54 protein-coding genes (1 of these 54 only partly in view) are annotated in these 57408 nt (G+C 72.4%); 38 read left to right on the forward strand and 16 right to left on the reverse strand.

What is annotated here, in order from left to right; genetic code table 11:
• Positions 1–81: 81 nt before the first annotated feature.
• The 6 genes from DEI92_RS06715 to DEI92_RS06740 are packed head-to-tail and all read left to right on the forward strand — an operon-like array spanning position 82 to position 6330.
• Positions 82–921, forward strand: coding sequence for a M55 family metallopeptidase (locus tag DEI92_RS06715; RefSeq protein WP_111012900.1), 840 nt, complete (start codon positions 82–84; stop codon positions 919–921).
• Complete coding sequence (locus DEI92_RS06720) at positions 918–1898, forward strand: isoaspartyl peptidase/L-asparaginase family protein (protein ID WP_111012901.1); 981 nt, start codon at positions 918–920, stop codon at positions 1896–1898. The genes DEI92_RS06715 and DEI92_RS06720 overlap by 4 nt, the downstream gene beginning before the upstream one ends.
• Positions 1899–1934: 36 nt before the next feature.
• Positions 1935–2852: a MurR/RpiR family transcriptional regulator gene (locus tag DEI92_RS06725; protein WP_111012902.1), complete on the forward strand. Its 918-nt coding sequence runs from the start codon at positions 1935–1937 to the stop codon at positions 2850–2852.
• Complete coding sequence (locus tag DEI92_RS06730) at positions 2849–3664, forward strand: SDR family NAD(P)-dependent oxidoreductase (protein WP_111012903.1); 816 nt, start codon at positions 2849–2851, stop codon at positions 3662–3664. The genes DEI92_RS06725 and DEI92_RS06730 overlap by 4 nt, the downstream gene beginning before the upstream one ends.
• A 24-nt stretch (positions 3665–3688) precedes the next feature.
• The gene (locus DEI92_RS06735; RefSeq protein WP_111012904.1) at positions 3689–5386 is read left to right on the forward strand and encodes a DUF885 family protein; all 1698 of its coding nucleotides are present in this window, start codon (positions 3689–3691) and stop codon (positions 5384–5386) included.
• The gene (locus tag DEI92_RS06740; protein ID WP_111012905.1) at positions 5383–6330 is read left to right on the forward strand and encodes a ketopantoate reductase family protein; all 948 of its coding nucleotides are present in this window, start codon (positions 5383–5385) and stop codon (positions 6328–6330) included. The genes DEI92_RS06735 and DEI92_RS06740 overlap by 4 nt, the downstream gene beginning before the upstream one ends.
• Before the next feature lie 148 nt (positions 6331–6478).
• Here the strand turns inward: DEI92_RS06740 and DEI92_RS06745 are convergent, their stop codons facing one another.
• Both DEI92_RS06745 and DEI92_RS06750 read right to left on the reverse strand, forming a co-directional pair.
• On the reverse strand, positions 6479–7378 hold the full coding sequence (locus DEI92_RS06745; protein ID WP_111012906.1) for an NAD(P)-dependent oxidoreductase: 900 nt from the start codon (positions 7376–7378) through the stop codon (positions 6479–6481).
• Between the two features lie 224 nt (positions 7379–7602).
• The gene (locus DEI92_RS06750) at positions 7603–8376 is read right to left on the reverse strand and encodes an SGNH/GDSL hydrolase family protein (RefSeq protein ID WP_258370108.1); all 774 of its coding nucleotides are present in this window, start codon (positions 8374–8376) and stop codon (positions 7603–7605) included.
• Positions 8377–8424: 48 nt separating this feature from the next.
• Here DEI92_RS06750 and DEI92_RS06755 point away from each other — a divergent pair, with 48 nt between their 5' ends.
• Positions 8425–8985 (forward strand): hypothetical protein, encoded by a 561-nt coding sequence (locus DEI92_RS06755; RefSeq protein ID WP_258370109.1) that lies wholly within the window; start codon positions 8425–8427, stop codon positions 8983–8985.
• Between the two features lie 232 nt (positions 8986–9217).
• Positions 9218–9907: a hypothetical protein gene (locus DEI92_RS06760; RefSeq protein WP_111012909.1), complete on the forward strand. Its 690-nt coding sequence runs from the start codon at positions 9218–9220 to the stop codon at positions 9905–9907.
• 49 nt (positions 9908–9956) lie between these two features.
• On the opposite strand, the gene DEI92_RS16515 is transcribed toward DEI92_RS06760, so the two are convergent.
• Entirely contained in the window at positions 9957–10124 is a 168-nt protein-coding gene (locus tag DEI92_RS16515; protein ID WP_181434721.1) for a hypothetical protein, read from the reverse strand.
• Between the two features lie 236 nt (positions 10125–10360).
• On the opposite strand from DEI92_RS16515, the gene DEI92_RS06765 reads away from it, so the two are divergent.
• Positions 10361–12253: a family 43 glycosylhydrolase gene (locus DEI92_RS06765; protein ID WP_111012910.1), complete on the forward strand. Its 1893-nt coding sequence runs from the start codon at positions 10361–10363 to the stop codon at positions 12251–12253.
• 157 nt (positions 12254–12410) lie between these two features.
• Positions 12411–13394, forward strand: a complete 984-nt coding sequence (locus DEI92_RS06770; protein WP_258370110.1) for an NADP-dependent oxidoreductase — start codon at positions 12411–12413, stop codon at positions 13392–13394.
• 30 nt (positions 13395–13424) lie between these two features.
• On the opposite strand, the gene DEI92_RS06775 is transcribed toward DEI92_RS06770, so the two are convergent.
• From DEI92_RS06775 to DEI92_RS06795, 5 genes are read right to left on the reverse strand one after another with little or no spacing between them, the layout of a single operon-like run.
• Entirely contained in the window at positions 13425–14501 is a 1077-nt protein-coding gene (locus DEI92_RS06775; protein WP_111012911.1) for an electron transfer flavoprotein subunit alpha/FixB family protein, read from the reverse strand.
• A complete protein-coding gene (locus DEI92_RS06780) occupies positions 14498–15256 on the reverse strand; it encodes a hypothetical protein (RefSeq protein ID WP_111012912.1) in 759 nt (252 codons plus the stop codon). The genes DEI92_RS06775 and DEI92_RS06780 overlap by 4 nt, the downstream gene beginning before the upstream one ends.
• Positions 15253–16062 carry an amino acid ABC transporter ATP-binding protein gene (locus DEI92_RS06785; RefSeq protein ID WP_309146655.1) on the reverse strand — a complete coding sequence of 270 codons (810 nt, stop codon included), beginning with the start codon at positions 16060–16062 and terminating at the stop codon, positions 15253–15255. The genes DEI92_RS06780 and DEI92_RS06785 overlap by 4 nt, the downstream gene beginning before the upstream one ends.
• Positions 16059–16964, reverse strand: coding sequence for an amino acid ABC transporter permease (locus tag DEI92_RS06790; protein ID WP_111012913.1), 906 nt, complete (start codon positions 16962–16964; stop codon positions 16059–16061). Before DEI92_RS06790 ends, DEI92_RS06785 begins: the two co-directional genes overlap by 4 nt.
• 22 nt (positions 16965–16986) lie before the next feature.
• The gene (locus DEI92_RS06795; RefSeq protein ID WP_111012914.1) at positions 16987–17895 is read right to left on the reverse strand and encodes an ABC transporter substrate-binding protein; all 909 of its coding nucleotides are present in this window, start codon (positions 17893–17895) and stop codon (positions 16987–16989) included.
• Positions 17896–18123: 228 nt separating this feature from the next.
• Between DEI92_RS06795 and DEI92_RS06800 the strand changes: the two genes are divergently transcribed.
• The 13 genes from DEI92_RS06800 (at position 18124) to DEI92_RS06860 (ending at position 31971) form a co-directional block, all read left to right on the forward strand.
• The gene (locus tag DEI92_RS06800) at positions 18124–19449 is read left to right on the forward strand and encodes an FAD-binding oxidoreductase (protein ID WP_111012915.1); all 1326 of its coding nucleotides are present in this window, start codon (positions 18124–18126) and stop codon (positions 19447–19449) included.
• Positions 19446–20969, forward strand: coding sequence for an aldehyde dehydrogenase family protein (locus DEI92_RS06805; RefSeq protein ID WP_111012916.1), 1524 nt, complete (start codon positions 19446–19448; stop codon positions 20967–20969). Before DEI92_RS06800 ends, DEI92_RS06805 begins: the two co-directional genes overlap by 4 nt.
• Entirely contained in the window at positions 20966–21556 is a 591-nt protein-coding gene (locus DEI92_RS06810) for a UbiX family flavin prenyltransferase (RefSeq protein WP_111012917.1), read from the forward strand. The genes DEI92_RS06805 and DEI92_RS06810 overlap by 4 nt, the downstream gene beginning before the upstream one ends.
• The gene (gene hutH, locus DEI92_RS06815; RefSeq protein WP_111012918.1) at positions 21553–23103 is read left to right on the forward strand and encodes a histidine ammonia-lyase; all 1551 of its coding nucleotides are present in this window, start codon (positions 21553–21555) and stop codon (positions 23101–23103) included. Before DEI92_RS06810 ends, hutH begins: the two co-directional genes overlap by 4 nt.
• A complete protein-coding gene (locus DEI92_RS06820; protein ID WP_111012919.1) occupies positions 23100–24527 on the forward strand; it encodes a UbiD family decarboxylase in 1428 nt (475 codons plus the stop codon). The genes hutH and DEI92_RS06820 overlap by 4 nt, the downstream gene beginning before the upstream one ends.
• A 30-nt stretch (positions 24528–24557) precedes the next feature.
• On the forward strand, positions 24558–25244 hold the full coding sequence (locus DEI92_RS06825) for an IclR family transcriptional regulator (RefSeq protein WP_111012920.1): 687 nt from the start codon (positions 24558–24560) through the stop codon (positions 25242–25244).
• A gap of 110 nt (positions 25245–25354) precedes the next feature.
• On the forward strand, positions 25355–26419 hold the full coding sequence (locus tag DEI92_RS06830) for a LacI family DNA-binding transcriptional regulator (protein WP_111013171.1): 1065 nt from the start codon (positions 25355–25357) through the stop codon (positions 26417–26419).
• 1 nt (position 26420) lies between these two features.
• Positions 26421–27923, forward strand: a complete 1503-nt coding sequence (locus tag DEI92_RS06835; protein WP_111012921.1) for a sugar ABC transporter ATP-binding protein — start codon at positions 26421–26423, stop codon at positions 27921–27923.
• Between the two features lie 105 nt (positions 27924–28028).
• Entirely contained in the window at positions 28029–29000 is a 972-nt protein-coding gene (locus tag DEI92_RS06840; protein WP_111011670.1) for an ABC transporter permease, read from the forward strand.
• 140 nt (positions 29001–29140) lie between these two features.
• Positions 29141–30082, forward strand: a complete 942-nt coding sequence (locus tag DEI92_RS06845; RefSeq protein WP_111011669.1) for a substrate-binding domain-containing protein — start codon at positions 29141–29143, stop codon at positions 30080–30082.
• Entirely contained in the window at positions 30079–31002 is a 924-nt protein-coding gene (locus DEI92_RS06850; protein WP_111012922.1) for a ribokinase, read from the forward strand. Before DEI92_RS06845 ends, DEI92_RS06850 begins: the two co-directional genes overlap by 4 nt.
• Positions 30999–31382, forward strand: a complete 384-nt coding sequence (gene rbsD, locus DEI92_RS06855) for a D-ribose pyranase (protein ID WP_111012923.1) — start codon at positions 30999–31001, stop codon at positions 31380–31382. The genes DEI92_RS06850 and rbsD overlap by 4 nt, the downstream gene beginning before the upstream one ends.
• Before the next feature lie 115 nt (positions 31383–31497).
• Positions 31498–31971, forward strand: a complete 474-nt coding sequence (locus tag DEI92_RS06860) for a GNAT family N-acetyltransferase (protein ID WP_181434723.1) — start codon at positions 31498–31500, stop codon at positions 31969–31971.
• A gap of 101 nt (positions 31972–32072) precedes the next feature.
• Here DEI92_RS06860 and DEI92_RS06865 read toward each other — a convergent pair whose 3' ends face one another.
• Positions 32073–32846 (reverse strand): IclR family transcriptional regulator, encoded by a 774-nt coding sequence (locus tag DEI92_RS06865; RefSeq protein ID WP_111012925.1) that lies wholly within the window; start codon positions 32844–32846, stop codon positions 32073–32075.
• 178 nt (positions 32847–33024) lie between these two features.
• On the opposite strand from DEI92_RS06865, the gene DEI92_RS06870 reads away from it, so the two are divergent.
• From DEI92_RS06870 to DEI92_RS06910, 10 genes are all read left to right on the forward strand, one after another.
• Positions 33025–34713 (forward strand): urocanate hydratase, encoded by a 1689-nt coding sequence (locus DEI92_RS06870; RefSeq protein WP_111012926.1) that lies wholly within the window; start codon positions 33025–33027, stop codon positions 34711–34713.
• Entirely contained in the window at positions 34710–35942 is a 1233-nt protein-coding gene (locus DEI92_RS06875; RefSeq protein WP_111012927.1) for an allantoate amidohydrolase, read from the forward strand. Before DEI92_RS06870 ends, DEI92_RS06875 begins: the two co-directional genes overlap by 4 nt.
• On the forward strand, positions 35939–37252 hold the full coding sequence (locus tag DEI92_RS06880; RefSeq protein WP_111012928.1) for a formimidoylglutamate deiminase: 1314 nt from the start codon (positions 35939–35941) through the stop codon (positions 37250–37252). The genes DEI92_RS06875 and DEI92_RS06880 overlap by 4 nt, the downstream gene beginning before the upstream one ends.
• Positions 37249–38445: an imidazolonepropionase gene (gene hutI / locus DEI92_RS06885; protein WP_111012929.1), complete on the forward strand. Its 1197-nt coding sequence runs from the start codon at positions 37249–37251 to the stop codon at positions 38443–38445. The genes DEI92_RS06880 and hutI overlap by 4 nt, the downstream gene beginning before the upstream one ends.
• A complete protein-coding gene (locus DEI92_RS06890; protein ID WP_181434725.1) occupies positions 38442–39032 on the forward strand; it encodes a HutD family protein in 591 nt (196 codons plus the stop codon). Before hutI ends, DEI92_RS06890 begins: the two co-directional genes overlap by 4 nt.
• Positions 39033–39109: 77 nt before the next feature.
• The gene (locus DEI92_RS16310; RefSeq protein WP_146249123.1) at positions 39110–39325 is read left to right on the forward strand and encodes a hypothetical protein; all 216 of its coding nucleotides are present in this window, start codon (positions 39110–39112) and stop codon (positions 39323–39325) included.
• On the forward strand, positions 39325–39525 hold the full coding sequence (locus DEI92_RS06895; RefSeq protein WP_111011666.1) for a hypothetical protein: 201 nt from the start codon (positions 39325–39327) through the stop codon (positions 39523–39525). Before DEI92_RS16310 ends, DEI92_RS06895 begins: the two co-directional genes overlap by 1 nt.
• 45 nt (positions 39526–39570) lie before the next feature.
• Positions 39571–40155, forward strand: coding sequence for a MarR family transcriptional regulator (locus DEI92_RS06900; protein WP_111012930.1), 585 nt, complete (start codon positions 39571–39573; stop codon positions 40153–40155).
• A 72-nt stretch (positions 40156–40227) separates the two neighbouring features.
• Positions 40228–41751 carry a sugar porter family MFS transporter gene (locus tag DEI92_RS06905; RefSeq protein ID WP_309147133.1) on the forward strand — a complete coding sequence of 508 codons (1524 nt, stop codon included), beginning with the start codon at positions 40228–40230 and terminating at the stop codon, positions 41749–41751.
• 192 nt (positions 41752–41943) lie between these two features.
• Positions 41944–44310, forward strand: a complete 2367-nt coding sequence (locus DEI92_RS06910; protein ID WP_111012932.1) for a protease pro-enzyme activation domain-containing protein — start codon at positions 41944–41946, stop codon at positions 44308–44310.
• Positions 44311–44328: 18 nt separating this feature from the next.
• On the opposite strand, the gene DEI92_RS06915 is transcribed toward DEI92_RS06910, so the two are convergent.
• Complete coding sequence (locus tag DEI92_RS06915) at positions 44329–45561, reverse strand: ATP-binding protein (RefSeq protein WP_111012933.1); 1233 nt, start codon at positions 45559–45561, stop codon at positions 44329–44331.
• Between the two features lie 252 nt (positions 45562–45813).
• Here DEI92_RS06915 and DEI92_RS06920 point away from each other — a divergent pair, with 252 nt between their 5' ends.
• Positions 45814–46029: a hypothetical protein gene (locus tag DEI92_RS06920; protein ID WP_111012934.1), complete on the forward strand. Its 216-nt coding sequence runs from the start codon at positions 45814–45816 to the stop codon at positions 46027–46029.
• Positions 46030–46092: 63 nt separating this feature from the next.
• Positions 46093–46476, forward strand: coding sequence for a hypothetical protein (locus DEI92_RS06925; RefSeq protein WP_111012935.1), 384 nt, complete (start codon positions 46093–46095; stop codon positions 46474–46476).
• A gap of 173 nt (positions 46477–46649) precedes the next feature.
• Here DEI92_RS06925 and DEI92_RS06930 read toward each other — a convergent pair whose 3' ends face one another.
• The 6 genes from DEI92_RS06930 to DEI92_RS06955 form a co-directional block, all read right to left on the reverse strand.
• Positions 46650–47648 carry an ABC transporter permease gene (locus tag DEI92_RS06930; RefSeq protein WP_111012936.1) on the reverse strand — a complete coding sequence of 333 codons (999 nt, stop codon included), beginning with the start codon at positions 47646–47648 and terminating at the stop codon, positions 46650–46652.
• On the reverse strand, positions 47645–48586 hold the full coding sequence (locus DEI92_RS06935) for an ABC transporter permease (protein ID WP_111012937.1): 942 nt from the start codon (positions 48584–48586) through the stop codon (positions 47645–47647). The genes DEI92_RS06930 and DEI92_RS06935 overlap by 4 nt, the downstream gene beginning before the upstream one ends.
• A complete protein-coding gene (locus DEI92_RS06940; protein ID WP_111012938.1) occupies positions 48583–50319 on the reverse strand; it encodes an ABC transporter ATP-binding protein in 1737 nt (578 codons plus the stop codon). The genes DEI92_RS06935 and DEI92_RS06940 overlap by 4 nt, the downstream gene beginning before the upstream one ends.
• Positions 50316–51980, reverse strand: a complete 1665-nt coding sequence (locus DEI92_RS06945; RefSeq protein ID WP_111012939.1) for an ABC transporter substrate-binding protein — start codon at positions 51978–51980, stop codon at positions 50316–50318. The genes DEI92_RS06940 and DEI92_RS06945 overlap by 4 nt, the downstream gene beginning before the upstream one ends.
• Before the next feature lie 97 nt (positions 51981–52077).
• Positions 52078–53106: a LacI family DNA-binding transcriptional regulator gene (locus DEI92_RS06950; protein ID WP_111012940.1), complete on the reverse strand. Its 1029-nt coding sequence runs from the start codon at positions 53104–53106 to the stop codon at positions 52078–52080.
• 22 nt (positions 53107–53128) lie between these two features.
• Positions 53129–54439, reverse strand: coding sequence for a Gfo/Idh/MocA family protein (locus tag DEI92_RS06955; protein ID WP_111012941.1), 1311 nt, complete (start codon positions 54437–54439; stop codon positions 53129–53131).
• 190 nt (positions 54440–54629) lie between these two features.
• On the opposite strand from DEI92_RS06955, the gene DEI92_RS06960 reads away from it, so the two are divergent.
• The 3 genes in view from DEI92_RS06960 to DEI92_RS06970 are tightly spaced (each overlapping or abutting the next) and all read left to right on the forward strand, a layout consistent with a single transcriptional unit that may run on beyond the window.
• Complete coding sequence (locus DEI92_RS06960) at positions 54630–55895, forward strand: ABC transporter substrate-binding protein (RefSeq protein WP_111012942.1); 1266 nt, start codon at positions 54630–54632, stop codon at positions 55893–55895.
• Positions 55892–56830, forward strand: coding sequence for a carbohydrate ABC transporter permease (locus DEI92_RS06965; protein WP_220037467.1), 939 nt, complete (start codon positions 55892–55894; stop codon positions 56828–56830). The genes DEI92_RS06960 and DEI92_RS06965 overlap by 4 nt, the downstream gene beginning before the upstream one ends.
• On the forward strand, positions 56827–57408 hold the 5' portion of the coding sequence (locus DEI92_RS06970; RefSeq protein ID WP_220037468.1) for a carbohydrate ABC transporter permease. 285 nt of this gene lie beyond the right edge of the window; only the first 582 of its 867 coding nucleotides appear in the window; its start codon is at positions 56827–56829; its stop codon lies beyond the right edge, outside the window. The genes DEI92_RS06965 and DEI92_RS06970 overlap by 4 nt, the downstream gene beginning before the upstream one ends.

Raw genomic sequence — 57408 nt, forward strand, 5'->3', positions numbered from 1 at the left:
CCACCCCGCCCAGCACCACACCGCACCGCACCACCCGGCCGAGCCCCACCAGCCGACCGCGCCCCACGAAGGAAGGCCCGCATGAAGATCTGGATCTCGTACGACATGGAGGGCGTCGCCGGCATCGTCGACTGGGACCAGTGCCGTCCCGGCGCGCCCGGGTACGCCCTGGGATGCGACCTGCTGCTGGCCGAGGTGAACGCCGCGATCGAGGGCGCGGTCGCCGGCGGCGCCACCGAGGTGCTCCTCAACGACTCGCACAGCCGCATGGCGAACCTCGACCCGCGGGCGATCGCGCAGCCCGAGGTGGTCCGGATGATCACGGGCCGCCACAAGCCGATGTACATGGTGCAGGGGCTCGATGCCTCGGTCGACGCGGCGTTCCTCGTCGGCTACCACGGCAGCATCTCCGGCGCGCCGTCCACGCTGTCCCACACGTACAACCCCGAGGTGTTCACCGGGGCCCGGGTGAACGGCGCCTGGGTCGGCGAGAGCGGCATCAACGCCCTCGTCGCGGCGCACCACGACGTCCCGATCGCGCTCGTCACCGGCGACGAGGTCACCTGGACCGAGACGGAGCCCTTCGCTCCCGATGCCGAGCACGTCGTCACGAAGACGTCGATCACCCGCGCGAGCGCCGACGCCCTGCACCCCGTCGTGTCGTGCGCACGGATCCGGGCTGCCGCGACCGCAGCCGTCGCGAAGGTGACCGCGGGCGGCATGCGCGCCCCGGACCTCCCGGCCGACACGACGCTGGAGCTCGACGTGCTGACGTCCGACATGGCCGACGTCGCCACCTGGGTCGGCGGCGTCGACCGGGTGTCCGAGCGCACCATCGCGATCAGTGGCGGCGACCTGCTGTCGGTGTTCACGCGCTTCGTCGCCGTCAACTACATCACCCGGCAGGCGGGCGGCCGATGACCGGGGCTGCGGCCGAGCAGGCGGGCCGTCGCGACGAGGAGGCCATCGCGCGCCCGCAGGGCACCCGGATCTGGGACATCGCGCCGACGCGCGGCTGGTCCCTCGCCCTGCACGGCGGCGCGGGCGGTCGGATCGCGGAACTCGCCGAGGAGGACCGGCAGCGGTTCGAGGCCGGGCTCGCGGCCGCGTACGCGGCCGGGTCGGCGGTCCTGGGCGCCGGTGGTCCCGCCCTCGACGCCGTGTGTGCGGCCGTCGAGCAGCTCGAGGACGATCCCCTGTTCAACGCCGGACGCGGTGCAGCGCTCACGGCCGAGGGCGAGGCACAGCTCGACGCGTCCGTCATGGACGGCGCGACCGGCCTGGCGGGCGCGATCGCGGCCTCCCGGCACGCACGCAACCCGGTGCTGCTGGCCCGCGCCGTCATGGAGCGGTCCGCGCACCTGTTCATCGTCGACCCCTCCGAGGACCTCGTCGCCGGCTGGGGGCTCGAGACGGCCGCGCAGGAGTACTTCATCACCGAGGCGCGCCAGCAGCAGCTCGCCCGGATCCTCGCCGACCGGCTCGTCGCACCGCGGCACGGCACGGTCGGTGCGGTCGCCCGGGACACCTCGGGCACGGTCGCCGCAGCGACCTCGACCGGGGGCATGTCGGCACAGGAGGACGGCCGCGTCGGCGACTCGCCCGTCATCGGCGCCGGCACCTACGCGCGGAACGGCCAGGCCGCGGTGTCCTGCACCGGCGAGGGTGAGGCGTTCATCCGCGGAGTCGTGTCCCACGACATCGTCGCCCGCATGCGGTACGGCGGGGCCAGCCTGCCCGACGCGGTCCGTGCCACGATCGACGAGGAACTCACCGCGCGCCACGCCAGCGGCGGCCTCGTGTCCGTCGACGCGGACGGCCGGGTCGTCGTGGCGCACAACTCGCCGACGATGTTCGCGGCGTTCCACGACGGCGATCGGCTCATGCTCCGCACCTGAGGCCGTCGGCCCGGGACCGGACACACCAGGAGGGACATGCCGATCAACGACGAGATCTTCGCCCGCATGGACGAACTCAGCCCCGCCGAGAAGAAGGTGGCGCGCACCCTGCTCGCCGCGTGGCCGAGTGCGGGACTCGACAGCGCGGCGAGCCTCGCGCGCTCCGCCGGCACGAGCACGCCGACGGTGCTCCGGCTCGTCGCGCGGCTCGGGTTCGGCACGTACCCCGCGTTCCAGGCGAAGCTCCGCGACGAGGTCGCCCACCACATGGGCAGCCCCGTCCAGCGCACGCAGGAGGGCATCGCCCACGACGGCGGCAGCGGGACCTTCGCCCGGGCCATCGCCGAGCGGGTCGGGCTCATCGAGGCGCTCCGGACGTGCGTGCCGCCGAGCGAGTTCGACCGCGCCGTCGCCGTGCTCGGGGAGCGGCCGAAGCACGTGGCCGTCATCGGGGGGTACTTCAGCCGCTACTTCGGCATGGTGTTCGCCGCGCAGCTCGACCAGATCCTGCCCGACGTCGCGTTCCTCGCCGAGCCGCTCGGGCACGATGTCGGGCGATTCCTGCGGCTGCGCCGGGGTGCGGTCGTCGTCGTCATCGACTTCCGGCGCCACGAACTCGCCGCGCAGGAGGCCGCCGCCGCCGCGAAGGAGCAGGGCGCCACGGTCGTCGTCATCACCGACACCACGCTGTCCCCGGCAGTCGAGAGCGCCGACGTCGTGCTGCCGGTCACGGTGGACGGGATCCCGTTCGACTCGATGGCACCGCTGCTCGTGCTCATCGAGGCGCTCGTCGAGGGCGTGCTCCGCGCGAGCGGTCGCCGCGGCCTCGCACGCATGAAGGAGTGGGAGGACTCGGTCCGGATCTCCCGCGCACACCGAGGGGAGCCGACGACCGGCCCCCGGGCCGTCGGCGCCGGCAACCTCGGCGCCATCGAACTCGAGGAGGAACGATGAGCGACGAGTTGCCCACCACGACCGGACAGTGGCCCCTGGCCGCCTCGGCGCGTACCGCCGCGCGGAGGCCGGACGGCACGCCCTCCCCGGCGCCGGAGCCCGTGCCGTCGGCCACGGGACCGCTCGCCGGCCAGGTGGCCGTGGTCACCGGGACCGCGCAGGGCATCGGACGGCGCACGGCTGACGACCTCGAGGCCGCCGGCGCCGTCGTCCACCGGCTCGACCGCGACGACCTCGACCTCGCCGACAGCGCCGCCGTGGACGCCTGGTTCGCCGCGCTCGGCCGCTGCGACGTGCTCGTCAACGTCGCGGGCGGCGTCGTGGGCCAGACCCACACACCCATCGAGGACCTCACCGACGCCGCCTGGGACGCCGTCTGGGCGGCGAACGTCCTGACCGCCAGGAACTGCACCCGCGCGGCCGCCCGCCTCATGAAGCCCGCCGGCTACGGGCGGATCGTCATCGTGTCGTCCGGTGCCGGTCGCAGCGTGAGCCTCACCGGCATCCAGGCGTACACGACGTCGAAGGCCGCGCAGATCGGGTTCACCCGGCAGATGGCGCACGAGCTCGGCCCGCACGGGATCACCGTCAACTGCATCGCGCCCGGGTTCGTCCTGTCGAACCCGACGACCCAGGCGCAGTGGGACTCCTACGGCCCCGACGGGCAGCGCGCCCTCGTCGAGCGGATCGCGGTCCGCCGCACCGGCACCCCCGAGGACATCGCCCGCGGGGTCGCGTTCTTCGTCGCACCCGACGCCGGATGGGTCAGCGGCCAGACGCTGTCCATCGACGGCGGACACCAGCTCTTCTGAGCCACCCGTTCCCGAGAGGACAGCATGACCACCACCCCACCGGACACCGACGTCCACGCGCAGCTCGCCGACCTCGGCGAACGGTACTTCGCCACCGAGCACACCTACGACCCGTACAACGCCACGCTCCTCGGCATCGCGGAGTTCGACCACCTGCCCGGCGACCCGAGCGAGGACGCGAGCGAGCGTGCCGCCGCGGACCTGGCGGCGATCGCGGAGGCCGCCGCGGGCCTCCCGGTCGACCGGCTCGACGACGCGGGCCGGGTCGACCACGGCGTGCTCACCGCACTCGTCCGTGGTGCGCAGCAGGACGCCGAGCACAGCCTGTGGGCGGCGAACGCGAGCGCCAAGGGGTACGTCAGCCGGCAGGGCCTCGTGTTCCAGGCCGTCCCCGCGATGACCGTCGCCGACCAGGCCGCTGCGGACCGGTACCTGGCCCGGATCGGCGGCCTCGGCGGGACCTTCGCCGCGCTCGCCGACCGGTACCTGCTCGAGGCGTCGCGCGGACGCGTGCCCACCGCCATGGGCGTGCGCCACTCGATCGAGCAGCTCGAGGGCTACCTCGCGCTCCCGCTCGACGACGACGCCCTGCTCACCGCCGTGCGCGGGACGCCGTGGTTCGACGCCGCCCGGGCACTCGTCGACGAGCGGGTGCGCCCCGCGATGTCGGCGCTCGCCGAACGGCTCCGGGTCGAGCTGCACCCGCTCGCGCGGCCGGACGACCGCGTCGGGATCTCGACGATCCCCGGCGGGGCCGAGGGCTACGCCGCCGCGGTCGCCCGGCACACGACGACCGCCCTGACGCCGGACGAGATCCACCGCATCGGCCTCGACGAACTCGAGCTGCTCCGGGAACAGTGGGCGACGATCGGACAGCGCGCGCTCGGGCTCACCGAGCCGGTCGAGATCGCCGCGCGACTGCGCACGGACCCGGCGCTGCGATTCCGGACCACGGACGAGATCATCGGGTACGCGCAGGCCGCGCTCGACCGGGCGGAGGCCGCGCGCCCCGCTGCCTTCCCCGCGTACGACATCACCGCGTGCACCCTCGAGCCGATCAACCCGATCGACGCGGGCAGCAGCGCCCTCGGCTACTACCGGCCCCCGGCGGTCGACGGCAGCCGCCCCGGCGCCTTCTGCCTGCTCGCCGACGAGCCCGAGCAGCGCTACCGGTACGAGTACGAGGCCCTGACGTTCCACGAGTCGGTGCCCGGCCATCACATGCAGCTCGCGATGGCGCAGCAGCTCGACGTGCCCCGCTACCGCCGGTACCTCGACGTCGAGGCGTGCAGCTTCAACGAGGGATGGGGCCTGTACTCCGAGGAGCTCGCCGACGAACTCGGGCTGTACTCGGACGACGTCGCCCGCCTCGGGATGCTCTCGATGCGCGCGCTCCGGGCCTGCCGACTCGTCGTCGACACGGGCATCCACCACCTCGGGTGGTCCCGGGAGCAGGCCGTGCAGTTCATGCTCGCGAACACCGCCGCCACCGAGGAGCACGTCCGCAGCGAGGTCGACCGCTACATCGCCTGGCCCGGGCAGGCCCTGGCCTACATGATCGGACGCCGCGAGATCCTCCGGCTCCGGGCGGCCGCGCAGGGTGCGCTCGGGGACCGGTTCGACCTGATCGGGTTCCACGACACGGTGCTCGGGAACGGCGCGGTGCCGCTCACCGTGCTCGGCGGAGTCGTCACGCAGTGGCAGGAGAGGACAGCAGCATGAAGGTCACCATCATCGGCGCCGGCGCGATCGGCGGCACCATCGGGGCTCGGATGCACCGCGCCGGACACGACGTCCTGCTCTGCGACGCGGATGCGGCACACGTCGCCGCGATCAACGACGACGGCCTGCACATCGAGGGGCCGGTCGAGGAGTTCACCGCGCACGTTCCGGCCGTCACGCCCGACGACCTGCCCGACACGATCGAGCACGCGATCGTCGCGGTGAAGAGCCTGCACACGGCGTCCGCCGCGGCGCTCCTGGAGGGACGGCTCGCCTCCGACGGGTTCGTCCTGACCGTGCAGAACGGCCTGACCGCCGACACCCTGCAGGCCGCCGTCGGCGCGGACCGGGTCGTGTCGAGCTTCGTCAACTTCGGTGCCGACTACCTCGGCCCGGGCCGCATCCTGCAGGGCAACGTCGCGACGTTCCGGATCGGCGAGATCGGCGGCGGACCGATCACGCCACGGGTCGGCCTGCTCGCGGACAGCCTGCCGTACGCACTGCCGACCGAGAACGTGCTCGGTTACCTGTGGGGCAAGGAGGCCTACGGCGCGATGCTCTGGGCCGGCGCGGTGTCCGACCTGACGATCGCGGACTCCCTGTCGCTGCCGCCGTACCGGGCGCTCATGACGGCCGTGGCGCAGGAGGCCATCGACCAGGCACCCGTCCCCGTCGAGTCGTTCGACGGCTTCGTGCCCGACGACCTCGACGGGTCGCTCGACCGGCTCGCCGCGTTCAACCGCAAGAGCGCCAAGGCCCGCAGCGGCATCTACCGCGACCTCATGGTGCGCAAGCGCAAGACCGAGGTCGACGAGGTGCACAAGGACATCCAGGGGCCGGTGTTCGACCGGATCGTCGCGATGATCCACGACATCGAGGAGGGCCGCCGCACGTGCGAGGTCGCGAACCTGGAGGAGTTGGCGGAGTTCGCGGCCTCCCGCTGACCACGGCGGGATCGAACCGCTCTCGTCCGTTCGCACCGCGCGCTCCGGGTGTTCCACCGGAAGCGCGCGGTGTGACCGCGGACGAGCACGCGGCCCTGCCGCAGCGCGCGCGGTGCCGTCTCCGCTCAGACGGAACCGCTGAGGGAGGTCAGGGTCGCGACGTCGGCATTGCTCGCGCGTGCCCCTGCTCGTCGAGGTGGTCGCGCCACGAGTGCTTCGGGCTCCAGCCGAGGAGCCGCCGCGCCTTCTCGATCGAGATCCCCGACGCGTCGACGCGGTCGAGTTCGCGGAGCTCGATCGCGTCGCCGTGGTGCTCGCGCACGACGGCGGCGAAGTCGTGCCCCCCGGCGTTGTCGGCCGCAGCGATGTAGAACACCTCGTGCCCGGGCAGGTCGGACTCGGCCGCGAGCACCAGGGCGTCGGCCAGGTCCTCGGCGTCGATGTAGCTGCCGAAGTTCGCGCTCGTCCGGGAGGGCTCGCGCACCTGCGGACCGAGGTTCGACTCGTAGTTGTCCTCGTTGTGCACGGTGCTCGGCCGGATCGAGATCGCACGGATGTCCGAGCGACGCACCGCGGCGTCCATGAGTTGCTCGCCGAACGCCTTCGACAGCGCGTACGGGTCCTGCGGGTACTGCGGGTGGTCCTCGTCGACCGGCAGGTAGTCGGGCAGGAACGGTCGTTCCGGGAAGAAGTTCCCGACGATGCTCTCGCTCGACACGTTGACGAACCGGCGGACGCCGAACTGCACCGCGGCCTCGATCAGGTTGAACGTCGACATCAGGTTCGTCTGGAACACCACGTGTGGCGGGTTGCCGGCCGGCTGCGGGATCGCGGCGACGTGCACGACGACGTCCGCACCGGCGACCACGGCGTACGCGGAGCCCGCGTCGGTGAGGTCGGCCTGCACGTACCTCCCGGGGACGACGACCCCGGCGTCGAACACCGGACGGACGAGGTCGACGCCGAGCACCTCGTGCCCCGCGTCGACGAACGCCTGGACGGTGGGGCGTCCGACCTTGCCCCGGGAACCAGTGACGACGACCTTCATGGTGTGTTCCTCCTGCGTGGGCAGTCCGCGGTACGTCCGACCGGGAGGGCCGGAACCAGTCCGAACGTACGCGGTGCGTGGTCGTGGCCTGACCCCCGGCCCCGGGCGCCCGGCCCCGGCGCCCGGCCTCCCCTTCCGCGAGATCGCACTCGTTGCCGTTCTGGGCGCCTCCACAACGGCGACGAGTGCGATCTGGAGCGACCGCCCGACGCAGCCGTGCTCCGTCACGGCGTGCGGGAGCTCCAGGGGAGGTCCACCGTCTGGAGGGTCGCCCGCTTGGGCTCCCGGCCGTCGCCCGACGAGCGGCCGGTGAGACGACGGCCGATCCAGGGCAGCACGTGCTCGCGCCAGTAGGCGGCACGCGACTGCCGGACCACCTCCGGTGGGAGCTCCTCCGGGAACGGGGGGAGGGGAACCTCCAGTGCGGCCAGCACGTTGCCCGCCACCCGCCGGTGCCCGAGGGCGTTGAGGTGCAGTTTGTCCGGTGACCAGTAGCGCGGCTCCATCAGTTCCTCGTCCGACCAGTTGTCCACCACGGTCACGTGGTCCTTGCTGGCCCACTGCCGGATCGCGCTCGCGAACTGGTTGCCGCGCCCCTCGACGAGACGCCCGGCCGGCAGGTTCCGCGTCATGTTCGCCACCGTGACGAACACGACCTCGGCGCCGGAGGCCACCGCACGGTCGATCGCGGCCTCGAGCCGGGCGGTGACCGCAGCAACCGAGACGCGGGCGCGGATGAGGTCGTTGTTCCCGCCGCTGATGCTCAGCAGGTCGGGACGGAGTGCGATGGCCGGCTCGAGCTGCTCGTCGAGCAGGGGTGCGAGCAGCCGGCCGCGGATGGCGAGGTTGGCGTACGTGACCGGGCCGGCCGCCGCCGCCGCGATCCCCTGGGCGACGAGGTCCGCCCACCCGCGAGGAGTGCCGTCCGGCCGTTCGTCACCCATCCCCTCGGCGAAACTGTCACCGATGGCCGCGTAGCTGCTCAACGATCTCTGCACGGGTCGATCCTGCTCCTGCGGTGACGCGCCCGTCCGTAAGCTGCCGCCATGACCGCCCCGGGCTCGACCGCGCGACGGGTCCCTCCGCGGGTCCTGCTGCTCAACGGCACGGTCGGCGCGGGCAAAACGACCACGGCCGACGCGATCGGTGCACTGCTCCGCGAGCGGGGTCTGCCCCATGCGGTGGTGGATCTCGACGCCCTCCGTCGTGTGTGGCCCGCACCGCCCGACGACCGGTTCAACGGAGCGCTCCTCGCGCGGAACCTCGCGGCGGTGGCGCGGAACGCGTGGGACGCCGGTGCCGAGCGGCTCGTGCTCGCGGGCGTCGCGGAGACCGTGGAGGACCGGAGCGCGCTCGAGGAGGCCGTCGCCGAGACGATCGTCACCTGTCGGCTGGTGGTGACGGCCGGCGAACTCCGACGGCGACTGCTCGTGCGGCACGCGCCCGGAGCGGAGCGCGACTGGCACCTCGACCGCGCGGAGGAGCTCGACGCGGTCCTCGACGGTGCTGACGTCCACGATCACGTGGTGTCGGTCGACGGCGACGACCCCGGGAGGGTCGCCACCGCGGTGCTCGATGCGGTCGGGTGGGGGCCTCCAGTGCGCTGAGCGTCGGGCAGTCCATCCGCTCGCAGGGTCGTCGTCGCGGTCAGATGCCCAGGACGAGCCGGATGCCCGCCGCGACCTGCGTCATCAAGTTGCGCTGCGACGCGCTCGAAGTGTTCGAAGTCGCTGTCCGGAACCGAGATCGCGGTCTTCATGGGGTGAGTACAACCGGTCGTACCGGTCTCGCCGCATGCGGCCCGCACGTCACGTCAGTGAACAGGCCAGGATCGTGTGCATGGCCGACACTCCGTTCCGCACCGGGTGGGTGATCGTCCGCGCGAGGTACCCCGAGCTCGTGAGCGTCGAGGTCCGCCGACGGCGCACGATCATCGCCGGCAGCGTGGCCACGGCGGTCGGGACGGCAGCCTCGCTGACCGAGATCGTCTGGCACTGGGCGACGACGCCGGCCCCGCTGGTGGTCGTCGGCCTGGTGCTCATCGCGGCCGCGTTCGGTTCGGGCGCCGCCGCGTCCCACCGCCTGTCGCTCGCGTCGCCACCGCTCTGGGCGTTCATCCCATCGGGCGACTGGCGCCGCCAGGAACGCATCGCCCGACAGTTCGCCCCGCGGCCACCGGCGATGGCCCCGGAGGACCGCGACCTGGTGATCGCCGCCGCTGAGCGTGCGCGCGACGGGCTCGTCCTGAGCGCTGCCCGGACACTGTGGCTCCCGGCCGCATGGGCACTCGTGTGGCTCGGCGTGGCCGCCGTTGGTCTCGAGGGGCGGTTCGCCTTCTCCTTGTTCACACCGCTCGGTCTCGGGCTGCTCCAGTCCTCGACGTTCATCGCCGCGGTGACCGGACTCGGCCGCATGGAGCTCGCCCGACGCCGCGCCGAGGCCCTGCCGCCGCTGCCGGAGGTCGCACCACCGCGTCGGCCCACCGGTCGTGGTCCGAGCGGATCGAAGCTGTCGCTCCCCAGCGAGTGACCGTCCCGCTCCCCGCAAGTGACCGTCCCGGCCACTCCGACCCGCGCCCTCAGGCCGCGTTCCGCCGCCGCATCGGGGATCCGTTGCGGAAGAAGTCCTCGTACCGGACGGTGTCCTCGGTCGTACCGGTCGTCCGTCGCCGCGGCATGGTCGCCGCCTTGCGGAAGAAGCGGATCTGAGCGGGTGCCACCCCGGGTTGCATCTCGTACCGGCTCATGTCGTTCCTCGGGTCCCTGGCCGATGCGGCGCTGACGCCCTGTCGTCAGCTGACGCCGCATTCGTGCGAGTGATGCTCAAACAATAGGGGCGATCCTGGCCCGCGAACAGGGGTGGACACCATGCGGTTTCCGTGCAAGCGCTGCGCCTGACGTCCTGCTCCGCGACGGTGGACGGCGAGCGGGGTCGTGGGTAGCGTGAACGCCACCACTCCTCAACGACGAGAGAGAAGCAACCGTGCGCCGAATCCTGGCGACCGTGATCGCGGCCGCAACGCTCATCGGGGCCCCGGCCCTGTCCCTCCCGGCCATGGCGGCACCGGCCGCGGCCCCACCGCGGACCGCCGCCGTCCCCGCGCATCGCGGCCCGACGACGCCCGCGAGCTACCAGAACCCGATGGCCCTGCGCCTCCCGGACGGCCAGACGGCCGCGAGCTGCGCCGACCCGACCGCCATCCACGGCGCCGGGCGCGACCGGAACTGGTACCTGTACTGCACGTCGGACGCGCTCACGGCGACCGAGACGAACGCAGACGGATCGCTCGTACAGCACACCGTCCCGACCTACCGCTCCACGGACCTGACGCACTGGACGTACGTCGGAGACGCGTTCACGACGAAGCCGGCCTGGGTCGGTGCGGCGAACGGGATCTGGGCCCCCGACGTCGTGTACCGCGCGGGCGCCCACGGGCGTCCCGGCACGTACTTCATGTACTACGCCGCGTCGGACACGCCGACCGCGACCGCGGCAACCGGCGGCGGGTCGGCCGTCGGCGTCGCGACGAGCACGAGCCCGACCGGACCGTGGACCGATTCAGGAGGCCCGGTGGTCGCCCCGCAGGAGGCCGCGAACGGTCAGGGGAAGCGCTGGGAGTTCGACCCCGAGGTGATCACCGCCAACGGCGCGACGTACCTGTACTTCGGCAGTTACTACGGCGGCGTCAACGTCCGGCAGCTCACGGCTGACGGCCTCCGGTCGCTGCCCGCCACCGAACAGCCGATCGCGATCGACAACCGGTACGAGGGCACCTACATCACCCAGCACGGCGGCTGGTGGTACTTCATGGGCTCCGCCACGAACTGCTGCAACGGTGCCCTCACCGGGTACGGCGTGTTCGTCGCGCGGTCCCGCAGTCCGCTCGGCCCGTTCCTCGACCAGGACGGCGTCTCGATCCTCAGCACCCGGGTTGGAGGCACGCCCCTCCTCGCGCAGAACGGCAACCGCTGGGTGGGCACCGGGCACAACACGGTCGTCACGGACTTCGCCGGGCAGGACTGGATCATCTACCACGCGGTCGACCAGAACGACCCGTACTACGCGGGCCAGCCGACGTACACGAAGCGACCGGCGCTCATCGACCCGCTCGACTGGGTGAACGGCTGGCCGACCGTCCGCGGGGGTGCCGGACCGTCCGATCAGCGTGAGCCCGGGCCCGTGGCGCAGCCGGGGGAGCGGCCCACCTACCGGCCGACCCTCGCACCGGTCACCGTGCCCGGCCGTCCCGTCCGGGCGGCCTCGACCGACTTCGCCGGGACGAGCCTCCCGTCGTCGCTCGCGTGGACGCGGCAGCCGGACCCGTCGACGTACTCGGTGAGCGGCGGTGCGTTCCGCTGGCAGACGCAGGCCGCGGACCTGCACCCGCCGGCGACGCCGCTCGCCTCGGTGCTCACGGAGCCCGCGCCGGCCGGTGACTACGTGGTCGAGACGAAGGTGTCGGTGGACACGCCCGCGACCGGCGATGGCGCGAACTACGCGCAGGGCGGTCTCATCGTGTACGGGGACGACGGCAACTACATCCGCCTCGTGTCCAACTCGATCTACGACACCCGGCAGACCGAGTTCGGCAAGGAGGTCACCCCGCAACCGGCGGGCGCCCCGAACTACGGGAACATGGTGGTCGGTCCGGTCGGCGACTGGACGACGCTCCGGATCGTGCACCACACGGTCGAGGGGAAGAGCGCCTACACCGCGTACACGAGCGTCGACGGGCGGCACTTCGTCAAGGGCGGCACGTGGACGGCCGATCTCGGGGCGCACCCGCGGATCGGGCTCATCTCGCTCGGGGCCTCCGGGTTCACGAGCACGTTCGACTACCTGCACGTCAGCGGGGCGGTGACGCTCGGGCGCTGACCCCCCCCGCACCCGCACCCGCACCCGCGACACTTGCGAGATCGCAGCTGTTGTCGTTCTGGCATCACCCAGAACGGCAACGACTGCGATCTCGCGGAGAAGCGGAGAAGCGGAGAAGCGGAGCAGCGGTGAGGGAGCGCGGGGTAGCGTCCCCCGCGTGACCGACTCCACGCCAGACACCCACACCCCCACCACCGCCCGCGACGCCGACCTGCCCACGACCATGCGGGCGGTGCGCTTCGACGCGTACGGCGACCGCTCGGTCCTCCGGGTCGACGAGGTCCCGGTGCCCGAGGTCACGGGTGACCGCGTCCTCGTTCGCGTCCGCGCCGCGGGCACGAACCCCGGCGAGGCAGCGATCCGGCAGGGCGCGATGGCGGAGCAGTTCCCGGCGACGTTCCCGTCCGGACAGGGCACCGACCTGGCGGGCGTGGTCGCGGCGATCGGCGAGGACGTCACGCAGTGGACCGTCGGGGACGAGGTCCTCGGGTGGTCGTGGGAGCGGTCGAGCCAGGCCGAGTTCGTCAGCGTCCCCGAGGGGCAGCTCGTCGCCAAGCCGCGGCGCCTGTCGTGGGAGATCGCGGGCGCGCTCGACGTCGCCGCGACGACCGCGTACGCCGCCGTGCGGGCCGTCGACCCCCGCCCGGGCGAGACCGTCGTCGTCTCGTCCGCTGCGGGTGGCGTCGGCGGCATCGTGACGCAGCTCCTCGTGGCGAAGGGCGTCGACGTCATCGCCGTCGCGTCCGAGGCGAACCACGAGTGGCTCCGCTCGGTCGGCGCCCGTCCGGTGGCGTACGGGGACGGCCTGGAGGACCGGGTGCGACAGGCGGGTACGAACGGCATCGACGCGCTCATCGACACGCACGGGCCGGAGTACGTGCGGCTGGGCATCGCGCTCGGGGTCCCCGCGGCGCGCATCGAGACGATCATCGCGTACGAGGCCGCGGCCGAGGTCGGTGCGAAGACCGACGGGAGCGTCGACGCCGCGTCCCAGGAGGTCCTCGCCGAACTCGCGGGCCAGGCCGCCGACGGCACGATCACGGTGCCGATCGTCGCCACGTACCCGCTCGACGCGGTGCAGGACGCCTACGCGGAGCTCGAGCAGGGTCACGCGCGCGGCAAGATCGTGCTCGTGCCCTGACCGGTCATGCCCGGCGCACCGCCGGGCGGATCACGCGCCGCTGAGCAGCCGGAGCACGGCGACCGCGTCCCCGACCACCGCGACGTCGGCGCCGCGCATGATCGGGGCGTCGGGGTCGCTGTTCACGGCGACGATCGTGCCCGCGTCCCGCACGCCCGCCAGGTGCTGGGGCGCGCCGGAGACCCCGAACGTCACGTAGACGTCCGGGCTGATCGTCGTGCCGGTCTGCCCGATGAGCCGGTCGAAGGGCACCCAGCCCGCCTCGACCGGTCCGCGCGCGGAACCGAAGACGGCGCCGACCGACTCCGTCCACCGGCGCAGGGCGTCCGCCTGCGCGGCGGATCCGAGCCCCCGGCCCGCGGCGACGACGACGCGGGCACGCGCGAGCGGGGCGCCGACGGCGTCCTCGTCGACGACGGACGCGACGCCCACGGCGGGCACCGCGGTCGGTGCCGCGGGGAGCCGGCGCACGATCGGTGCAGCGACCGCACGGAGCCCGTCGGTCGGGACGTCACGACCGGCCCGTCCGCCGCCGCCACCGTCTGCCCCGTCGTGCGCCGGGTCGGCATCGACCGGGAGGCCCGGCGCGGTCAGCAGGAGCACCGGACGCCCGGCGGTCGACCGGACGGCCGTGGTGCCGTCACCGGCGTCGACCACGACGACGACCCGGCCGTCCGTGCGACGGACCTGCTCGACGCCGGTCACCAGGGGAGCCCCGAGGCGGACGGCGAGACGCCCCTGGACCTCGCGGCCCCAGGGGGTCGGCGCGGCCACGACGACGTCGGCGTGCCTGCCGGCGTCGGCACGTGTCGGTTCATCGGCAGGTGTCCGGCCGTCGGCAGGTGTGCGGGCGTCGTCGGGGTCCGGGCCGAGCAGCTGCGCGAGCGTGGCGGCGACCTGCGCCGCATCGGCTGGTGGCCCGGACGGGTCGGCCGTGAGCGCGGCGACCTCGGCGACCCCGGCGGCGGCGAGTGTCGCGAGCACGTCGGGGCCGGCGTGCGAGACGACCGCGAGCACGTCCCCGAGCTCGACGGCGAGCGCGAGCGCGCCGAGCGTGCCCTCGGGGACGCCGGCCTCCCCGGTCTCGAGGACGACGACCGTGCTCATGCGGGGACCGCGGCGACCGCGGGGGCGAGGCCGAGCGAGGCGAACAGCGCGAGGACGGCCGCCTCGTCGTCACCGGCGACCCGCCGACCGGCACGGCGCACGACCGGGCGGGGGACGCGCTCGACCTCGTGCCACGCGGGCACCGTGGGCCCGACGCCGAGGTCGTCCGCGTGCCACCGCTCCACGGGCGTCGTCGTGGCGCGCCGGAGATCCGCGGCTTCGAGCGGGCCGACCTCCGCGCCGTACTCGGCCACGCTGACGACCGCGGGCAGGGGCGCCGACACGAGGTGCGTCGCGGTGTCGGTGCGCTGACGGGCCGTGAGCGCCGTCGGTGCGGGGGTCGGGCCTCCCGGACGTGTGCTGCCGGTGGCGCTGATGCGGTCCGCGGCCGCGAGCAACGGCCATCCCAGGACCCCGGCGAGCATGGCGGCGAGGACGCCGCTGCGGGTGTCGGTGGCCTCGCGACCGAGCAGGACGACGTCGGGGCGGATCTGCGTGACGACGGCGGCCAGCCGGTGCGCGGCGGTCGCGAGGTCGCAGGCGCCATGCGGATCGAGGACGTGCACCGCGCGCCGGGCGCCGAGCGCGAGCGCTTCGCGCAGGGACGCGACGGACCGGTCGGGTCCGAGGGTCACCGCGGTGACGGGGGTGGGGCCGGCGAGGGCGACCGCAGCGGCGACCGCGAAGGGGTCCACCCCGCTCATCGCCGTCCCGCCGGGTGCGTCGACGTCCTTGACGAGGACGAGGACGTTCACGCGGCGTCCTCGCGGAGCACGCGCGCCAGGAACGTCCGGGTCGACTCGTGAGCGGGCGCGACGAGCACCTCGGACGGGGAACCCTGCTCGACGATGCGGCCACCGTCGAGGAACACGACCGAGTCGGCGACCTCGCGGGCGAACCCGATCTCGTGCGTGACGACGATCATCGTCATCCCGTCGGCCGCGAGGTCCTGCATGACCGACAGCACCTCGCCGACGAGCTCCGGGTCGAGTGCCGACGTCGGCTCGTCGAAGAGCATCACCGAGGGTTCCATCGCGAGCGCGCGGGCGATCGCGACGCGCTGCTGCTGGCCACCGGACAGTTGCCGCGGGTAGTGGTCGGCGCGGGCGGCCAGGCCGACCCGGTCGAGCAGGGCGCGTCCGCGCTCGGCGGCGTCGGCGGCGGACCGTCCGAGCACGCCGACCTGGGCCTCCACGACGTTCTCGAGCGCGGTCATGTGACCGAAGAGGTTGAAGCGCTGGAACACCATGCCGATGGCACGCCGCTGCCGAGCGAGGTCGCGGTGCCCGAGCGGGTGGAGCTTGCCGCCGCGCTCGCGGTAGCCGATGCGCTCGCCGCCGACGAACACCTCGCCGTCCTCGAACGTCTCGAGCTGGTTGATGCACCGCAGCAGGGTGGACTTGCCCGAGCCCGACCGGCCGAGCAGGCAGCAGACGCTGCCGGTGTCCACCTCGAGGTCGACGGACCGGAGGACCTCGTCGTGCCCGAACCGCTTGCTCAGGCCCCGGATCTCGACCATGGGAGCGGTCGCGGTCGCCCGCGGGGTCATGGTGTCGGTCATACGGCTGACCCGCCCTTCGGTGCGAGGACCGCCCGGCGGCTGACGCGGGCGCTGAACGAACGGCCGTAGTGCCGCTCGAGGAAGTACTGCCCGACGCTGAGGACGGACGTCACGACGAGGTACCAGATCGACGCGGTGAGGAGCAGCGGGATGGTCTGGTAGTTGTCCGAGTAGATGAGCTGCGCCGAGTAGAGGAGCTCGGGGAACGCCAGGACGGACACCATCGACGAGGACTTGAGCAGCCCGATGAGCTCGTTCGCGGTGGGCGGGATGAGCACCGGCATGGCCTGCGGCATGACGATCCGGACGAGGGCCCGGCTGGGGTTCATGCCGAGCGCTGCCGCCGCCTCGCGCTGCCCGGGGTCGACCGACCGGAGTCCGGCGCGGACGATCTCGGCCATGTACGCGCCCTCGTTGAGGCCGAGCCCGAGGATCGCGGCGATGAACGGCGTGACGACGTCGTTTGCCGAGAAGTGGGCGAACGCGGGGCCGAACGGGATGCCGACCGTGATCACCGGGTACAGCGCCGAGATCGAGCCCCAGAACAGCAGCTGGACGAACACGGGCGTGCCGCGGAACAACCAGACGTAGAACCACGCCACCGCCGCCACGACGGGGTTGCTCGACATGCGCATGACGCCCACCACGCCCCCGAGCACGACCCCGATGAGCATGGACACGGCGGTCAGTTCGAGGGTCCGCAGGAGTCCCAGCAGGATCCGCGGCGAGTGGAACCACGTGAACGCGACGCCCCACTCGTAGCGGGGGTTGGTGACGAGCGAGTGCGCCACGACGGCGGCGACGAGCAGCAGGATCACGGCCGCCGTCCACCGGCCGTGGTGACGGCGTCGGGCAATGGGTGGGCGCTGCGCGCTGGTGCGTGTGGGCGTGGTGGTTGCCATGGTGTCCTCTCGTCCGCCGGCCCTAGGAGAGCGGCTGGCCGTTCACGAGCGGGGCGTCGATCGCAGCCTCGCTCATGCCCCACTTCTTCAGGATGCGGGCGTACGTCCCGTCGTCCATGATCTTCTGGAACGCCTTCGCGAGCGGCTTCGCGAGACCGCTGCCCTTCTTGACCGCGATCCCGTGGTAGACCGCGCCGTAGGGCTCGCCCGCGAGCTCGAACGCGCCCTTGCTCTTCCGGACCTGCCAGGCGGCGACGGGGGTGTCGGCGATGGAGACGTCGGCGCGGCCGGACTTCACGGCCAGGTTGGCGGCGCTCTGGTCCGGGAACACCTGCACGGACACCGATCCCTTGCCCTGCGCGGTGCACTGCTTCGCGGCCGTCTGGGCGTCGGTCTGCTCCGAGGTGCCCTTCTGCACCGCGACGGAGTGGCCGCACAGCTCGGCGGTCGTCGTGGGCTTGTCCTTCGTGCTGGTCAACCCGAAGATCGACGCGCCGTCCTTGCTGTAGTCGACGAAGTCGACGACCTTCCGCCGCTCGTCGGTGTCGTTGATCCAGGACATCCCGACGTCGTACTTGCCGCCGGCGAGGCCGGGGATGATCGAGTCGAACGAGGCGTTGACCTCCTTGACCTGGATGCCGAGCTCCTTGCCGAGCGCGTCCGCGAGGGCGTAGTCGACACCGGTCAGCGTCGTGCCGTCCGCCTCGTAGTAGCCGATGGGCGGGTACGACGCGTCACCGGCGACCGTGATCGAGCCCTTCTGCGTGACGGCGGCGGGGAGCTCGCCGGTGAGCTTCGTGCTCGTGACGGCGTCCGACGACGAGCTCGAGGTGCCGCAGCCGGCGAGGAGCACGGAGGCCGCCGTGGCGGCCACGAGGACCGAGGCGATGCGGGCGGGACCGAGACGCGGGGCGCGGGGTGTGCGGGGCATTGCTGGACCTCCTGGTCGGGTGCGGGCGGTGCGGGGCTGAGTGCCGGTGGGTGGTGCGACGAGCGGGTGGTTCCGGGGTGGGGGGAGCGCCGGGGTGGCGTTTGTTAACTCCCCGTTACGAGTTGGCGGTCCGACCCCGGACGACGTTTTGCCGCTGTGTGGGATGCAGTACCGTCAGGCAGCAAACGTACTGGCGGTGGCAGCACGCCCTCTACCCGGAAACAAGAAATGAACCAACTCGTAACACGCCCGAAAAACTCGGGCCGCACGGCGGACGTCGTCGTGATCGGCGCCGGGGTGCTCGGTTGTGCGATCGCGGTGAGCGCGCTCCGCACGGGGCGGCGCGTGACCGTGGTCGACGGGAACCGGACCGCGGGGTTCGGGTCCACGAGTTCCTCCGCCGGCATCATCCGCGTCCACGCGTTCGACGCCGAGAGCTCGGCGATGGCCGCCGAGTCGGTGCTCGCGTGGGAGGACTGGCGGACCGTCACCGAGACCCCGGCCGAGCAGGAGGTCGCCCGGTTCGTGCGGTGCGGCTCCTACCTGCTCGAGGACGACGGGGTGCTCGACACCATGGCCGGCGTCATGGACCGGGCCGGCGTGCGGTACCACGAGGTCGACGGCGACGCGCTCGCCGCGGCCCTGCCGTGGATCGACACGCGCCGGTTCGGGCCGCCGAGCCGCACCGACGCCGCCGAGTTCTGGCGCGAGCCCGACGGCCGGTTCGAACGCGCCCTGCACACGCCGTCCTCCGGCTACGTGGGCGACCCCGCCCTCGCGGCGCAGAACCTCGCCGGACAGGCCGCACGGCTCGGCGCCGTGTTCCTGCTCGGTGCGCGCGTGGTCGCGATCGACGACCCCGTCGCCGGGTCGACCGTCCTCCGCCTCGCAGACGGGTCGACGGTCGAGGGGGCGACGGTCGTGAACGTGGCCGGGCCCGGCTCGCGGGCCGTGAACGCCCTCGCGGGCGTGGGCGGCGACTTCCGCGTCCGGCTCGAGGCGCAGCGGCACGAACTGCACTGGTTCCGCATGCCCGAGGGCGTGGACATGGCCCGGGACGGCGCCCACATCGTCGACGGCGACCTCGGCCTCAACTTCCGTCCCGACGGCGAGGGGGCCGTGCTCGTCGGGGGCAACGGTGCCGCGGTCGACGGGGTCGAGACGATCGACGACCCCGACGCGCTCGTCGCCACCCCCACGCGGGCCTCGTGGTTCCGCGACGCGGCGCGCCTGGCCCGCCGGGTCCCCGGACTGCGCGTCCCCGCGACGCCCAGCGGACTGGCCGGTGTGTACGACGTCACCGAGGACTGGTTGCCCATCTACGACCGCACCGACCGCGACGGCTTCTTCATCGCCATGGGCACGAGCGGCAACCAGTTCAAGACCGCGCCCGTGGTGGGGGACCTCGTCGTCGCGCTGCTCGAGGCCACCGATGGCGGGCGCGACCTCGACACCGATCCCGTGGCCGTGACCCTCCCCCGGACCGGCCGGACCATCGACACCGCGGCGTTCTCCCGGCGCCGCACCCCGCAGACAGGAGCGTCCCGAGGATGACGACCACCCCCACGACCCCCGCCGCCGCCACCGGCGCCGACGCCACCGCTCCGCGGTACGCGGAGGCCCTCGCCGCCTTCTGGCCGGACGGTCGCCCCCGCAACTTCGTCGGCGGACGGTGGACGGACGCCGCGGCAGGCGCGGTGACCCACGACCCCTCGACGGGCACCGCCTACACGGACGTGCCCGAGACCTCGCGCGCCGAGGTCGACGAGGCCGTCGCGGTGGCACTCGCCGCGCAGCCCGCTTGGGCCGCCCGGACGGTGAGCGACCGGGCCGCCGTGCTCGGAGCCCTGCGCGCGGCGCTCGCCGAGCACGGCGAGGCCCTGGCCCGACTCGAGGCCATCGACAGCGGGAACCCGATGCCGTCCACCCGCCGCGACGTCGGCCTCGCCCTGCGCTACCTGCAGGAGTGGCCGGGGATCGCGCTCGCCCAGGCGGGGCGCGTCACCCGCCCGCACGCGGACGGCATCTCGATCGTCACGAGCGAGCCGTACGGGGTGGTCGGCAAGATCATCGCCTACAACCACCCGAGCCTGTTCGCGCTCGCCGGTCTGGTGTTCCCGCTCCTCGCCGGCAACACCATCGTCATCAAGGCCGCCGCGCAGACCCCCGTCGCGACGCTCGCCCTCGGCGCGCTCCTGCAGGACACGGTCCCGCCGGGCGTCGTCAACATCGTCTCCGGCGGTGTGGAGGCCGGGGACGCGCTCGTCGTGCACCCCCGCGTCAAGCGCATCGCGTTCACCGGCAGCGACCGCACGGCCGTCGCCATCCAGTCCCGCCTGTCCGAGAGCGGGACGGTCAAGCACTTCTCCGCCGAGCTCGGCGGCAAGAACCCGTTCGTGATCTGCGCCGACGCCGACCTCGACGAGGCCGCGGCCGCCGCCTTCGCCGGGCTGAGCTTCACCGTCAGCGCCGGCCAGTCCTGCCAGGCGACCGCGCGGATCCTCGTGCACGAGTCCGTGCACGACGCCGTCGTCGAACGGATGGCGGCCCGCATGGACGCACTCCGGCTCGGGGCCGCGTACGACGAGACCACCGAGATGGGTCCGCTCGTCTCCGCCGCCCAGCGGGACCGGGTGCTCGACCACGTGCGCTCGGCGGTCGACGAGGGCGCCCGGCTCGTCACCGGCGGGCACGTGGTGGACCGCCCCGGGTACTTCGTCGAGCCGACTCTGTTCACCGACACCACCGCCGCCATGCGCATCGGCCGCGAGGAGGTCTTCGGCCCGGTCGCGATCACGCAGCGGTTCCGCGACGAGGCCGAGGCGATCGCGCTGGCGAACGAGGGTGCCCTCGGGCTCAGTGCGGCGGTCTGGACGAACGACCTCGACCGCGCGCTCCGGCTCGGCAGCGCGATCCGCGCGGGGTACGTGTGGGTCAACGACGCGAACCGGCACTACCCCGGATCGCCCTTCGGCGGCGCGGGCGGCAGCGGTGTCGGGCGCGAGGAGTCCGTCGAGGAGTACCGCAGCTACTCCGAGTCGAAGGCGCTCAACATCCGGGTGCGTCCCGCATGACCCGGCGCATGGTCGTCGGCATCACCGGCGCGAGCGGCGCCGCGTACGGCATCCGGCTCCTCGACGAACTCCGCGTGCTCGGGATCGAGTCGCACCTCGTCATGTCGAAGGCCGCGGAACTCACGCTCGCGTACGAGTCCGACCTGACCCCGCGCGAGGTCCGCGCGAAGGCCGACGTCGTCCACGCCGTGCACAACGTCGCGGCGAGCATCGCCTCGGGGTCCTTCCGGACGATGGGCATGGTCATCGCGCCGTGCTCGGTCCGCACCCTCGGCGAGATCGCGAGCGGGGTCTCCTCGAGCGTCCTGACGCGCGCCGCGGACGTCACCCTCAAGGAGCGCCGGCCCCTCGTGCTCATGCTGCGCGAGTCACCGCTCAACCTCATCCACATCCGCAACCTCGAGACGGTGACGCTCGCGGGTGCGACCGTGTGCCTCCCGGCCCCCGCCTTCTACAACCGCCCGCAGACCGTCGACGAGATCGTCGACGACGGTGTCGGGCGGCTCCTCGACCAGTTCCACCTCGAGTCCACGCTCATCCGGCGTTGGACCGACGACCACCCAGCCCCGACGGAGGACGCATCGTGACCACCACCATCGACATCAGCCCCGACGGCGCCACCCTCGCCGAGCTCCGCGCCCCGTTCCGCGGACCCGTGCGCGTGCGGCTCCGTCCCGAGGCCGCCGAGGCCGTGGAGGCCGGCCACCGGGTCATCGCCGACGCGATCGAGCGCGGTGACGTCGTGTACGCGGTGAACACCGGCTTCGGCAAGCTCGCCGACCGCCGCATCTCGCCGGAGGACCTGGTCGAGCTGCAGCGTCGACTCATCGCCTCGCACATGGTCGGCGTGGGCGACCCGCTCCCCGACGACGTCGTCCGGGCGGCGCTCTTCATCAAGCTCCTCTGCCTCGTGCAGGGGCACTCGGGTGTGCGCCGCGTCATCGTCGACACGATCGTCGCGATGCTCGAGGCCGACGTCCTGCCGGTCGTGCCGAGCCAGGGATCCGTCGGTGCGTCCGGCGACCTCGCCCCGCTGTCGCATCTCGTCGGCGCGATGACCGGCATCGGCGCCGTCCGCATCCAGGGTGTCGAGCACCCGGCGACCGAGGGCCTCCGGTCCGTCGGGATCGACCCGGTCGTCCTCGGGCCGAAGGAGGGCGTCGCGCTCATCAACGGCACGCAGATGTCGACCGCGCTCGCGCTCCGCGGGCTGTTCCAGGCCGAGAACGTGCTGAACGCGGGGCTCGCAGCCGGTGCGCTCACGCTCGAGGCGACGGCCGGGCGCCAGATGGCCCTCGACGAGCGCATCCAGCGCATCCGCCGCCAGCCCGGACAGATCCGGACCGCGGCCGCGCTCCGCGCGCTCGTGGCCGACAGCGTCGTGCTCGACACCGAGTTCGAGGGTCGGCGACTGCAGGACCCGTACAGCCTGCGCTGCATGCCGCAGGTGATGGGGGCCTCCCTCGACCTGCTCGAGAACGCGTCGCGCGTACTCGAGCGCGAGTCGAACGCCGTCTCCGACAACCCGCTCATGTTCCCCGAGGACGGGATCGTGCTCTCCGGCGGCAACTTCCACGGGCAGCCCGTCGCGTTCGCCGCGGACACGATCGCCATGGCGCTCTGCGAGGTCGGCTCGCTCGCCGAGCGCCGCACCGCCATGCTCATGGACACCTCGATGAGCGGGCTGCCGCCGTTCCTCGTGCAGGGCGCCGGTCTCAACTCGGGATTCCTCATGGCGCAGGTGACGTCCGCCGCGCTCGTCGCCGAGAACCGCGCGAGCGCGTTCCCGGCGAGCGTCGACTCGATCCCGACGTCCGCCGGCCAGGAGGACCACGTCAGCATGGCGACGCACGCCGGCACCCGACTGGCCCGGATGGCGCGCAACGCGGCGTACGTCGTCGCGATCGAGCTCCTCGCCGCGGCGCAGGGCAGCGACCTCCGGAGCGAGGGCGCCTCGGCACCCGGACTCGTCCCCGTCTACGAGGCGGTGCGCGAGCGTGCGGCTCGTCTCGACGACGACCGCGTGCTCGCCGGCGAGATCGAGGCGGTCGCCGCGGACGTGCTCGCCGGGCGGTACAACACCGCCGGGTCGGTCGTCGTCGCGGGGCTCGCACAGGACGGCGACGCACGATGAGCCGCCCCGACCTGCGGAGCTGGCTCACGACGCTCGGTGCGGACGAGCTGCTCGAGGTCGACCGCCGGGTCCGCCCGGGCGGGGAGATCGCCGCCGTCGTCAAGGGCCTCGAGCCGCACGGGGCACCGGGCGTGCTCTTCCGCGACGTCGAGGGTTCCGAGCTCCCGGTGCTCATGGGCGTGTTCGGCAAGCGCTCCCGCGTCGCGTCGGCTCTGGGCGTGCCCGTGCGCCAGGCGCTGGACCACGTGCTCGCGGTCCAGCGCGGACCGGTCCCCGACGCGGTCGTCGTCGACGACGCACCCGTGCACGAGGTCGTCGTGACCGGCGACGACGTCGACCTGGGCGCGCTGCCCTTCGCGGTGCACTCGCGCGCCGACGCGGGGCGGTACGTCACGGCGGGGGTCGTCATGGTCCGGGACCCGGCGACGGGGTCGATCAACACGGGGATGTACCGGCTGATGATCACGGGCCGGAACACGATCACGGTGAACGCCGCGCCCGACCACGACCTCGGGCGTGTCCTCGCCGCCGCCCGCGAGGACGGCCGGACGGTCGAGATCGCCGTCGTCATCGGCCACCATCCGGCCTACGCGATCGCCTCGCAGCTCAAGAACCCCGTGACGATCGACGCGCACGGCCTCGCCGGGGCCCTGCTCGGCGACCCGCTCGCCGTCACGCCCGGGCGCACGGTGGACCTGCCGATCCCGGCCGACGCCGAGCTCGTGCTCGAGGCCGTCGTCGACCCGGCCGACCGCGTCGACGAGGGCCCGTTCGGCGAGTTCTCGTACCACTACGGCAAGGCGCAGGCGCCGGTGGCGACGATCACCGCGGTCACGCGACGGGCGGACGCGCTGTTCCAGGACCTCCACCCGACCCATGCCGAGCACCTGTGTCTGTGGCTCTTCCCCGGACGGGAGGCGCGCCTCCTGGACGCCGTCCGGCGTGCGGTCCCCGGGACGGTCGACGTCCGCATCCCGTTCCGCGGCGGCGCGTTCAGCGCCTACATCGCGGTGCGGAAGCGTCGTCAGGGCGACGGCAAGCAGGCGCTGCTCGCGGCGTTCGCCGCCGACCACTTCCTCAAGACCGTCGTCGTGGTCGACGACGACATCGACGTGCACGACGAGCCCGGGGTGCTCTGGTCCGTGAACGTCCGGTTCCAGGCGGATCGCGACCTCATGGTGCTCGGCGACATGAAGGGCATCCGGATGGACCCGAGCGCACACCAGTTCACGACGGAGCGGGGGTCGGACGCGCTCACGGCGAAGCTCGGGTTCGACACCACCCGGCCGCTCACGGGGTTCCCCGAGCGCTCGGACCTGCCGCCCGAGGGCTTCGAGGACCTCGACGCGCTCGGGTACCTCGACCCGTCGCTCCGGGAGCGCATCACCGCCGCGGCCCGCGTCCGACAGACTGTGGGGGAGTGAGCGGCGGCATGAGGGGGAGGGGCGGCGCGGATGCCTGACCAGAGCGACGGGACCGGTGGCGCGCGGAGCGTGGAGCGCGCACTGCGGTTGCTCGAGGCCATCGCGTCCTCATCGTCCGGGATGACCCTGAGCGAGGCGGCGCGCGCCGTCGACCTGCCGACGAGCACGGTCGCGCGCCTCCTCCGCACCCTCGAGCCGAGTCGGTTCCTCGCGCGCGACGGCGGGACCTACACGGCCGGTCCGCGGATCCTCCAGATCGGCGCCGTGGCGATCTCGAACCTCGCGCTCTTCGACATCGCGGAGCCGCACCTCGTCGACCTCTCGGACTTCACGGGCGAGACGGCCTACCTGGCGGTCCCCGACGGCCCGGACCACGCGGTGTACCTGCGCCAGGTCGAGAGCCGGAGCGCGATCCGGCACGCGACCTGGACCGGCCGGTCCATCGACACCACAGGCACCGCGCTCGGCGCGGCGCTCACCGGGGACACCGGCGACCAGGGCTTCGCCGTCTCGCGGGGGACCGCCGTGGAACCGGACGCCGCCGCCGCCGCGGCCGCGGTGCACGACGGCGACGGCCGCACCGTCGCCGCGCTGAGCGTCATCGGCCCGTCGTTCCGGATCTCCGACGACGACCTGCAGCGGTTCGGGCGGCGGGTGCGGGAGCGGGCGGACCTGCTGGGGCGGCAGCTCGCGGGCGGCGGTCACGGCGCGCGCTGACCCACCCCTCGGGGACCGACTCATTTGACATCCCCGCGGCGCTCCCCGTACAGTCGTGGAATCGATCCCATGGAATCGATTCCACGACTCGCCCAATGGAGTGCTCGCCGATGAACACCGTCACCATCAAGGACGTCGCCGCGCGCGCCGGCGTCTCGGCGGCGACCGCGTCGCGGGTGCTCTCGGGCAACCCGGCGACGTCCGAGGACTCCCGTCGGCTCGTGGAACAGGCCGCGCGCGACCTCGACTTCCGGCCGAACCTGCAGGCCCGGGCGCTCCGCTCGACCCGCACGGACACCATCGGCCTCCTCGTCTCGGACGTGCGGAACCCGTTCTTCGCGGACCTCGCGCACACCGTCGAGCAGGCCGCGCTCGAGACCGGGTACGTGACCATGCTCGGCAACGCGAACGAGCGTGCCGAGCAGCAGAACCGGTACCTCGACACCCTCATCGCCCGGCGGGTGGACGGCGTGATCGTGGCGCCGCAGGGCGACGACACCGAGACGGTCCAGCAGCTGGTCGACCGGGGCATCCCGACGGTGTTCGTCGACCGCGTCGTCCCCGGCATCGACGTGCCGACCGTCACGACGGACAGCAGCACGGGCATCCGCCAGACGGTCGAGCACCTGGCCGCCCTCGGGCACACCCGCATCGGCTACATCGCCGGCCCGCAGAGCGTCTCCACCGGTCGCGAGCGGTTCGAGGCCTACCAGGACGCGATCACCACGGCGGGGGTGAGCGCCGACCCGGACCTCGTCGTGTTCGGTGACTTCCAGGCCGCGTCCGGGTCGGCCGGGGTGAGCGCGCTGCTCGCGCTCGACGAACCGCCCACCGCGATCTTCGCCGCGGACAGCCTCATGGCGGTGGGTGCGATCGCGATCCTGAACCGGCTCGGCCTCCGCATCGGCGTCGACATCGCCCTCGTCGCGTTCGACGACATCGAGTGGTTCTCGCTGCTCGAACCGGCGCTCAGCGTCGTCGCCCACAGCGTCGAGGACATGGGCCGCGTCGCCGTCGAACTCCTGCTCGACGTCATCGCCGGCAACCACCCCGCCTCCGTCCGCCTGCCGAGCGAGCTCATCGTCCGGGCCTCGTCGGCCGACCCCATCGCCACCGATCGGCAGACCGCGTCGTCGCGCTCCGCCGACGAACCGTCCCGTCCCGGGAGGAACTGACATGTCCCCGCAGCCACTCATGACGCTCGATCGCGTCAGCAAGTCGTTCGGACCGGTCCAGGTCATCACCGACGTCACCCTCGAGGTGCACGCCGGGAAGGTGCAGGTGCTGCTCGGCGAGAACGGCGCCGGCAAGTCGACGCTCATCAAGATGATGTCCGGCATCCACCAGCCCGACGGCGGTCGCATCCTCGTCGACGGGCGCGAGGTCACGATCCCGTCCGTGACCGCGGCCGAGGAGCTCGGCATCGCCACGATCCACCAGGAACTCAACCTGGTCGGGTCGCTCAGCGTCGCGGAGAACGTGATGATGGGCCGGATCCCGACCCGGTTCGGCCTGGTCGACCGGAAGGCGCTCCGTCGTCAGGCCGAGGCGGCGCTCGCCACCATCGGTCTCGACGTCGACGTCATGACGCCGGTGTCGAGCCTGGGGATCGCGCGGCAGCAGCTGGTCGAGATCGCGAAGGCGCTCAGCCAGGAGGCCCGGATCCTGATCCTCGACGAACCCACCGCCGCGCTGACCCGCCACGAGACCGAGGCGCTCTTCCGCGTCGTGGCGGACCTCCGCGCCCGCGGCGTCGGCATGCTGTTCATCAGCCACCACCTCGACGAGATCGCCGAGATCGGGGACACGGTCGCCGTGCTCCGGGACGGACACTTCGTCGCCGAGGTGCCGGCCACCACGCCCGAGCAGGAACTCGTCGGGCTCATGGTCGGCCGGAGCATCGAGGAGCAGTACCCCTCGGGTACCGCGGTGGTCGACACCGCGTCCGAGGTGCTCCAGGTCGAGCACCTGACCTCGGCCGGTCGCTTCGAGGACGTCAGCTTCTCCGTGCGCGCCGGCGAGATCGTCGGCGTCGCGGGCCTCGTCGGCGCCGGGCGCACCGAGCTCGTCCGTGCCATCGCGGGTGCCGACGGCTACGACTCGGGAACGGTCCGCGTCCGCGGTCAGGTGCTGCCGAAGAAGAGCATCGCGGCAGCGGTCCGCGCGGGCATCGGACACGTCCCCGAGGACCGGAAGGCACAGGGCCTCGTCCTCGGTGCGTCCGTCAACGACAACCTCGGGTACGCGACCCTCGCCTCCACCGCGCGCGGTGGCCTCGTCGACTTCGCCGGGCAGAAGCGCCGGGCCGAGGAGGTCGCGAACCGGCTGCGGATCCGGATGCACGACATCGGCCAGCCGATCGGCTCGCTGTCCGGCGGGAACCAGCAGAAGGCCGTGTTCGGTCGGTGGATCCTCGCCGGGTCGAGCGTGCTCCTGCTCGACGAACCCACCCGCGGCGTCGACGTCGGCGCGAAGGTCGAGATCTACGAGCTCATCAACACGATCACGGCGGCGGGCGGCGCGGTCGTCATGGTGTCGAGCGAGCTGCCCGAGGTGCTCGGCATGAGCGACCGCGTGCTCGTCATGCGGGACGGCCGCATCGCCGGCGAGATCCCCGGGTCCGAAGCGACCGAGGACCGCGTCATGACCCTGGCCGCCCGCGACGTCGAGACCGTCTGAGTCCCGGGGCGCCGCCCCACCCCGCCACGCCACGACCGCCCCGAGCGGACGGTCGCTCCTCCCCCCACGCGTACAGCGCAGTACCCATCAGAAAGCACCCGTCGCATGTCAACGACCACCGTGAAGGCCCCCGCGCGGTCCTTCTCCTTCAAGAAGTTCCTCGCCGACAACGGGGCGCTGGTCGGCCTCGTCGTCCTCTGCATCGCCCTGTTCATCGCGACACCGGACTTCCTCACCGGCCGCAACATCATCAACATCGGCATCCAGGTCTCGACCGTCGCGGTGCTCGCGTTCGGCGTCACGTTCGTCATCGTGGCCGGCGGGATCGACCTCTCGGTCGGCTCCGTGGCCGCACTGTCCGCGATGGTGTCCGGCTGGTTCTTCAGCACCGCGGGCCTCCCGGGCTGGCTCGCCCTGCTCGGCGGCCTCGTCGCCGGCCTGCTCGCCGGGGTCGTGAACGGCCTCGCCGGCGCCTACGGCAAGCTGCCCTCGTTCATCGCCACCCTCGCGATGCTCAGCGTCGCCCGCGGCCTGACCCTCGTGATCTCCGACGGCAACCCCGTGCCGACCTCGCCGCAGGTGTCGTTCCTCGGCGGCGACATCGGGCCCGTCCCCGTGCCGATCATCGTGCTCGTCCTCGCGGCGCTCGTCGCCTCGTTCATCCTCAACCGCACCGTCCTCGGCCGCTCGATGTACGCCGTCGGCGGGAACGCGGAGGCCGCGCGCCTGTCGGGTCTGCCGGTCAAGCGCATCGTCGTCATCGTGTTCGGCCTGTCCGGGCTGTTCGCCGCGCTCGCCGGGCTGCTGCTCGCAGGGCGCCTCGACTCCGCCCAGCCGCAGGCGGCCAGCGGGTACGAGCTCGACGCGATCGCCTCGGTCGTCATCGGCGGCGCCTCGCTCGCGGGCGGTGTCGGTCGGATCTCGGGCACCTTCATCGGCGCGCTCGTGCTCGTCGTGATCCGCAACGGCCTCAACCTGCTCAACGTCAGCTCGTTCTGGCAGCAGGTCGTCATCGGCCTCGTCATCGCGCTCGCCGTCGGTGTCGACGTGCTCCGCCGCAAGACGCGCAGCAGCTGACCGCGAACCGCCCCGGCGGGCGCCGGCGGGCCGGTGGCCGCCAGCCGGTCGGGAGGCGACCCTCCCGGCACACCGACCCCCCACCAGTACCACTCCCTCATCCCCCCACCAGCACCACAGACAGACCAAGGACCCCAACGATGCAGTTCTCCTCCTTCCAGAAGGTCGCCACCGTCGGCACCGTCGCCGCCCTCGTCATGCTCGGCGCCTCGGGCTGCAGCCGCTTCGGCGGCGGCTCCGGCGGCGACCAGAAGGTCGTGCTCGCACTCTCGACCCTCAACAACCCGTTCTTCGTCGAGGTGCGCGACGGCGCGAAGGCCGAAGCGAAGAAGAAGGGTGTCGACCTCGAGGTCGTCGACGCGCAGAACGACTCCGCGCAGCAGGCCAACCAGCTGCAGACCGCCTCCTCCGGCAGCGCCAAGGCGATCATCGTCAACCCCGTCGACTCCGACGCCGCCGGCCCGTCGGTCAAGGCGCTCAACAAGGCGGACATCCCCGTCGTCGCCGTCGACCGCACGGTCAACGGTGCGGACGTCGACTCGTTCATCGCGAGCGACAACGTCGCCGGCGGCAAGCAGGCGGCGGACGACCTCGCCAAGGCGATCGGCAAGAAGGGCGACATCCTCGTCCTCGAGGGCCAGGCGGGCACGTCGGCCGCCCGTGACCGCGGCAAGGGATTCACCGAGGGGATCAAGCAGTACCCCGGCATCCACGTCGTCGGCGAGCAGACGGCGAACTTCGACCGCGCCACCGCGCTCGACGTCACCACGAACCTGCTGCAGGCCCACCCCGACATCGTCGGCATCTTCGCCCAGAACGACGAGATGGCCCTCGGGGCGATCAAGGCACTCGGGTCGAAGGCGGGCTCGAGCGTCGAGGTCGCGAGCTTCGACGGCGAGGACGACGGCCTCGCGGCGATCAAGGACGGCACGCTGAGCAGCACCATCGCCCAGCAGCCGGCGAAGCTCGGCTCGCTCGCGATCGACCAGGCGCTCAAGGCGATCGACGGCAAGGCCACGAAGACCGTGTCGGTCCCGGTGCTGTCGGTCACCAAGAGCAACGTCGACACCTTCAGCAAGTGAGCACGGCCGCCGGAACCGTGGTCGTCGTCGGATCGCTCAACGTCGACCAGGTCGTCACCGTCGACCGGCACCCGTCCCCGGGTGAGACGCTGATCGCCACCTCGATGACCCTCCTGCCCGGCGGCAAGGGCGCGAACCAGGCCGTGGCGGCCGCCCGTCGGGGCGCCGCCACGGTCATGGTGGGGCTCGTCGGGGATGACGGATCCGCGGAGGTCGCCACGGTCCTCCTGGCCGAGAGCGGGGTGGACGTCGCGCACGTCGGCGTCGTCGACCAGCCCACCGGGCTCGCGACGGTCACGGTCGACGCGACGGGGGAGAACACCATCGTCGTCGTGCCGGGGGCCAACGCCGCGATGACCGCGGAGGCCGTCGATCGCGTCGCGTCCGTCGTGGCCGAGGCGGCCGTCGTCGTCATGCAGGGCGAGATCCCGGCCGCTGGGATCGCCGCCGCGGCCCGTCACGCCCGTGGTCGCGTCGTGCTCAACCTCGCACCCGTCATCGACGTCGACGCCGCGGTCGTCCGTCTCGCCGATCCGCTCGTCGTGAACGAGCACGAGGCGGCCCTCGTCCTCGCGCGACTCGTGCCGGGAGGCGCGGTGCCGGCGGACGAGGAGGCGCTCGCGGTCGCGTTGCTCGCGCAGGGTATCCGCACCGTCGTCATCACCCTCGGCGCGCGCGGCGCGGTCGTCGCGGACGCGACCGGCACCACCGCGGTGCCGTCACCCCGGGTCGACGCGGTCGACACGTCCGGCGCGGGCGACGCGTTCGTCGGTGCCCTCAGCGCGAGCCTCGCGGCCGGGGAGTCCCTGCTCGACGGCGTCCGGCACGCGGTGCGGGTCGGTGCGTTCGCCGTGCAGGGGGCCGGGACGCAGCCGTCGTACCCGACGCTCGACGACACCCTGCCGGAGGTGACCGCGTGAAGCGCGCCGGCATCCTCAACGCCGAGCTCAACGCCGGTCTGAGCCACCTGGGACACGGGGACCTCGTCGTCGTCGCTGACTGCGGTCTGCCGATCCCGCCGGGCGTCCCGCTCGTCGACCTGGCCGTCGTCCACGGGGTGCCGCGGTTCGGGGACGTCCTCGACGCGCTCCTCGGCGACGCCGTGTTCCAGGACTGCATCGCGGCGGAGGAGGTCGTGGGCACCGAGGCCGAGGGGTGGATCACCGCACGGTTCGACGGCGTCCGGCACGTGGACCACGAGGCGCTGAAGCGGATGTCCGCGGGCGCCAAGCTGTTCGTCCGCACCGGTGAGGCGACGCCGTTCGCGAACGTCGTGCTCGTGTGCGGCGTGCCGTTCTGACGCGCTCGGGCTGGTGCCGGGCGGACGCGCCGGGCGTGCCGACGCGCCCGGTGGACCCGTCGCCGCTAGCGTGAGCACACTCCCGAACCGTGCGCATGGAACGAGGCGATCCCCGGTGCCCTACCTCAAGCCCGAGCCCTGGTCGTTCACCATCGCGCCCGAGCCGTACGACGCCGAGAGCGCGATCCGCCTCCGTGCCGCTGCCCGGATCGAGCTCAACAGCGTCAACGCCGGACCGGACCTCGGTCCCGAGCTCACGGCCGACGAGGTGCCCGTGCACCTGCTCGCCCGGGACAGCGCGGGCGTCCCGATCGGGTGTGCGGGGCTCACGCCGGTCCAGGACGGGGTCCACGAGGTCCGGAAGCTCTACGTCCGGTCCGACGCGCGGAGTCTCGGCGTGGCCGATGCGCTCCTGGAGCACCTGATCGCTGCCGGCCGCGAACTGGGCGCCCCGGCCCTGGTCATGGAGACGGGATCCCAGGCGACGCAGACCGTCCGGTTCCTCGAACGATCCGGGTTCTCGCGGATCGCGCCGTTCGGCCGCTACGCCGACAACCCGAGCTCGGTCTGCTTCGCGCGGGTGCTCTGACCGCCTGCGCCCCTGGTGACCCGCCATGAGTCGACGGTGTTGGTGTCGGACGACGCGCACCCCGTCGGAAACAGGCGGATCCCGGGGCGGGGGATGGCGGCTCAGCCAGTGGTGGCGGGGCCCGCCACGCGGCGCTGCAGCTCCCGCGCGAACGGCCGGACGCGCTCGGCGAGCTCGGGCCACCGTTCCTCGGCGTAGTCCTCGGTGCGGAACGTGACGGCGATCGACGCGACGGGCCACCCCGTGCTGTCGCGGACGCAGAGTGCGACGGACGCGAGCCCGGCGCTCACGCCCTCGTGCTCCCACGCGAACCCGCGCGCCCGGGTGGCGGCGAGCACGGTGCGGAGACCGCGGGGGTCGCGGGGGTCGTCCCCCTCGGCGAACACGGTCCGATCGGGGAACAGGGCGCGGATCTGGGGGGCGTCGAGCTCGGCGAGCATCGCTCGACCGCTCGCGGTGACGTGGCTCGGCAGTCGGACCCCGACGTCCGAGACCAGGACGGGGCGGTGCGGGGCGCGCTCCTCGAGGACGTAGACGACGTCGCGGCCCTGGAGAACGGCGATGTGCGCGCTCTCGCCGAGTCGGTCGACGAGCGAGCCGAGGACGGGGGCGCCGAGCCGGGCGAGCGGCGCCTGCCGGAGGTACCCGGACCCGAGTTCGAACGCGGCGACGCCGATCCCGTACCGCCGCTCCTCGGGGTAGTGCACGACGAACCCCTCGGCCTCGAGCGCGGCGAGCAGGTGGTACGTCGACGACCGGGGCAGGCGGAGTTCGCGGGCGACGGCCGCAGCGGTCACGGGCCCGCGTTGGGCGCCGAGGTACCGGAGCAGCCGGACCGCGTTCGTGGCGGCGGGGACAGAGCGGGGCTCGGCCACGGTCCTCCCGTCCGTCCTGCGGCCGCCGGGGTGCGTGACGGGCCGGATCGACCGCCACGTGACGGGGCTGTTTCCGCCACGTGACGCGTCTCGTATCCGAGACCCTAGTGCCTCCGGACTCGCTGTGCCGGCGACGGGGGTGCGCTGTCATGGGGACGACGACGATCCGGAGGACCCCTTGACCGACACCACCACGCACTCGGTGCGCGCGCCGCGCGGCCCCGAGATCACCGCCCGCTCGTGGCAGACCGAAGCCCCGATGCGGATGCTCATGAACAACCTCGACCCCGAGGTCGCCGAACGCCCCGAGGACCTCGTGGTCTACGGGGGCACCGGGCGGGCGGCGCGCAGCTGGGCCGCGTACGACGCGATCGTGCGGACGCTGCGTGAGCTCGAGGCGGACGAGACCCTGCTCGTCCAGTCGGGCAAGCCGGTCGGTGTGTTCCGCACGCATGAGTGGGCGCCACGGGTCCTCATCGCGAACTCGAACCTCGTGGGCGACTGGGCGACCTGGCCCGAGTTCCGGCGCCTCGAGCAGCTCGGGCTGACGATGTACGGGCAGATGACCGCGGGCTCCTGGATCTACATCGGGACGCAGGGCATCCTGCAGGGCACGTACGAGACCTTCGCGGCCGTCGCGGCAGAGCGCGCCGCGCGAGCGGGCGAGGACGAGCGGACCGCGTCGCTCGCGGGCACGCTGACGCTGACCGGTGGTGCCGGTGGCATGGGTGGCGCGCAGCCCCTCGCCGTCACGTTGAACGGCGGCGCCGTGCTCGTGGTCGACGTCGACGCGGCACGGATCGCCCGCCGCGTCGACCACGGCTACCTCGACGAGATGACCGAGGACCTCGACGACGCGCTCGACCGGGTGCTCGCCGCCAAGACCGACCGTCGGCCGCTGTCCGTCGGACTGGTCGGCAACGCCGCCACCGTGTTCACGGAGATCCTGGAGCGGGGCGTCGCCGTCGACGTCGTCACCGACCAGACCAGTGCGCACGATCCGCTGAGCTACCTGCCCGAGGGCTACACCGTCGACGAGTGGCACGAGCGGGCCGCGGCCGACCCCGAGGGCTTCACCGCCGACGCGCGGGCGAGCATGGCGAAGCACGTCGCCGCGATGGTCGGGTTCCTCGACGCGGGCGCCGACGTGTTCGACTACGGCAACTCGATCCGACGCGAGGCCGAACTCGGCGGGTACGACCGGGCGTTCGCGTTCCCCGGGTTCGTGCCGGCGTACATCCGCCCGCAGTTCGAGGAGGGCCGTGGACCGTTCCGCTGGGCGGCGCTGTCCGGCGACCCGGAGGACATCGCCAAGACGGACCGCGCGATCCTCGAGCTGTTCCCCGAGAACGAGCGCCTGCGCCGGTGGATCGAGGCCGCGGGCGAGACGGTGCACTTCGAGGGACTGCCGGCCCGGATCTGCTGGCTCGGTTACAAGGAACGGCACCTCGCCGGTCTCACGTTCAACGCGATGGTGGCGAGCGGCGAGCTGAGCGCACCCATCGCGATCGGCCGCGACCACCTCGACTCCGGATCGGTCGCGTCCCCCTACCGCGAGACCGAGGCCATGAAGGACGGATCCGACGCGATCGCCGACTGGCCGCTCCTCAACGCCCTGCTCAACACCGCGTCCGGCGCGACCTGGGTGTCGATCCACCACGGCGGCGGTGTCGGCATCGGCCGGTCGATCCACGCCGGGCAGGTCGTCGTCGCCGACGGCACGGACCTCGCCGCGCAGAAGATCGAGCGGGTGCTGACGAACGACCCCGGCACCGGGGTGATGCGGCACGTCGACGCCGGGTACGAGCACGCCGCCGACGTCGCCCGCGAGCGCGGGCTGCACATCCCGATGATCGAGGAGGCGTGACCACGAGCAGCACGGACGCCGTCGCGCTCCTCCGCGAGCTCGACGACATCGGACGCGATCCCGTCCGCGGCGGGCACAGCCGACACCTCCTCGACGACGCGGACCGCGCGATGCGGGCCTGGTTCGTCGCGGCGGCGGAGGGCATGGGCCTCCGTGTCGAGGTGGACGGCAACGCCAACGTGTGGGCGACCTGGGACGTCGACGACGTCACGGACGACCTCCCCGCGGTCGTGACCGGCAGTCACCTCGACTCGGTGCCCGGCGGCGGCGCGTACGACGGCCCGCTCGGCGTCGTGACCGCACTCGCCGCGGTCGCCCGGTTGCAGGCGGACGCGCACCGGCCCTCCCGCCCGCTCCGGGTCGTCGTGTTCGCCGAGGAGGAGGGCGCGCGCTTCGGCGTCGCGTGTCTCGGATCCGGGCTCATGACCGGCGCCGTGTCGCCCGAGCGGGCGCGCGCGCTCACCGATCCGACGGGCGTGCGGCTCGCCGACGCGTTCACGGCGGCCGGGCTCGACCCGGCGCGGATCGGACCGGACCCCGACCGGCTGGCGGGCATCGCCGCGTTCGTGGAGCTGCACGTCGAGCAGGGACGGCAGCTGGCGCCGCTCGACGCGTCCGTCGGCCTGGCGACGACGATCCTCGCGCACGGACGCTGGTCGGTCCGCATCGAGGGTCGCGGCGACCACGCCGGCGCGACCGAGCTCGCCGACCGGCGTGACCCCGTGCTCGTCGCCGCCGAGGTCGTGCGCGGTGCGCGGGCCCGGTCGCTCGCCGCACCCGCCGCCGCGCGGGCCAGGGCGACCGTGGGCCGGATCGGCGTCGTCCCGGGCGGCACGAACGCCATCGCGTCGTCGGTCACGCTCTCGCTCGACGCCCGCGCCGAGGAGGACGCGGATGTCCGTGCGCTCGTCGACGCGATCGGCCGGGAGGCCCGATCGGCGGCCGTCGCGGAGGGGTGCGTCGTCGAGGTGGCCGAGGAGTCGTTCAGCCCGCGTGTCGCGTTCGACACCACGCTGACGGACCGCATGGCCACCGTGCTCGGCGAGCCCCCACGGGTCCCGACGGGCGCGGGGCACGACGCCGGTGTGCTCAGCGCCCACGTCCCGACCGGCATGCTGTTCGTCCGCAACCCGGACGGCGTCTCGCACGCACCGGGCGAGTCCGCGTCCGTCGACGACGTGCGGGCCGGCGTCGACGCGCTCGTCGCCGTGCTCCGGGAGCTGACGTGAGGGTCCAGCTGGGGCGCCTGGTGCTGCCGGACGTCGTCACCGGGCCGCTGACCGTCGACCTCGACGGCGACGGCGTGGTGACCGCGGTCGAGCCCGGTACGGGACGCGCGGACCTCGCGGTCGACACGGCGGTCCCCGCGTTCGCGAACACACACTCGCACGCGTTCCACCGCCTGCTCCGCGGCCGGACGAACGCGCGCGGCGGGGACTTCTGGACGTGGCGGACCCGCATGTACGCGGTGGTCGCGGCCCTCGACCCGGACACCCTGCACGACGTGGCGCTCGCCGTGTACGGCGAGATGGTCGCCGCCGGGTACGGCGCGGTCGGCGAGTTCCACTACCTGCACCACCGGGACGACGGCACCCCCTACCCCGCGCACGACATGGAGCTGGCGCTCGCGGCCGCCGCGGCGAGCACCGGGATCCGTCTGACCCTCCTCGACACCTGCTACCTGTCCGCCGGGTTCGGAGCCCCGCTCGAGGGCGCGCAACGTCGGTTCGGCGACGGCACGGTCGAGCGCTGGGCGGAGCGGTGGTGGGCGCTGCGGGACGTCCTGGCCCGCGAGCACCCGACCGTGACGCTCGGAGCCGCCCTGCACTCCGTCCGGGCCGTGTCCGAGCACGAGGCCGCACGTGCCGTCGAGCTCCTGCCGCCCACCGTTCCGCTGCACGTGCACCTGTCCGAGCAGCCGGCCGAGAACACCGCGAGCACGGCGGCCACCGGACTGACGCCGACCGCGCTGCTCGACCGGGCCGGCGCCCTGGCCGCGCGGACGACCGTCGTCCACGCGACCCACCTGACCGACGAGGACGTCCGCCTGCTCGGCACCGCGCGGGTCGGGGTGTCGATGTGCCCGACGACCGAGGCCGACCTCGGGGACGGACTCGGCCGCGCCTGGGACCTGGCCGACGCCGGGGCCGTGGTCAGCATCGGCTCGGATCAGAACGTCGTCGTCGACCCGTTCGAGGAGCTCCGCGGTGTCGAACGCGGTGCGCGGCTCGCGGCCGGGCGTCGCGGCGTCTTCACCCCGTCCGAGCTCTGGCGTGCCGGCGGGGTGGACGGGCACCGGGCACTCCGGCCCGCGGGTGACCCCGCACCCACCGGCGGGCCGGTCGTCGGCGCCCCCTTCGACGTCGTCGGCATCGATCCGCGGTCCGTCCGCACCGCCGGATCGGCCCCGGAGGAGCTGCTCCACACTGCGACCGCGGCGGACGTCACCGCGGTCGTGCTCGGCGGACGGCTCCGCGACCCGGCCCGAGCGCGCGCCGACACCGTGGCCGTCACCGATCGGTTCCGAGGTGGAGCATGAGCGAACTCGTCACCGGGATCGGCCTGCTCGCGACGCTCGACCCCGGACTCGGCGAGGGGCCGCTCGGCCTCCGCCACGACGCCGCGCTCGTGCTCGACGGCGACCGGGTCGCCTGGGTCGGGGACGCTGCCGCCGCGCCGGCCGCCGACCGCCGCACCGACGTCGCGGGCGCGTGTGTCGTGCCGGGGTTCGTCGACAGCCACGCGCACATGGTGTTCGGGGGCGACCGCACCGACGAGTTCGCCGCCCGGATGGCGGGCCGTCCCTACGCCGCGGGCGGCATCCGCACCACGGTGCGCGCGACCCGGGCGGCGACGGAGGAGGCCCTGGTCGCCCGGACGTCCCGCCTGCTCGACGAGGCCCTGCGCTCGGGCACGACGTCGGTCGAGATCAAGAGCGGCTACGGCCTGACCGTCGAGGACGAGGCGCGGCTGCTCCGGATCGCCGCGCGGTTCACCGACGACACGACGTTCCTCGGCGCGCACGTCGTCCCCGAGGAGTCCGCGGGTGACCGGAACGCCTACGTCGACCTGGTGGCCGGTGCGATGCTCGAGGCCTGCCGACCCCACGCCCGGTGGATCGACGTCTTCTGCGAGGAGGGCGCGTTCGACGTCGACGAGGCACGACGGATCCTGCTCGCCGGGCAGGCGGCGGGGCTCGGTCTCCGGGTGCACGCGAACCAGCTGACCGCGTCCGGAGCGGCACGCCTCGGGGTGGAGCTCGGGGCCGCGAGCGTCGACCACTGCACGTTCCTCGACGACGACGACGTGGACGCACTCGCCGGGTCGAGCACCGTCGCGACGTTCGTGCCCGGGGCGGAGTTCTCGACACGGCAACCGTTCCCGTCGGTCGCGCGCCTCCGCGACGCGGGTGTCCGGACGGCGATCGCGACGGACTGCAACCCCGGATCGTCCTTCACGACCGCGATGCCCTTCTGCATCGCGCTCGCGGTGACGCAGATGGGCATGACGCCGGACGAGGCCCTCGCGGCCGCGACCACCGGGGGTGCCGCCGCACTCCGACGGGACGACGTCGGCGTCCTGCGCGTGGGCAGCCGCGCGGACCTCGTCGTGCTCGACGCGCCCTCGTACGTCCACCTGGCGTACCGGCCGGGCGTGCAACTCGTCGCGGGGGTCTGGCGTTCCGGCGTCCGGACGGAGCGCTGGGCCGCCGCGGATCCCGCGGTCCGGTGACCGAGCTCGTCCGGTTCGCCGACGTCGAGCCCGGGCCCTGGGCCAACGGCGGCGGCGTGACGTGGGAACTGGCCCGCGGGCCCTCGGCGTCCCCCACGTGGGACTGGCGGATCAGCATCGCCGCGGTCGAGGCACCCGGTCCGTTCAGCACGTTGCCGGGTGTGGACCGCACGCTCGTGTGCCTGGGGCCGGAGCCGCTCGCGCTCACGGTCGCGGATGCCGTGCAGATCGTCCCACCGTTCGGATCGGTCACGTTCACCGGCGAGGAGGCCGTGGCCGCGACGAGCACGACCGCGACCCGCGACCTCAACGTGATGACCCGGCGGGGGCGCGCGGTGGCGGACGTCGCCGTGGTCGACGTCGATCCGGGTGTCGAGGCGGAGGTCCTCGCGGACGCGGCCGATCTGACCGTCGTCGTCGCGCTGGACGGCCGGACAGCGATCGCCGAGCCGGCCGCGCTCGGTCCGGACGGGCCTCCGACGCCACTGGCGCCGGGCGATGCGGTCCTCTTCGACCACCTGGACGCGCGCCTCCGCGTCCGGGGATCCGGGCTCGTCTGCCTGGTCCGGATCCGGACGCGCCGCTGACGCGGTTCACGATCTGTCCGTTTTCCGAACGGAACGAACAGATTGACTACTGTTTCGTTGCGCGAGTAGTTCACGACGTGGCATTCTTTTGCCGTGCCCCACCCCCGGGCATCATCACCCCGATCGCGCCCGGCGACGCCGCCAGAAACGAGACCATGATGAGCATCGCGCAGCCCCACCCCCGGGTCTCCGGGACCTCCTTCATCGACCCGTCGAGTGCCGCGCTCGACCGGTTCCCGCCGACGCAGCCGATCGACATGCGGCCGCTGCTCGCCGATCGGGGTGTCTGCTGATGCACAGCACGTACCAGGCCTGGTCCGGCGCCGGCACGATGCGCGCGGGCGCGGGTCGACGCTACGGACTGACCGACCCGGCCGTCATCGACGCCTATGTCTCGCGTCGGGTCGAGGACCCGCGCCTGCTGTCCGGGCGGGGATCGGGCGCCGCGAGCGGCCCGAGCTACGCCGACTTCTTCGCGGCACCCACCGCGTAGCATCCACGCCACCGGAACGACCGACCAGAAGGACCACATCCGCCGATGCCGTTGACCGTCGTCCGCCGCGAAGCGCGGCACCTGTACGCACGAGAGCCGCGGAGCGCGGCCGCTCGCCAGGCCGTCGACGCGCTCCTGGGCGTGCAGAGCGCCGAGGAGCAACAGATCGAGCGCGCCCGGGTCGCGAGCGGCCTGACGAAGAACGAGTTCCACGCCATCCGCTACCTGCTCCAGGCGCAGCGTGACGAGCGGGCCATGGGCCCCAAGGACCTCGTCGTCATGCTCAACGTGTCGAACGCGTCGGTCACCAAGATCGTCGACGAGCTCGAGCGCAAGGGCGACCTCCGGCGGGTGGCGCACCCGAGCGACCGGCGCGCGCAGGTCCTCGAGCCGAGCGAGCAGGCCGCCCGCAAGATCGACGCCGCGTACGAGCGGTTCCACGAGTCCGTCGTGGACGTCTTCGACCGGCTGTCCGACGAGGACAACGCCGTCGTGACCCGTGTGCTGACGACCCTGACGACCGCCATGGCCGAGCGGGCCGCCGCCGAGACGGCCTCCACACCGGCTGTCCCCGCCGACGGATCCACCGGACAGGAGCAGCTGAGCGACCACGCGGACGCCGCTCGATAGCGTCGATTCCTCCCCCTCCGAGCGACGGCCCGACCGTCGGGTCTCCGACGGGGCGGATCACGAGGAGCGATGGTGGCGACGCGGAGCACGACAGCCGGGGGAGCCGACACGACGGGGCGACCTGCACCGGGCGGACGGGCCCTGCCACCGCTGACCCCGGGTCCGTACTCGCGACGGCTCGGGTTCGTCGCGGTCGTCGCGACCTTCGGCGGTCTGCTCTTCGGGTACGACACCGGCGTCGTCAACGGCGCGCTCGACTCGCTCACCGCGGATCTCGGGCTCACACCCACGACCGAGGGGCTCGTGACGTCGGCGATCCTCGTCGGGGCGGCGCTCGGCGCGTTCACCACGGGTCGCATCTCCGACCACAACGGTCGGCGACCCACCATCCGCACGCTCGCCGTCGTCTTCTTCGTCGCCGCGCTCGCGTGCGTGCTGTCCCCGACGTGGGAGGTCCTCGTCGCGGCGCGGTTCGTCCTCGGCATCGCCGTCGGCGGGGCGTCCGTCACGGTCCCGGTGTTCCTGGCGGAGCTGTCGCCGACCGAGAAGCGCGGCGGTCTCGTGACCCGGAACGAGCTCATGATCGTGACGGGGCAGCTGGCCGCATTCGCGATCAACGCCGTGATCGGGTCGATCTGGGGCTCCCACACCGACGTCTGGCGGTACATGCTCGCGGTCGCGCTGATCCCCGCCGTCGCGCTGTTCATCGGCATGCTCCGCGTGCCGGAGAGCCCGCGGTGGCTGCTCGGCAAGGGGCGCGAGGACGACGCGCTCGCCGTGCTCCGCACCATCCGCTCGGACGAGCGCGCGGTGGCCGAGATGGCCGAGCTGCACGACCTCGCCGCGGAGGAAGCGGAGGCCCGCTCCGGCCGGATCCGCGATCTGTTCCGCGAGCCGTGGCTCCGCAGGCTCGTGTACATCGGCGGCGGACTCGGCATCGCCCAGCAGGTCACCGGGATCAACTCGATCATGTACTACGGCACGCAGGTGCTGCAGGAGTCCGGGTTCAGCCAGCAGGGTGCCCTGATCGCGAACGTCGGCTCGGGGGTGATCGCGGTCCTCGCCGTCGTGATCGGCCTCCGCTTCATCAACCGACTGGGCCGGCGCACGTTCCTCATCAGCGGGTTCGCGGGCACGACCCTGTTCCATCTGCTGATCGGTCTGGCGTCGGTGATCCTGCCGCAGGGCACGCTCCGCGCGGTGGTCGTCCTCGTGTTCATCATCTGTTTCGTCGGCATCATGCAGGGCACCATCGGGCCACTCGTGTGGCTCATGCTCTCCGAGGTGTTCCCGCTGCGCCTCCGTGGGGCCGGCATGGGGCTCACCGCACTCGTGCTCTGGCTCGCGAACTTCGGGGTCAGCCTGACGTTCCCCATCGCCGTCGCGGCCTTCGGGATCTCGACGACGTTCTTCGTGTTCGCCGTGCTCAACGCCGCCGCGCTCGTGTTCGTGCTCACGGTCGTCCCCGAGACCCGGGGGCGATCGCTCGAGCAGCTCGAAGCCGACTTCGCCACGGGGGCGATCTCGATCCACGGGTCGACGAACGACGTCACGAACGCCCGGTACCAGCAGGACGGCGGGTCGTCACGCCCCTGATCACGCTCCGGCCCACGCGCCCCTGACCGCCTCCGGGCGCCCACCCCGCCGACACGACCCCGCCAACTGGGGGTCTGTGAGGTCGCACAGGGGCTGTTGTCGGGCCTCCGCTCGGGCTAGCGTCGTCAGGTCGGCGATCGCAACCCGAATCGGCGCCGGGCACCCCCGACCGCTCAGCCTCCGAGAGTGACCATGCGCACCGTCCGTCTGCCCCTCATCGTCGTCGCCGCCGCCGCCCTCACGGTCACCGGCTCGGCCCTCCCCGCGGTGGCGGACGAGCCGGGAGGCGCGACCACCGCCACGACGTCCGCCGCGTCGACGTCCACCCCCTCCGCCGCGGCGCCCGCGCCGTCGGCGGCCTCGCCCGCGTCCGGGGCCACCGCATCGGCCGCGCCGACCGCGTCGCCGAGCCCCTCGGCCACGACGCCCGCCCCCTCCGCGACAGCGACGGCCCCGGCCCCCAGCGGTGCTCCGATCGACATGACGGTCGTGCTGCAGCCGTCCGATCGCGGTGAACTCCGCGACCTGGTCCGCCGGGCGGACACCATGACGAAGGCCCAGCGGAAGGACGCGCTCACCGACGTCGCCCCGACCACGGACACCCGGGACGACGTGGTCGACGCACTCCGTGCGGCGGGCCTCCACGTCACCGCACAGGACACGTGGGACGTCCAGGTCTCGGGCACGGTCGCCCAGGCGGAGTCCGTGTTCGGCGTCGACCTCGCGGGCAAGGGGGACACCCTGCACCCGACGACGGCGCTGGACCTGCCGTCGGGCCTGTCCGGCGCGGTGACGACCGTGCTCGGCCTCGACCAGCGCCCGGTGTTCGAGCACCACGCACTCCCCGGCGGCAGGACCCCGGCCGACCTGGCCAGCGCCTACGGCGTGACGCGCTCCGGGAGCACCGGTGCCGGGACGACGGTCGCCACGGTGCAGTTCTCCGGCTGGTCGAAGAGCGATCTGACCACCTACGCGAACGCCGTGGGCGTCACGTTGCCGTCGATCACGCAGGTCGCGGTCGACGGCGCGTCGACCACCACGTCCGTCGACGGTGGCGGCTCCGAGGTCGCCCTGGACCAGGAGATGCTCTTCGCCACCGCGCCGAAGGCGTCCCAGCGCATCTACGTCGCGCCGAACTCGGCCCAGGGCATCTACGACGCGTACGACCGCGTCGCGACCGACGTCACGAGCAGTGGCATCGTCGCGCTGAGCACCTCGTGGGGGATGTGCGAGTCGTCGCTGTCCTCGTCGTTCGAGAGCGCCGTCCAGGACGCCATCGATCGCGCGGTCGTCGCCGGTGCGACCACCTTCGCGGCCTCGGGTGATGACGGCGCCTACGACTGCGGCGGCGGGACCTCGAGCACGCCCGACGTCGACTTCCCGGCCGTCGTGCCGTCGGTCGTCGGTGTCGGCGGGACCAGCCTCACGGGGAGCGGCACGAGCTGGCGCGAGACCGCCTGGAGCGACCGGGCCGACGCGGTCGGCAGCGGTGGTGGGTCCTCGACCCGGACCGCGCGGCCGACGTACCAGAGCGGTGTGGGCCTCCCGGGCAGCACGCGGCTGGTACCGGACATCAGCGCGGTGGCCGATCCCGACACCGGCCCCGGCGTCTACATCGGCGCGGAGGGCGGCTGGGTCCTCGGCGGTGGGACGAGCGCGGCGGCGCCGATCATGGCGGGGCAGCTCGCCGCCACCCTGTCGAGCCTCGGCTGCAGCACCGGCGTCGGCGACGTGCACGCGGCGCTCTACGGGAACCGCGGGGACTTCCGCGACGTCACGAGCGGCAACAACCTGCTCTACAGCGCGACCACCGGCTACGACATGGCGACCGGTCTCGGTTCCCCGAACTGGGCGGCCCTGGCGACCGCGCTGCCCGGGACGAGCAGCTGCAGCACCTCGCTGACCGCGCCCGCGACCCTCGCCGTCGGCCACTCGATCACGTCGCCGAACCAGCAGTACACGCTGACGATGCAGGCCGACGGCAACCTCGTGCTGTACGGCAACGGGCGTGCGCTCTGGTCGTCCGGGACGAACGGCCGTGGTGGGACCTCGCTCGCGGTGCAGGCCGACGGCAACGCGGTCATCTACACGGCCGCGCAGAAGGCGGTGTGGCAGTCCCGCACGAGCGGCAAGGGCAGCGGGGCTGTCCTGGCGGTCACGAACACGGGCGACCTCCGTCTGACCAGGGGGAGCACGGTGCTCTGGCACACGGGGCTGTCCGGCCGCGACACCCTCAAGGCGCCCGTGACGCTGACCGGCGGCCAGTTCATCCAGGACGGCTCGGGCACGCGGCAGTTCATCATGCAGGCCGACGGCAACCTCGTCATGTACATCGGCGGCCGAGCGCGCTGGGCGACGAACACGAGCAAGTACCACGGCGCGTACATGAGCCTGCAGGCGGACGGCAACCTGGTGGTCTACGACACCTCGGGCAAGGCGCGGTGGGCGTCGAACACCAGCCGGGCCGGGTCGGGCACGACGCTCGTCGTGCAGGGCAACGGCAACGTCGTGCTCAAGAAGGGCTCGACGGGCATCTGGTCGACGGGCACGAAGGGCTGAGTTGCCAGGAGGGCTGGGTCAGTCGACGCGCGGCCAGTCCGTCGTCAGGTACGCCTCGACGGCACGGTTGCGGAACGAGTAGGGCTTGCCCCGGTCGATGATCCCGCGGACCGTGTCCAGTCGCTGCGAGAACGGCCCCACCTTCGTCGCGGAGGTCATGCCCATCTGGGCGGCGATCTTCGTCAGCGTGCGGTCGGCCGGCGGCAGCGCCGCCATCGCGTCGACGAACTCGTGTTCACGAGCCGGCAGCCGGTTCAGGATGCGCTCGACGTGTGCCGAGGCCTCACCCTGAGCTCCGCGCCACCCGGCCACGACCTCCTCCTGGGAGATGGTCGAGGCGCTCCCTGCATTCCAGGCGCGTTGACCGGCGAGCTGGAACAGGAACGGCTCCCCGCAGCAGAGAGCCACGACGGCTCTCGCAGCCCCGGAACTCATCTGGATAGATTCGAGACCGCCGTTCCCGTCGGGGGTGGCCCAACCGTCGAACACGAATGGCTGCAGCGCCTGCAGGAGATCCGCCTCGTCGAGGGCGGCAAGCGTGATGGTGCGGAATCGCCGGGCGAAGGTGGCGCCCTTCCGAGCGCCGGCCATGTCCTCGAAGTCCGGCAGCCCCGTCAGGTACACGGCGAGGGGCAGGTGTCGCTCGACGAGGACACCGCCCGGAGCCGTGACCTCGACCTGGTGCGACAGCGCGTCACCGAGAGCGATGAGCAACTGCGACAGCGCTGCCTCGTCGGTGATGTTCTGCACCTCGTCGATGTGGATCAACACCACGGTGTTCTGCGCGATGGCGGCCTGCCCGAGTTCGACCAGCAGGTCGAACAGTGCGGTGAACGGCTCTGGTCCTGCTTCTCCGCGCACCGCGACGGAGAACCCCGACACCGCGATCTGTTCGACTCGCGCGAGGACGTCCAGGACCCGTTGCCGACTCGTTGCCAGGAGGCCGGCCTTGTCGGCCAGCCGCAGCACTGCGGACGCGACGATCTTCAGCGGATCAGCACCGGCAGCTATGCGCAGTTGGGGGGTGACCCAGTCGCCGCCCTCTGCGGCATCGCGTGCGATCCGGCGTACCAGGCTCGACTTGCCGGTACCAGGTTCACCGAGGATGGTTCGGCCTGTCTCGTACAGGCCCGCATGACGACGCGGGCGAACGACGTCCCGCCAATCGGCCAACTGCTCGACACGACCAGCCCATACATCTGGAACCACGTCGGAACCCGGTTGGAACGGGTTCGTGAGAGGTGAGCGCACTTGATAAATTTAGCACATCCGGCAGGTGACGGTGTTAAATTTAACGAGCAACCTGCTCCTCGTGGACCGTCGTCCCGGTCTCGTGATGGACGGCGCGGGTCAGCTCGTGCGACATCCCGCCAGCCGAGCCGATAGGGCCGGCGGCCGCCCCGGCTGCACGTCGGCATGCAACTCCACGAGATGGAGCTGGAGCTGGTGGCATCGGTGCTGCTCACGCATCCAATTCGTGTAGCGGCGGGTAGCGTCCCTCGTATGACGGATGCTCGCGATCCCCTCGAGACGACCGACGACGGCGTGGACATGACGTTCTCGGAGCGGCGCCACGACGAGCTCACCCGGGCTTCGGGGTCGACCGAGGCGGATGCGGCCCCGCGGATCACCACCGAGGACCGTGGCGACGGCATGACCCGGATCGATGTCGCCGACACCGCGGCGGTGCGACCGGGTGGCGTCGACACGGAGGACTGAGGGCACGGCCCGGGAGACGGAGGGTACGGCAAGTGGCGACTGCTGTGGACACTGACCCGTTGGGTGGCGCTCCTGGGGCTGGTCATGGCCGTCGGTGCCGCGCTCTGGTTCAACAGGACTCCGTGGGCGATGGTGCTCTTCGACCTGGGGGCTCTGATCTGCGCGGTGGCGGGCATCGGTCAGTCCGTTCTCCGGAGTCGCCGGTGGTTGTCGCGGTACGACGTCCAGCCGGCGGCGCGCTCAGACCGGTCGAACACGCGGGCGCTCGTGCTCCGGGGTGCCGCGATGCTCCTGGCGGTGGTCGGCGTCGTCCTCGTCGTCGGGACCGTTCATGCCGTCGACGCCCGAACGTACGACGGGGGAACGGACGCGCTCGGCTTCTTCTTCGCGGTCGTCGCGTTCGTGACGAGCGCCTGGTTCTGGTCGGGTGCGCGGGTGCGACGATGAGGAGACCGGTGCGGAGCGACACGGTTGGCCGAGGTCACGGCGCACGGCGGACCGGCTGATCTGGTCGCGTTGCCCGTGTCGGCCCTCGGTCACCTGGTTCAGATCGGACCGTGCCTCGGGGAAGTCCGACGGCGGAGGAACCGGGACCCGGGTGACGGGCGCGCCGCTCGACCTCAGCGCCCCGTCCGCACCCGCGGATCCACGACCCCGTACACCAGGTCGACGATGACGTTCGCGGTGACGACCAGGAACGCCGCGAACAGCGTGAACCCGACGACGACCTGCAGGTCCAGCGAGTGCACCGCGTCGATGAGCAGTGCGCCGAGCCCCTGCATCGAGAACACCTTCTCGGTGATCACCGCACCGCCGAGCAGGGTGCCGAGGTCGAGCCCGAACAGGGTCACGACGGGCAGGATCGCGGTGCGGAGCCCGTGCCGGACGACGACCTGCGACTCGCTCAGGCCCTTGGCGCGGGCGGTGCGGATGTGGTCCTGGCCCATCACCTCGAGCATCTCGCCGCGGGTCAGTCGGGCGTAGATCGCGGCGCTGATGAACGCGAGCACGCACCAGGGCAGGAGCAGGTGCAGGAACCACTGCACGGGGTCGTCGGTGAACGCGACGTAGCCGCCGGTCGGCAGGATCCGGAGCACGAACCCGAACAGGAGGATCGCCAACAGTCCCACGAGGTACGCCGGCGCCGAGACCCCACCGACGGCGATCGTCATGACCGCCCGGTCGAGCACCGATCCACGTCGGAGCGCGGACACGGTGCCGCCGGCGACACCCGCGACGAGCCACAGCACGGCGGCGCCGATCGCGATGGAGGCCGTGACCGGCAGGCGGGACAGGATCAGCGTCGTGACACTCTGGTGGAGCTGGAACGAGTACCCGAAGCACGGTGCGCCGCAGACCACGGCGGTCGAGCCGCTGCCGAAGTGCCGCCCGACGAAGATGCCCGACAGGTAGTCGAGGAACTGCTGCCACCAGGGCAGGTCGGTGCCGATGAACGCCTTGACCTGCGCCAGGCGGTCGGGCGTGCAGGGCTTGTCGCACATCGCGCGCGCGGCGTTCGTCGGCAGCAGGGTGAACAGCGCGTAGGTGACCGCGGCCACGACGAACAACACCACGATCGCGCCGAGGACGCGGAACAGCACGAAGCGCCAGGTCCTCATCGCGACACCTCCGTCCGGCGCGGGTCGAGGGCGTCGCGGAGGGCGTCCCCGAGCAGGTTGAACGCGAGCGTGATGACGAACAGGGCGGCTCCCGGGAACACGAGGTACATGGGGTCGGTCTGCACCCACCCCACGGCGTCGCCGATGGTGCGGCCCCAGGACGGCGTCGGGGGCGTCACCCCGACGCTGAGGAACGACAGGGCGGCCTCGGCCCCGATCATGCTCGGGATCGAGATCGTCGCGTAGACGGTGATCGTCGCGGCGAGGTTCGGCAGGAGCTGGCGGATGATGACGTGCCAGGAACCGGCGCCCATCGCGGTCGACGCGACGACGAAGTTCCGCTGCCGCAGGGACAGTGTCTGCCCGCGGATCACCCGGGCGACGGCCGGCCAGCCGAAGAACCCGATGACGAGCACGACGAGCACGGGGGCGGGGAACCGGTTCGGCACGATGGCGGTCAGCGCGATCATGAACACGAGCGACGGGAACCCGAACATGACGTCGACGACCCGGCTCATCCCGCGGTCGTACCAGCCGCCGAAGAACCCGGTGGTGACGCCGACGAGCACGCCGAGCACCATCGACAGGATCGTCGCGGCGATCCCGACCCCGAGCGAGGTCCGGGCGCCGTAGGTGACGATCGCGAACAGGTCGCGGCCGGTCAGCGGCTCGACGCCGAACCAGTGCGCGGCACTGATCCCGCCGCCCGTGCCCTTCGGTGCGCCGAACCCGGTGAGCGTCCCGAGGTGGTACCGGTACGGGTCCTGTCCGCTGAGCCCGGCGATGAGCGGTGCGCCGATCGCGACGAGCGCGAACACGACGATGACGATCGCGCTGGCGAGTGCCCAGCGGTCCCGGCCGACGCGGCGGGCGACGGCGCGGAACCCGGTGGCGGCGGGCGTGAGGGCGACGGGGCGGTCGACGACGTTCGCGGTCATGCGCGGGCCTCCTCGGTCGTGCCACCGGCGGCGACGAGCCGGCGCCAGGTGGACCGCCGCTCGGCCTGGCGGACCGGGTCCGCGACGGGGGCGGCGGCGAGCAGCATGCGTGTGTACGGGTCCTGCGGGTCCTCGAGGACCTCGGCCGCCGTGCCGCGCTCGACGACGTGGCCGCGGCGGAGCACGACGACCTCGTCGGCGAGCTGCCGGACGACGGCCAGGTCGTGGCTGATGAGCAGGCACGCGAACCCGAGTTCCGCCTGCAGCGTCGCGAGCAGGTCGAGCACGGTGCGCTGCACGGTGACGTCGAGCGCGCTCGTCGGTTCGTCGGCGATCAGGAGGACCGGGTGCAGGGCGAGCGCGCGCGCCACCGCCACGCGCTGCCGCTGCCCGCCGGAGAGCTGGTGCGGGAACCGGTCGGCGTACCCGGGGTCGAGCCGCACGGCCTCGAGCAGCTCGCGGACCCGGGCCCGGCGGGCGGTCTCGCCGAGGTCGGTGTGCAGGCGCAGCGGCTCGGCGATGCTCCACCCGATCGTCGCGCGGGGGTTGAGCGAGGACGCAGGGTCCTGGAACACGTACCCGACGCGGCTGCGGACCGCGCGGAGCCGCCGCCGCCGCGCGCGCCGGAGATCCGTGCCGGAGACCTCGACGGTCCCGGACGACACCGGGACGAGGCCGGCGAGCGCCCGCCCGATCGTCGACTTGCCCGAGCCGGACTCGCCGACGAGCCCGAGGACCTCGCCCGCGCGGATCGCGAGGTCGATGTCGGCGACGGCGGGCTTCGCGCGCCGTCCCCCGTACGTGATGGCGACGTCGGTCAGGCGGGCCACGACCTCCCGGTCCGTGGACCCGGCCGTGGATCTCGGTCCGGACGACGACGTGCCGGTGGTGGGCCGCGCCTCCGCGTCCGGCCGGGAGGCCCGGCTCGGCCCACCGAGGACGGGGACCGCGGCCAGGAGCTCGCGGGTGTAGGCGGCGTGCGGCGCCGCGAACAGGTCGACGGCCGACCGCGCCTCGACCGCCCGCCCGGCCCGCATGACGAGGACGTCGTCCGCCACGTCGGCGACCACGCCCATGTCGTGGGTGATGAGGAGCACGGCGAGGTCACGCTCGCGACACAGGCGGCGGAGCAGGTCGAGGATCCCGGCCTGCACGGTGACGTCGAGTGCGGTCGTCGGCTCGTCGGCGATGAGCGCGACCGGGTCGGCCGCCAGCGCCATCGCGATCATCGCGCGCTGGAGCTGCCCGCCGGACAGCTCATGGGGGTACGCGCGTCGGACCCGGGCGGGGTCGGCGATGCCGGCGGCGGTGAGCAGCGCCTCCGTCCGGGCGACGACGTCAGCGCCGGACCGGTGCGCACGGACGGCCTCGGCGATCTGCGTGCCGATCGACAGCACGGGCGTGAACGACCCCATCGGCTCCTGGAACACGGTGCCGATGCCCGCACCGCGCACACTGCGGAGGACGTCCGCGTCCGCCCCGACGAGCTCGACGGGCTCCGCGTCGGGCGTGCGCCGGAAGCGGATGCTCCCCGACACCGCGGCGGTCGACGGCAGGAGCCCGAGGACGCTCATCGCCGAGACGGACTTGCCGGAACCGGACTCGCCGACGAGCGCCAGGACCCGGCCGGGGTGCAGGGCGAACGTGATGTCGTCGACGACGGGGGCGCCGCCGCCGAAGGCGACACGGAGCCCCCGGACGTCGAGGACGGGCGCGGTGCGGTCCTCGCTCACTTGGCGAGCGTGACCTTGAGGTAGTTCGGGTACGCGGGGAAGTCCGGCACGAAGAAGTGCTGGACGTCCGAGCCGCGGAGGAACGACTGCTTCGCGTAGGTCAGCGGCACGATCGGCGCGTCCTGCATGATGCGACGGTCGACCTGGGCCCACAGCGCGTTCGCCTTCGAGCGGTTCACCGTCGCCGTCGCCTTCGTGATGAGGGCGTCGACGTCGCTGTTGCTGTAGTGCGACACGTTGTTCCCGCCGTTCCCGATCTGGGACGAGGCGAACAGCGGCTGGATGTTCGCGTTCGCGCTCGGGAAGTCCGGCTGCCAGCCGTACAGGACGAGGTCGTACGACGAGTCGTTCGTGGCGTCGGTGTAGAAGCTGTCGACGTCCTCGGGCTTGAGCGTCACCGCGATGCCCGCGCGCTTGAGCCCCTGCTGGAGCGCCTGCGCCTGGGCGAGGTACGACGGGTCGTTCTGCGTCAGGAGCGTGAAGTGCAGGTCCTTCTGGCCCGCCGCCTTGAGCAGCGCCTTCGCCTTCTTCACGTTCCCGGACGCCGGCGCCTTGTACAGGTCGTACGACTTGCGGCCCGCGATGCCCGGTGTGATGAGCGTCGACGCGTACGTGCCCGCCTGGGCGCCACCGGCGGCGATCCGGAAGGCGCGCTTGTCGGTCGCGTACTCCAGGGCCTTGCGCACCTGGAGGTCCTTCAGTGCGCCACGCTGCGTGTTCATGGCGAGGTACGTGATCGGGCCGGCCTTCGACGTGGCGACGCGCGACGCGGCGGACGGGTTCTGGCGGACCTGGTTGAGCTCGGCGGCCCCGAGGTAGGTGGCGGCGAACGAGTCCTTCGCGTCACCCGAGTCGGCGATGAGGCTCTGCGTCACGGTCGACTCGTCCTGGCTCTCCTCGAACACGATCTTCGCGGGGCCCGCGGTGCGCACCGCGTCCGTCCGGGCGCTCCAGTGCTTGTTCCGCACGAGGGTCAGCTGGGAGCCCTGCTGGTTCGACTGCACCTGGTAGGGCCCCGACGCGACCGGCTTCGCGTCGTACGTGTTCGGGTCGCCCTTGCCCTGCGGCACGGGCGCGAACGCGGGCATCGACGCGATCCACGGCCAGTCGCCGTAGGCCGCATCGAGGTGGAACACGATCGTGCGGTCGTCGGGCGTCGCGATGCTGTCGAGCTGCCCGCCGTCGAACGGACCCTGGTAGCTCGAGCCGCCGACGAGCAGCGACTTGTGGTAGCTCAGGCCACCGGTGAGGGTCGGCGCGAAGGAGCGCTCGACGCCGTACTTGATGTCCTGGCTGGTGATCGGGGTGCCGTCCTGGAACTCGATCCCCTTCTTCAGGTGGTAGGTCCAGGTCTTCCCGCCGTCGCTCGGCGTGCCCGTGGTCGTGGCGAGGTCCGGCACGACCTTCGCCGTCTTCCCCGGCCGGATGTCCCACGTGGTGAGGCGTCGGACGACCAGGCCGAGCGTCGTCGTCGACAGGTTCTGGCTCGTCGCGGGATCGAGGTGCACCGCCGTCGCGGTGGTCAGGATGTGGAGCGTCCCGCCCTTCGTGCTGCTGGCGGCGCTCGCCGGCGCGGCCCCCGTGGCGCCGGAGTACCCGGTGAGTGCGAGTGCGAGTGCCGCGGTGGCGGCGACGACGGTGGCGGTTCTCAGGTGGTGCATGGGGTTCCCTCGGTGCGTTCGCGGACGTTCCTGGAACCCAGCCTGGACCCGGTGCATTCCCCCGGGACTCGGGAATGACGCGATGTGACGGTCCGCGTCAACCCGGGAGATCGCACCCGCAGGACATCCGGAGCACGAGTTCGCCGTCGAACAGTTCGTGACGCGGGTCCTCACCCCCCTCGAGGACCCGCTGCACGGCGCTCCGCGCCATCTCCTCGATCGGCTGTCGGAACGAGGTGAGGGTGGGCCAGGCGTACTCGCCCTCCCACGAACCGTCGAAGGACGCGATCGCGACGTCCGCGGGCACGGCGACCCCCCGCTCGTGGAACGCTCGCATCAGTCCCACGGCGGTGCGGTCCGAGGCGACGAAGAACGCGCGAGCGTTCCCGCGGACTTCGGCGTCCCCCGCGATCCGACGTCCGGCGTCGCGTCCGCCCGGTCGGGTGATGTCCGCCGGGACGAACGGCCCCGCAGCCACCCCAGCGTCGGCGCACGCCTGTAACCAGCCGATGTACCGGGGCTCGTGCGGGTTCGCCTCGCCCACGTAGCCCACGCGCTCGTACCCGTGCTCGAGGAGGTGGCGCGTGGTCGCCATCGCGCCGGCGCGGAGGTCGACCCCGAGGCTGCCGACCCCTCGTTCCGGTGTGGCCACGTTGAGCGCGACCCACGGCAGGCCGACCCGGTCGACCGACGCCCGGTCGACCGCGGGCTCCCCTGGAAGCACGAGAACGCCGTCGAACTGTCGCGACGCGAATTCACGGAAGCGGGCGAGTACCTCTGCCGGCTCGAACGATGTGGCCGTGGTGTAGAGGGCGTAGCCACGCTCGCGGGCGGCGGCCTCGAGCGTGCTGGCGTACTCGCTGAAGAACGGATTCGCGAAGATCGGGTCGGGTCCGCTCGGGACGAGGAACACGAGCGTCCGTGCGGACCCCGATCGCAATGCACGGGCAGCCTGGTTCGGCTGGTACCCGAGCTGCTCCACGGCAGCGAGAACCCGTTGCGCGGTCGCGGGAGCGACGGGGGATCCGCCGTTCAGCGTGTAGCTCACGACCGCATCGCTCACCCCGGCGAGCTGCGCGACGTCGCGACGTGTGGGACCGCGCGACGACGGCCTCCGTCCCGTCACCGTCTGCTCCCGTGCACAGCACTCAGCTTAGGTCGGCGTCGCCGTGCGTCCCGTCGGCCGTCGCGGACCCCGCTGACCCGACCATGGCGGGCCCGGGCAGGGCGGTCCCGGGCAGGGCGGTCCCGACCGGCACGGGAGCGTCGCCGAAGTCCGGGATCGACAGACGCTCCCCACCGCGGAGTGCTGATCGGAACGCGACGAGACCCGGCAGCGTGTACCGGGCGGCGACCCACGCGTTGACGGTCGGAAGCGTTCCTCCCTCGACGGCGCGGACGAAGTCGTCCGCCAGGAACCGGTGGCTGCCCTCGTGCCCGTCCGGCGCGACGTCGAACTCCCGTGGGAGTCGGCGGGCCTCCTCCGCGTGCACCTTCGCGTGCCCGGAGCTGAATGCACCCCGGAGTGACGGGGCGATGTCCGCCAGCAGCGGGTCGCCCTCGCGCACGGCCGGTTCGGACGCGATGAGGTCGGAGACGTCCTCGGCGCCGTGCTTGTCCTGCCAGATCGAGGTCGTCGCGAGCTGTTCGAAGCTCCCCTCGGTACCGAACCAGCGGAACCGGCTCTCGCGGATCGGGGAGGGGTAACCGACGCGGCGGAACTCGTTGATCCGCATCGATCCTCCCCCGTCGAGCTCGAACAGCGCGGTCATGTTCGAGAAGTCGTTGTCGAACATGCTCACGGCGGTGTCGAAGACGCCGTCGTCGCGGTCGTCGTGCACGCCGATGCAACTGACGCTGACGGCGTGCTGCGGGATGGCGCCGAGGACCCCACCGATCGCGTGCGTGGGGTACCACATGGGTGGGTAGCTGGCCGTGGCCTTCCACCCGTCTCCACCGCTGTACCGGTAGGCGTCGTAGAACCCCAGGTCCATGTCGTGAAGGTAGTCGCCCTCCGCATAGAACACGCGACCGAAGGCACCGGCCGCCAGCTGCTGCCGGGCGAACATGGTGGCGGGGTTGTACTGGCTGGTCTCACCCATCATGTAGGTCAACCCGGTTGCGCGGACGATGTCGATCACCTCGGCGATCTCCGACTCGGACACCGCCATGGGGACCGCGGAGTACACGTGTTTGCCGGCGCGGAGCGCCTTGACGACGATCGGGCCGTGCGTCCACCGCTGTGTGAAGATCGCGACCGCGTCGACGTGCGGATCCGCGAGCATCGCGTCGAGGTCCGGGTGGGTCCCCGCGAGCCCGAGCTCGTCGACGAGGCGGTCCGCGCGCCCCTCGATCACGTCGGTGGCGAAGACGGCGTCGATGCCGGGGTGGAGCTGGAACAGGGCCGCGAAGTGGGCGGAGAACTGACCGGCACCGACCATGCCGATGGTGAACGTCATGAGCTGTCCTTCTGTGCGTCGTTGCACACCGTCCTCGTGAACGGGGCGTCCCGCTAGTGTCCAGCGAAAAGTTACCCGAGTCAACTCCGCGCCACCGCCAGGAATTGCCCCTTGTCCGGTTGCGGTTTACGCGTGTAACGTGCCGCTCCATCGGGCGCAGAAGCCCCTTTCCCCTCCCGGAGGCAAGACAATGAAGTCACGTCAACGCATCGCCGCCCTCGTCGCGGTCACCCTCGCAGTCGGCGCATCCGCCACCGCCTGCAGTGCCTCGGGCGCTGGGTCGGGACCGGTCACGCTGGAGTTCCAGACGGCGCAGTCGGCCGATTCCCCCGTCCTCAAGGTGCTCAAGACCGAGACCGCAGCGTTCGAGAGGAAGCACCCCGACATCCACGTCGACCTGAAGACCGGGGGCGACGACTACGAGTCCCAGATCAAGGTCCGCCTGGCGGCGAACAACCCACCCGACCTCTGGGCCACCCACGGATGGTCGCTGCAGCGGTACGGCAGCTTCCTCGCGCCCCTGCAGAAGCAGCCGTGGGCGACGCACTTCAACGAGGCCCTCGCTCCGGCGATGAAGAACGACAAGGGCGAGTTCTTCGCACTCCCGGTGGACGCCGCCGTCTCGGGGCTCATCGTCAACGAGACGGTCCTGCACCGTGCGGGCGTGGACCCGAGCAGCATCACGGACTGGTCGTCGTTCCTGGACGCCGCGGCGAAGGTCAAGGCGAGCGGTGCCGTGCCGCTGACGCTGGCCGGGTCCAAGGACGGCTCCGCGGGCAACGCGGTCGACTGGCTCGCTCCCGGAGCCTTCGACGCAGCGCAGCTCAAGGCGTTCGAGGCGGGTCGGTTCCCCGGCGCCGGGTACCAGAAGATCCTCGACGTCCTCGAGCAGTTCCGCACCAAGGGCTGGATCAACGCGGACTACTCCTCGGCGACGGGCGATGACATGGCCCAGGCCCTGGCCAGCGACAAGGCGGCCTTCGCGCTCAGCTCCAACTACCTCATCAGTGCGGCGCACGAGTACGCACCCGGCGCGAAGTTGCAGTTCGTCCCGGTCCCGGCGATGAACGGCTCCAAGTCGTACCTCATCGGCGGTGAGAACACGGCGTTCGGAGCCGCCAAGAACGGCGCGCACCTCGCCGACGCGGAGCAGTACCTCGCGTTCCTCGCCCGTCCTGAGAACGACGCGAAGCTCGCCGAGTCCACCGGGAGTCTCCCTGGTCTGACGAACGCGAAGGCGGACCTCGGGTCGCTCGCGTCGAGCTACGACGCCTGGGTCACTCCGGGCAAGGTCGCCCTCGAGCCGTACTTCGACCGGGTGTACCTGCCGAACGGGATGTGGAACACGGTGGTCACCACCGCGGACAGCGTCATCGCCGGTCAGGCGTCGCCGGGGACGAGCACGTCGAAGGTCGCCGGGGACTTCAGGACTCTCTACAAGAAGGCCGACCAGTGACCACATCCACCGCCTTGGGCGCGCCGGAGATCGGCGTCCGGACGGGGCGGGTCCGGACACGGCGCCGGTTCCGGGGGGCGTCGGTGAACCTCCTGTACGTGCCGGCGCTCGTCCTGTTCGCGGTGTTCACCGTGTACCCGCTCATCAGCGGCATCCGACTCTCGTTCACCGACTGGGACGGCTACACGCCCGCGTTCTCCTGGGTGGGCTGGAGCAACTACGAACGGCTCTTCACCGACAGCACGTTCCGGAGCGTGCTCGTCACCACGTTCGTCTACGGCATCGGCAGCACCGCGATCCAGCAGGTGCTCGGGCTGGGACTCGCGCTCGCGCTCGACCGTCCGGTGCGGGGACGGGGGCTCGCCAAGGCGGTCATCTACCTGCCGGTGCTGGTCTCACCGATCGTCATGGGAACGTTCTACTACCTGCTGTTCCAGTACGACCGAGGTGCCCTCAACGAGATCGTCATCGCGCTCGGAGGTCATCGCCACGCGTGGCTCAGCACCACGGTGAGCGGCGTCGTCATCATCGTCATCGTCAACTCGCTGCAGTTCGTGGGCACCTCGATGATCATCTACCTCGCCGGGCTGCAGTCGATCGCTCCCGAGTACACCGAGGCGGCGATGCTCGACGGCGCGAACGCGTGGCACCGGTTCTGGTCGGTGACGTTGCCCCTGCTCCAGCCCGCGTTCGCCACGAGCATCGTCCTCAACCTGATCGGGGGCCTCAAGTTGTTCGACGTCATCCAGGTCCTGACCGGCGGCGGTCCGGGCACGGCCACGAGTTCCGTGTCGACCCTCATCGGCACGACGTACTTCGCCAACCAAGCCGCGGGGTACTCGGCCGCGATGGGTGTCGCACTGTTCGTGATCATCGCGATCCTCACCGTCGTCGCGAACGCTGCGCTCAACACCCGACGGTTGGACCAGCAGTGAGCGCCGCGTCGGCACAGCGGGGACCGGCCGCGGAGACCAGGATCCTGGCGTGGATCCCGAACTCCCTCATCGCGGTGTTCGTCATCGCGATGGTCGTGCTGCAACTGGTCCCCTTCTACGTCGCCCTCACGACGTCGTTCAAGGCCAAGACGGACCTGTCGTCGCAGCTGGCGTTCCCGACGACCGGTCTCACGTTCGCGAACTTCGTGCATGCCATCACCGAGGGCGGCATCCTCCGCGCGATGGTGAACAGCGTCGTCGTCGCCGGGATCTCCACCGTGCTCGTCTGCCTGATCGGCGCCGCGGCCGCGTACCCCCTCGCGCGTCGCCCGACCACCCTGAACCGCGCGGTCCTCAGCGTGAACGTGGGGCTGATGATGGTCCCGGCGCTCAGCGTCCTGGTCCCGCTCTACTCGCTGCTGTCCCACATCCACGCGCTCAACACGTACTGGGGCATCGTCCTCGTCATGGTGACGACGAGCCTCCCGCTCGCGATCTTCCTCTACAGCTCGTTCATGCGGTCCCTGCCGCTGTCCGTCGAGGAGGCCGCCCGAATCGACGGCGCGAACCTGTTCCAG

The sequence above is a fragment of the Curtobacterium sp. MCBD17_034 genome, assembly GCF_003234515.1.
Lineage (GTDB): Bacteria > Actinomycetota > Actinomycetes > Actinomycetales > Microbacteriaceae > Curtobacterium.

What these genes read in the sequence shown, in the direction of transcription:
- DEI92_RS06790 (WP_111012913.1), bottom strand. Translation starts at nt 16,964, where the DNA reads ATGGCAACCACCACGCCCACACGCACCAGCGCGCAGCGCCCACCCATT.
- DEI92_RS06775 (WP_111012911.1), bottom strand. Translation starts at nt 14,501, where the DNA reads ATGAGCACGGTCGTCGTCCTCGAGACCGGGGAGGCCGGCGTCCCCGAG.
- DEI92_RS06810 (WP_111012917.1), top strand. Translation starts at nt 20,966, where the DNA reads ATGACCCGGCGCATGGTCGTCGGCATCACCGGCGCGAGCGGCGCCGCG.
- hutI (WP_111012929.1), top strand. Translation starts at nt 37,249, where the DNA reads ATGAGCGAACTCGTCACCGGGATCGGCCTGCTCGCGACGCTCGACCCC.
- DEI92_RS06745 (WP_111012906.1), bottom strand. Translation starts at nt 7,378, where the DNA reads ATGAAGGTCGTCGTCACTGGTTCCCGGGGCAAGGTCGGACGCCCCACC.
- DEI92_RS06795 (WP_111012914.1), bottom strand. Translation starts at nt 17,895, where the DNA reads ATGCCCCGCACACCCCGCGCCCCGCGTCTCGGTCCCGCCCGCATCGCC.
- DEI92_RS06840 (WP_111011670.1), top strand. Translation starts at nt 28,029, where the DNA reads ATGTCAACGACCACCGTGAAGGCCCCCGCGCGGTCCTTCTCCTTCAAG.
- DEI92_RS06805 (WP_111012916.1), top strand. Translation starts at nt 19,446, where the DNA reads ATGACGACCACCCCCACGACCCCCGCCGCCGCCACCGGCGCCGACGCC.
- DEI92_RS06900 (WP_111012930.1), top strand. Translation starts at nt 39,571, where the DNA reads ATGCCGTTGACCGTCGTCCGCCGCGAAGCGCGGCACCTGTACGCACGA.
- DEI92_RS06760 (WP_111012909.1), top strand. Translation starts at nt 9,218, where the DNA reads ATGGCCGACACTCCGTTCCGCACCGGGTGGGTGATCGTCCGCGCGAGG.
- DEI92_RS06935 (WP_111012937.1), bottom strand. Translation starts at nt 48,586, where the DNA reads ATGACCGCGAACGTCGTCGACCGCCCCGTCGCCCTCACGCCCGCCGCC.
- DEI92_RS06715 (WP_111012900.1), top strand. Translation starts at nt 82, where the DNA reads ATGAAGATCTGGATCTCGTACGACATGGAGGGCGTCGCCGGCATCGTC.
- DEI92_RS06785 (WP_309146655.1), bottom strand. Translation starts at nt 16,062, where the DNA reads ATGACCGACACCATGACCCCGCGGGCGACCGCGACCGCTCCCATGGTC.
- DEI92_RS06740 (WP_111012905.1), top strand. Translation starts at nt 5,383, where the DNA reads ATGAAGGTCACCATCATCGGCGCCGGCGCGATCGGCGGCACCATCGGG.
- DEI92_RS06830 (WP_111013171.1), top strand. Translation starts at nt 25,355, where the DNA reads ATGAACACCGTCACCATCAAGGACGTCGCCGCGCGCGCCGGCGTCTCG.
- DEI92_RS06930 (WP_111012936.1), bottom strand. Translation starts at nt 47,648, where the DNA reads ATGAGGACCTGGCGCTTCGTGCTGTTCCGCGTCCTCGGCGCGATCGTG.
- DEI92_RS06835 (WP_111012921.1), top strand. Translation starts at nt 26,421, where the DNA reads ATGTCCCCGCAGCCACTCATGACGCTCGATCGCGTCAGCAAGTCGTTC.
- DEI92_RS06800 (WP_111012915.1), top strand. Translation starts at nt 18,124, where the DNA reads ATGAACCAACTCGTAACACGCCCGAAAAACTCGGGCCGCACGGCGGAC.
- DEI92_RS06735 (WP_111012904.1), top strand. Translation starts at nt 3,689, where the DNA reads ATGACCACCACCCCACCGGACACCGACGTCCACGCGCAGCTCGCCGAC.
- DEI92_RS06955 (WP_111012941.1), bottom strand. Translation starts at nt 54,439, where the DNA reads ATGACGTTCACCATCGGCATGGTCGGTGCCGGTCAGTTCTCCGCCCAC.
- DEI92_RS06755 (WP_258370109.1), top strand. Translation starts at nt 8,425, where the DNA reads ATGACCGCCCCGGGCTCGACCGCGCGACGGGTCCCTCCGCGGGTCCTG.
- DEI92_RS06910 (WP_111012932.1), top strand. Translation starts at nt 41,944, where the DNA reads ATGCGCACCGTCCGTCTGCCCCTCATCGTCGTCGCCGCCGCCGCCCTC.
- DEI92_RS06720 (WP_111012901.1), top strand. Translation starts at nt 918, where the DNA reads ATGACCGGGGCTGCGGCCGAGCAGGCGGGCCGTCGCGACGAGGAGGCC.
- DEI92_RS06945 (WP_111012939.1), bottom strand. Translation starts at nt 51,980, where the DNA reads ATGCACCACCTGAGAACCGCCACCGTCGTCGCCGCCACCGCGGCACTC.
- DEI92_RS16515 (WP_181434721.1), bottom strand. Translation starts at nt 10,124, where the DNA reads ATGAGCCGGTACGAGATGCAACCCGGGGTGGCACCCGCTCAGATCCGC.
- DEI92_RS06725 (WP_111012902.1), top strand. Translation starts at nt 1,935, where the DNA reads ATGCCGATCAACGACGAGATCTTCGCCCGCATGGACGAACTCAGCCCC.
- DEI92_RS06730 (WP_111012903.1), top strand. Translation starts at nt 2,849, where the DNA reads ATGAGCGACGAGTTGCCCACCACGACCGGACAGTGGCCCCTGGCCGCC.
- DEI92_RS06960 (WP_111012942.1), top strand. Translation starts at nt 54,630, where the DNA reads ATGAAGTCACGTCAACGCATCGCCGCCCTCGTCGCGGTCACCCTCGCA.
- DEI92_RS06825 (WP_111012920.1), top strand. Translation starts at nt 24,558, where the DNA reads ATGCCTGACCAGAGCGACGGGACCGGTGGCGCGCGGAGCGTGGAGCGC.
- DEI92_RS06895 (WP_111011666.1), top strand. Translation starts at nt 39,325, where the DNA reads ATGCACAGCACGTACCAGGCCTGGTCCGGCGCCGGCACGATGCGCGCG.
- DEI92_RS06820 (WP_111012919.1), top strand. Translation starts at nt 23,100, where the DNA reads ATGAGCCGCCCCGACCTGCGGAGCTGGCTCACGACGCTCGGTGCGGAC.
- DEI92_RS06845 (WP_111011669.1), top strand. Translation starts at nt 29,141, where the DNA reads ATGCAGTTCTCCTCCTTCCAGAAGGTCGCCACCGTCGGCACCGTCGCC.
- DEI92_RS06920 (WP_111012934.1), top strand. Translation starts at nt 45,814, where the DNA reads ATGACGGATGCTCGCGATCCCCTCGAGACGACCGACGACGGCGTGGAC.